Raw genomic sequence first — 55488 nt, 5'->3', positions numbered from 1 at the left:
ACCCCCGCGCGCGATGCTGAGCACGACGTCGGGCTCGTAACCGTCGTCGGCGATGGTCTGCGCGAGTTCGCGGACGGAGACGCCGAACTGTTCGTACGAGAGTTCCTCGCGTACGACCGTCATACCTGCGTCCGGTGGAAGTTGAGGAAGGACCGGGAGGCGGTGGGCCCGCGCTGCCCCTGGTACCGGGAGCCGTACCGCTCGCTGCCGTACGGGAACTCGGCCGACGAGCTCAGCTGGAACAGGCACAGCTGGCCGATCTTCATACCGGGCCAGAGCTTGATGGGCAGCGTCGCGAGGTTGGAGAGTTCGAGCGTCACGTGTCCGGAGAAGCCGGGGTCGATGAACCCGGCGGTGGAGTGGGTGACGAGCCCGAGCCGCCCGAGCGAGCTCTTGCCTTCGAGGCGGGAGGCGAGGTCGTCGGGGAGGCTGATGACCTCGTAGGTCGAGGCGAGCACGAACTCCCCGGGGTGGAGGATGAACGGCTCGTCGCCCTCGGGCTCGACCAGACGCGTGAGGTCGGCCTGTTCGATCGAGGGGTCGATGTGGGGGTAGCGGTGGTTCTCGAACACCCGGAAGAAGCGGTCGAGGCGCACGTCGACGCTCGACGGCTGCACCATGGATTCGTCGTAGGGATCGATCCGTACTCGCCCGGCGTCGATCTCGGCCCGGATGTCCTTGTCTGAGAGAAGCACGCCCCGAGGATACGCAAGGCGCGCGAACCCGACACCATCGGCCGGTTCCGCGCGCCCGCCACTGCTGCTGCTACCTGCACTTCACAGGTTTGCTTCTACTCACTGCTTCTACTTACTGCTGGTGCTCCGATGCTGCTCCAACGTCACTGGCACCACACTGCGGAGCCGCGCACAGCGCGGGCACCGGACCAGCCGACCGGGGCCGAGCCGCTCGGCCTGCTGCATCGGGAACGAAGCGGTGCTGAACACGTGCCCTTCGGCACAACGGACGACGGTGCGCTCGATCAAGACCTCAGAGTCCCTTCCCAGGAGCCGTCGCCGGTCACTGTCGAGACCGACGAGGAAAGCCACATTACGGGACGAAAAGGGCGACCCTCCAGGCGGCACTCCGATCCCGCCCAGCCCCTCTTCCGCGCCCCCACCGTACGCCCCAACTCCGGCCCCTCACAGCCGGGTCGCGCCGCGAAAACGCGTCCGGTCCGCGTCCGGTTCATGTCCGTTCCACGTCCGGAACGCCCCCGGAATCCCCCGGAAACGGGAGCAGGCCCCACGGCTTCGATGCCGGGGGCCTGGCGTACGGTAGAGTGACTGAGCGTTCGGACACCGGTCGAAACGGCGTCTTACGCGGGTGTAGTTTAGTGGTAGAACATCAGCTTCCCAAGCTGAGAGTGCGAGTTCGATTCTCGTCACCCGCTCCATGGCAAAACCCCAGGTCAGCGACCTGGGGTTTTTTGGTTGTCTAGACCATTTCGAGCACTCCGTGCCCTCCGCGTGCCCTAAGTCGCGCGAACGCGCCCAGCAGAAGGGTGCCGGAGGGTGTTTTCTGACGATGCGTCAGTCAATCGTCTCGAATAGCGAGACGCACTTTCTGTGACCTACACCACTTACCAGCGGGGCGGTGGTGAAGTCGCGTACGCAAAGCACCAGTTCGCTCTGGCGTCGGCTGCGGATGGAGTGACCACCCGGCTTCGTCCTTGAGGCGTCCAAGTCCGGGATGTGCCTGTTGCTGGCTGTCGGCCGTCACTCAAGGTGCGGCGGGTACGTCCTCCGCGCGCTTCTCGACGGGTAGCAAGCTCGGAACGACTCGGACGTAGGTGACCATCCCGACGACCTCGACCAGGGTCTGGGTGACCACGACGACTGCGGCCACCGCGAAGGCGTCGGGCAGTGCCAGGGCCAGGGGCAGAACGACCAGGGAGTTGCGGGTCGCGCCGGTGAAGACGATGGCACGCCCGGAGCCGGTGTCGAGGCGGAACAGTCGGGCCACGGCCTTCCCGGCAAAGGACATCACCAGCAGGAACAGGACGTAGAAGGGCACGACGGCGGCGACGTCGACAAGGCGGTCGTCGAGCTTGGGGATCTGGGAGGCGACCACGGTGAGCAGGGTCGCGGCCATCAGCGGCACCATCGTGGTGGTCGCCGCGTCGGAGACCTTCTGCCCGGCCGGGCGGCGTGCGGCCCACCCTTGGAGGGCCCAGGCGAGGGCGAGCGGGATGACGATCAGGAAGACGAAGGCTTCGAGAAACGGGCCTACCTCGACGATGTCGGCCAGGTCGGAGCCCATGAACAGGTACAGGAACCCCGGGAGCAGCACCATCTGCGCGACGAGGAGCAGCGGGGTGGCGGCCAGCAGACGGCGGCTGGAGCCGCCGGCCAGCCCGGAGAAGACGATCACGTAGTCCACGCATGGGCACAACAGCACCAGTAGCACCCCGACCCGCACAGCCTGGTCGGCGGGCAGGAACGTGAACATCGCCGCGACGACCAGCGGCACCACCACGAAGTTCACCACCAGGGCCGCGGCGAGGAACCGGCCGGCGCGCAGCGAGCGGACCAGCTCGGCGGCCGGGACCTGGAGGAAGGTGACGAACAGGAGGGCACCGATAACGGGGTTGATGGCGTGCTCCAGCCCTGGGCCGGCGGCCGGGGTCAGCCAGCCCAGCAGCCCGCCGACGGCCATCGTCGCGAGGTAGATCGCGACCTGGTGGTGTTCCAACCGCTCGACCAGGCCCTGTGGTCCCTGCTGCGACACCCTGACTGCTCCCTTGCAGCACCCACGGGCCGCCCGGTGGCAGCCGCTCCCCATCCTCACAGGGCACGCCACCTGCTCGGACACCGGCAGTGCTCGGCCTCTCAGCGCGACGACGCGCTGCCCTTCGGCGCGGGCCGGACCGTGGGCATGCCGAGATCGGCGCGGGCCGGGGTGGTACGGCAGGCCGCTGCCCGGCGGCGCCGACGCATGACGAAGATCCCTGCTGCGGCGGCCACGGCCAGCACCGCGAAGGCGGGCATCCACAGGGCACCGATCGCGGAGGTGAGGCCGATACCGCCGAGTACGGCCAGCAGCGGGCCCGCGCAGCACACGGCACAGGCGGCGACGACCGCCGCCCCGGCACCGAGGGCGCCCCGGGGCTTGAGCGGACGGGAGGAAGAGGCGTTCATGCGGTCGCTCCGAACAGGTCGGCCAGCGTTCCGGCGGCGCTCTCGGGCGCGCGCACGCTCAGCCGGAGGGCATCGGGAGTCAAGTGCAGGGTGAAGTCGAAGAATGTGCAGCAGCTCTGCTCAGCCGCGGCGAGCGCCGCGAGCTGCCCGGCGAGCTCGGCGTCCGGCGGGAAGGACAGCCGCAGCCCGTCGTCGATCTCCTCGCGCTGCTCGGCCTTCCCGATCAGCGTGCGCCACTGATCGATGCGCTCGCCCAGTTCGGCGCCGCCGAGCGTGCAGGCGACCGGGGCATCCCGCCACGCCTCCCGCTCCGATCCGAGGGTGGGGCGGGTCGGCAAGAGCGTCACCGGCACCGGTCCGGCCTGCGGGACGCTGGTGGTGCAGCCGCAGTCCGGCCCGCACGCACCCGCCGGTGCCGGGCCCGACAGCACGGTATGGGCACCGGCCAGGTGGGCCGAAAACGCACGCAGTTCGGCGATCCGTCCGTCGGCGTCCCTGATCCGGTCGGCGACCAGCGGCAGCATCCGGGCCCGCACCGAGGCGCACACACCTTCCTCGCGGACGTCCAGCAGCTCGCGGATCTCATCCAGGGCCAGGCCCAGCAACTTGGCCGAGGAGATGAACGCCAGCCGCTCCACCGCGTCGTCGCCGTAGACGCGGTACCCGGACGCGGTCCGCTCGGCCGGCAGCAGCCCGGCGGTCTCGTAGAAGCGCAGCGTCGTGGCCGGGACGCCGGAGCGCCCTGCCAGCTGCGAAATACGGTAGGTCGTCACACCGCCGACGGTAAACCTTCCACCCGACTCGAAGGTCAAGCTGCCGCCTCAGATCGGGTGCCGCTCTACGCCGCCCCGTGGCCGCGTTTCGGAAGGGCCGACTCGATGAGATACGGCCCGGCCTGCAAGCCTCCCGTGGTCAAACGATCGACGTGGATGTCCGCGTGCCGGTTCACTCGTTCAACCTAGGCGGGCACCAGGTCGCCCAGCGCCTCGCGAAGCGCCGTAACCACCACAGGTCCCGCTTCGGCCACCTGCCGCAGGTCAGCGCTCTTCATGTAGCGGTAGCTCTGCGGAGGGTGGAAAGTCCCAGCGGCGCGCAGCGCGTTGAGTGACACCGGTTCGTCGAAGGACACCGGGGCTTCCAGCGTGAGGCCACTCGCTTGGGTGGCGCCGCTCATGTAGGCGTCGTACTCGCGTCGGGTGATCCCCGTCTGAGTGCGGTGGGCCGACCAGACCTCCTTCGGGGAGGCGACGTGGACTGCGGCAATGCGCGCCATGCCCACCAGGGCCATGGTGGGCGCGGTCGCGTAGAGCAGAACCGGGGTTCCGGGAGGCGCGGCGACGCGTTGGCGGCGGACCTCCACCGTCTTGCTGCCGGCCAGGATCGCGGTGGCGAAGCGCGGGTGGACGGACAACAGCATCGCGCGTTCCGGATCGTTCACGTCGTTCGGTGCCCCTCTTTGTAGACCGCCTGGAACAGCTCGTTGCTGATCTTCGACAACGAGATCAGCGACAACGGTAGTCCCAGTTCCTTGGCCAGGTAGGTCAATCGCCGCAGCGTCACCGGCTTGGGAAAGATCTCGGTGTCCGAGAACCTCAGCGCCATGGCGCGGCCGGAGGCGTCAGCGGCTCCTTGTACCTCAGCCCGACCATATACGCCCAGGTGTTCGAATTTCGAGAAGAGGGTGTCCGGTGTGTCGATGAGCACCTCGTCGAGGCGCGAACTCCCCACCACCATCTGGCCGTCCACGCCGGCATTGCCCTCGCTGACGTACCAGAGGAGGCGGGCGGGAACGCTCTCACCTCGGCGCCCCGAGGAACGGTAGTAGACGTGCTCCCTGCTGATGCCCAGGACGTGGCTGCGCGGCAGGAGCATGGCCGGGACGTCGAACAGCTCGGTGGACCAGCGCGGTTTGATCGGCACCAGGAAGGACGGCAGCGCGGAGTCGATGACCTTCGCCGGCCACCAGGCACGCTCCACCACAGCGGCCACCTCAGCCGGCATCCCGGCGTGCAGAGCAGCTGCCTCAACGGTCAGCTCGCGCGCGAGCCCGCCGGCCACCGCCTCCACCTCGGCTGCCGTCCCGCACACGTTCACCAGGAGGGCCACGAACTTGCCGTCGTGCTCGAAGAAGCCGTCGTCCCCAGCGGCGGCCTTGGCCACCGTGGAGAGATGCGGATCGGTGATCCGTATGATCTCCGCGCCGTAGTCGCGCCCAAGGCGCTTGAGCAGGAAGAGGAGTTGCCTGGCCAGGGTCTCTTCCAACGGGTGGTCCGCGGTGCGGAGTACGGGGACGATCAGCGTCCGGCCGTCCAACGCCCATGCGTAGATGGCGACCGGGTGGCCCTCGCCGTCCCTCAGCAGTTCTCGACGCCATACGACTGTGTCGTCGGTCAGCGACCGAAGGCGCTCGGCGAAGGCCGAGCCGTCGTCGCCGCCCGACTGATTGAAGAAGGCGACGAGTTCGTCCTCGGCGCCTGGTGCCACCTCACTGGACCGGAACTCCGTGCCCATCAGATCGGCCGGGCGGTACACCTGGGCCTGCCGCAGCTCGTCCACGTGCAGCGTCACGGTGGAGGGCGATACGACGCGGACCCGAGCGACTTCCCAGGCCACGTCGGCCAGGCGGGCCATGAGCGGGTTCCGGGTGGCCAGGACCTGAAGGCCGGCGCAGGATGTCTCGGCCACGTAGTACAAGCAGCGCCGGAGTGCCGCATCGACCGGGAGGTCTGGGAACGACTCCGTGACTGCCTTCTTCAGCTCGGCCGCTCGTTCGCCTACGGACTCGGACGCGGGAGTGAGCTGCCGCAGCCCGGGGAGTGCTGCCCTCTGGTGCTGCCGGTCGGCTGTATCGGTGATGTCGCGGATCTGATGGACCAGTTGAGGTGTGTAGGCGAGTTCGACGAGATCCGTCATCCAGCCCGCCTCCAGCGCGCGGGATTCCTCCGCGTCGGTCGTTTCGGCGAGTCCGCGCAGATCGGCGAAGACGCCGTGATCGACGGTCACCACCAGCAGCGCATCGCTCTCCACCTCCGTGAACAGATCCGGATGCCCGAGATCCAGCCACCATCCGTCGAGGATCTCTCCGTCCCGGCCGCGTCCCCGTACCTCGCCGTGTGGGACGAACCCCAGGCTCGCCCACATGCCGCTGAGTTCGTAGTCCCGTCGGCATTTGGCCTTGATGCCGAGCCGTTGTGGATACTGCTGCCTGATCGCCTGGACCAGCCGCCGGGCGATGCTCCTGCCGCGCTGTTCCTCCGCCACGCACAGATGGGCGAGGCGTATGTGGGCGCTCCTCTTCGGGAGCCCGAACAGCGCGTAGCCGATCACCTCATCCGCTTCGACAGCGACCAGAAGTCCCCCATCCTTGGCCGCCTGACGGTACGCAGGAGGCGTCAGCAGCCCCAGCGTCTTCGTGTAACGATCACCCAGCGCCACAGCCTTGTCGATCAACTCGACCTGCGCAGGCGACGCGAGCAAAACCTTGACCGCCATCGCTCCCCCTCCAGAAGGGCCGGCCAAGGCCAGCCTCAACTCCCCTGTCACTACTACAGGGAAAGCTGATCGCAACCGAGACCAACCCTCAAGGGGGCACGAGGGGCGCACGGTGCTGAAGAGGCTGTCCCAACGCAGCGGCGGCCGTACGGATCCCTGTCGGCGACGTCTCCGACCGGGAACCGTACGGCCAATGCGTTGTCACGCTTCTTCGGCTTGCCGACGCTCGCCGCCTGGCTCCCGCAGCTGCTGCCGCACCTCGGCGTCGATGCCCTTGGCGAGCCTGCGCTGGTGCTTCGCCGTCGAGTGCTGGTAGATCAGCTGGGCCCGCTCCGAGGACTGGCCCGCCCGGACCATGAGGTCCTTCAGCTTGGCGCCGGTGTCGGCGGCGAGAGTGTTGCCGGTGTGGCGGAGGTCGTAGAAGCGGAAGTTCGTCGGCATCTCGACCTTGGTGCGCACCTTGCGCCACTTGCGGCCGAAGGTCGAGCGGCGGAAGGGGGCGCCCTTCTCGCCGACGAAGAGGAGGCCGTCAGGCTCCTTCTCCGCGAACCACTGCAGGTGGCGACGCAGCTCCGGGAGCATGAAGTCGGGCAGAAAGACGGTGCGCTTGCCCGCCCGGGACTTGGGGTCGCCGGTGACACGCCTGCCGTTGGTCAGCTCCGGCGAAGCCTGCGTGACACGCAGGGAGCATTCGTCGATATCGACACTGTGACGGCGCAGTTCGGCCAGCTCCTCCGGGCGGAGGGAGGCGAAGGCGCCGAGCAGGACCATCAGGCGCCAGCGCGGGCCCATGGCGTCGGCGAGGTCGAAGACCTGCTCGATGGTGGCGGTGGGGCGTTCGTCGGCCTCCTCCTTGCCGGCACCCTTGATGCGGCACGGGTTGCTGCGCAGAAGGTCGTCGTCGACCGCCGTCTGCAGGATCGCCTTCAGTAGGCGGTACGACTTGGCGACCGTGGTGGCGCCGGTCGCCTTCAGTCGCTCGGCTCGCCACGTGCGGACGGAGGGCGGGGTGATCTCGTCCAGGTCCTCGCCGCCGAACGTCGGCAGGATGTGCAGGCGCAGCAGGCCGTCGTAGCGGTCGAGTGTGGTCGGGGCCAGGCCACGCTCCTTTGTCCAACGGAGTGCGTACTTCTCGAAGTTGACCGCACCGGCGTCCGGGTCGTGCCAGTGGTTCCGCTCGATGTCGGCACGGATGAGGTTGAGCCAGTCCTGGGCGTCGGACCTGGTCTCGAACGTCTCCGGCGCGGTGTGCCGCTCTCCGTCCGGGCCGAGGTAGCGGGCCTGCCACCGGCCGGAGGCGAGCTTGCGCACCGTGCCGAACTCGCGCCGCCTCTGCGGCTTGCGTCCCGCCATCAGGCAGCCTTCCCGTAGCGGGCACGGATGCGGCGGACCGGCTCGACGGTGTGCGCATCGACGTACTCGGCGACCGCGCTCTCGGGGATGCGGACGGGGTGGCCGAGTTTGACGTAGCGAATGCGGCGTTCGGCGATCAGGCGGCGGACGAAGCGCTCGCCCGTGCCGAGCATTTCGCCGGCCTCGGCGACGGTCAGGAGGCGGTCAGCCATGTGTGGTCACCTCCTTCGTGTTGCGCTGAGAGCCGATGAAGGCAGGGGACATGGCGAGTTCGTGCAAGAGCGGTAGGTCCTTTACTCGGCGAGGCGATCGGGGCGGCGGTCCAGTCCGAGGCATACGGACCTAGGCGGCGCGGCTCCCTTGGAGGAGGGCCAGGGGTGAGATGCGGAGGGCCTGGGCGAGGGCGACGAGGTCGTCGATGTCGCAGCGGCGTTGGGCGCGTTCGATGCGAGACAGCATCGTGTTGGACATCGGGCGACCGAGGGCGGTGACACGGGCGGCCAGCTCGCGTTGGGCGAGACCACGTTCGGTACGGAGGATTTCGATGGTGCGGGCGGTCCTTTTTCCGGCCGGACCGATTTCCAGGGATCGTGTTGCCATAGCTCCAATTGGTAACTCGTATTCGCCGGTTTGGTAAACCGGCGATCGTCGGCTATGTTGCGCCCGGCCACGCAAAGGGTGTTGCCACGGGGTTGGGTTCCGGGCATCCGGCGGGTGGGGACTAGGCGGGTCGGACAGGTGCTCTGACATGCGGTGTTGTGTTGTAGCTTGCGCTCTGACGGAGGTCAACGACTTCCCGATGTGATCCTTCTGGCTCGGCCCCGTGGGCAACCAATTTCGGCAGCGGCCAGTCTGGGATTATGATTTTGGGAATGCCCCGAAGCCTGCGTTCGCCGTCAGCTGTCTGACTTCTCGGCGGAATGCTGGACTTCTGCGGCGTTGATGTGGCTGTCTTGGCTAGGCGAAGCCACCAGCCCCCCACGCCCTTCGGCCGGGGCTGTGCCGCCACCCTCCCTGCGCACCGCCCGACAAGGGCGCGCACCTCCACCTGCCCGTCCGAACCCAGGAGCCGCCGACCCATGAGCCTCGACGCCCGCGAGTGGGTGTGGGACCACAGCCGAAGTAAGGGCACCGCCCGCATGGTGCTCGCGTTGATCGCCGACCGCTGCCGCGACCGGAGCTGCGTCGCGTACGCCTCCGTGCCCACCCTGATGAAGCGAGCAAACGCCTCCCGTACCGCCGTACGCGACGCCCTGGCCAAGCTGATCGCCGACGGGGAGCTGGTGGCGCTCGGCGACCGAAAGGGGCCACGAGGCGAGACCTACTACCACCTCCCGGACACCGCCCGGTTCCTTGCCGAACAGGCTGTCGGAGAGGACCGGAACCAAGCCCTTCCGGGGGGTCGGATTCCGACCCTGGGGGTACCGGAATCCGACCCCTCCGATCCTTTCGAAGAGGGACCGGAATCCGGCCCCGGGGAACGGAATCCGACCCCGGGAGGGGTCGGATTCCGACCCATCAGGGGCACGGAATCCGACCCCCAGAACGGTAGAGAACCAAAGGTGAACGGTAAGAGCAGCAGCTCTGCCCCACTCATCTCCGCCGACCAGTGGCAGATCGACGAGGACGCCCGGGCCTGGTTGCAGCACCACGGCCATCTCGACCGGCTCGGTGAGCAAGCCCTGCAAACCGCCGACGAGAAGTGGCGCGTCTACCGGGCCGCATGGCCTCCCCGTACCGAAGCCGCCTGGGCTGCCGACTGGCGTAGCTGGATCACCCGGGAGCACACCTCCACCCCAGACCGCCCGAACCTCTACGCCCTGCCCAGCGGCACGGCCACCCGGGCCCCTGCCATGACGCGCTCCGAGCAGCACATGGCCGCCCTCCTCGCCGCCCTCGACGAACCGACCAGAACGGAGTAACCAGCCCTTGGACCCACGCGAAGTCGCCGCTGTCCTCGCCTACACCGGCCGCCTCGACCCCCGCACCATCCGCACCGGCACGGGCGAAGCCCGTGACCAGATCGCCCAGTGGCAGGAGCTGCTCGACGACGTGCCCTTCGCCACCGACCACGGCTGGGACGTCCGCGAGGCGATACGGGCCCACGTCCTCGACTCCCCGTACCCGATCCTGCCCGTGGACGTCGCCCGCAGATGGCGGGCCTATCGGCGCGACCGCCTCGACCGGCACACCGACCCCACACCGGCTGCCGACCCGGACGACCCTGCCGCCTGGCGAGCCGAGTTGCTCCGCGCCCGCCACGCCGTCGCGGCCGGCGTGGCCCCGCCTTCCACACACCGGCAGATCACCGGCGGTGACCCGCAACGCGACATCGAGGAACGCCTGCGCACGATCGGGACGTCCATCCCGCCGGCCGTCCGCGCCGAGCTGACCCGCTACCGTCCGACCCGCGCCGCGCGCGAGGCCGCCGTCGCCAGAGGTGTCCCCGACGCGCTCGGTGTCCGGTGCGAGTGGTGCCAGGCACCTACGGGTGCCCCGTGCCGCCAACGACGAGCAGGACCGGACGGCACCGCCAGCGGCAATGCCGTACGCGCGACTCCGCACCCGTCGCGCATCGACCTCGCCGCTGCCCGGATGGACCGACAGCGGGCCGCGTGACGCGGACCGGCCTCGCGCCTCGCCACAGCTTCGTAGTGGTACGACCGTCAGTCCCGGATCAGTCGTACCCGATGGACGCGGACGTCCCGATGAGCACCTTGGGGACCGCGTCCCGGGAACCGAGCCTGCGGAGGTTGGGGACCGGATTCCGGTCCCCAACGGTCCCCGCAAGTCACGGTCACCTCCTGGCGGGGACCGTGACTTGCGGGAACGCAGCGCGTCGGGATCGGGGACCGTGACGACACTGAACTGGGGACCGACACGGGACCGGTCCCTCAGAAACTGCAGCTCAGGCGGGCTATCAAATCGGTCCCCAGAGCGTCCCCGAGGACGGGGACCGCGCCCTCATGGGCCCATGCGGTTGGGGACCGGTCCCCGGAGCGCAGCAGGACGGGACGGTCCCCCTGACGACGTGTCATGGGGACCGTCCCCGACAAGCGCCGCATCCCGGTCCCGAACTTTCTGGGGACCGTGCACCGCCGCACTTCGGGGACCGGTCCCCGCCGCTCATCCCTCGACCACAGCTCTCGGCCCAACAGTCCTACCAACAGCTCGTCCCAGATCACGTCCCGCAACAGCCCAGTAGCTCCAGCGGCTGCCCCATCCCGAGTCAATCGGCGCCTGGCAGCTCCCCGCCCCAACACAACCCGGAGACCCACCTCGTGCACGACCAGCACCACGAACCCCGCATTCACGACGAGTCGTTGACCACCACTCCTGTCACACCGGGAGCAAGTTGTTGCGTCTGTATTACTCCCGTTGGGAGTAATACAGACGCGTCTCCCGCCCCGGGGGTGGCGGGAGCGGTCCAGCGCCAGGGGGCACCGGACCGTTCGGATGCGGCCGAGGGTGGCTCGCATCCGAAGGGGGACCTACCCCACCCCTGTCACAACCCCCACTGCCTCGCGCACACCACCCCGAACCAGCCGCCCGCGCGCAACCGTCCCCGCAAGACCGACGACCGCAAGCGCACGCACCTGATCGCCAGCCGCTTCAACGACGAAGAGAAGCAAGCCCTTCTCGACGCCGCCGCCGTGTGTGCAATGACCCCGTCCGGCTTCCTCGCCCACGCCGCCCTCGCCGCCGCCCGTGACCTCACCCGCACCGCCGCCGAGGTGGCTGGCGAACGCGAAGTGATCGCCGAGCTGTTCAGCCTGCGCCGTCACCTCGCCCAGCTCGGCAACAACCTCAACCAGGTGGCCAGGGCCCTGAATTCCGGCGCGGACGCACCGCACGCCGAGACGGTCCTCCAGGCCGTCCACCGTGCCGCGAAGCGCGTGGACGCCTTCACCCAGCACCGGCTGGACCACCAGACACGAGCCGCATGATCCCCCGAGTCCACAAGCGCGGCCCGCGCACCATCGGCCTGCTCTTCTACCTGTACGGCCCCGGCACCCACGAGGAGCACATCGACCCCCACCTGGTCGCTGCCTGGGACAGCCTCGCCCCCGACCCCGGCCGCGACCCCGACGCCACCTACGGTGACCTGCAACGGCTCCTCGACCAGCCCGTCGACATGTTGGCCAAGGAGGACCGGCCCGCCGAGCATGTGTGGCACCTGTCCGTGCGGACCGCGCCGGAGGATCCCATCCTCAGCGACGAGCAATGGGGCGAGATCGCCCGGCGTATGGTCTCGGCCACCGGCATCGCCCCCGACGGCGACAGCGCGGGCTGCCGCTGGGCGGCCGTACGCCACGCCGGCGACCACATCCACATCATCGCCACCATCGTCCGTGAGGACGGGCGCCAGGCGAGGCTGCGCTACGACGGCAAACGCTCACAGGCCGAGGCCCGCAAGATCGAGGCCGACTACGGACTGCGGCGCCTCAACACCGGCGACGGAACCGCCGCCAAGCCGCCCACCAGCGCCGAACTCCACAAGGCCGAACGGGAAGGCCGGGAGCGGGCAGCCCGCGAGGAACTGCGGGAGACAGTACGGCGCGCGGTGGCAGGGGCCACCAGCGAGGAGGAGTTCTTCGACCGGCTGGCCGCCGCCGGTCTGCTGATCCGCAAGCGCCTCGCACCCTCCGGTGACCCGCTCGGCTACAAGGTCGCGCTTCCCGACGACCGCAACGAGGACAAGGAACCCGTCTTCTATGCGGGCTACACGCTCTCCCCCGACCTGTCGCTGCCGCGTATCCGCAAACGCTTCGCCGGCGACAGCGAAGTCGCCGGCCACGACAGTGGGGCTCCGTCCGACCAGGCAACCAACCCGGCACCGAGCGGTCCGGCCACCGCACGCCGCAGTACAGCCGCCGTGGTGTGGCAGGCGGTGCTGGTCATCGACGACGGCGACGACGCCCAGGTGGCAGGACACATTGCCGCAGCCGGGGAGGTCCTGGACGCGCTCGCCAAGACCTCAGCCGCCCACACCCGCAGCCAACTGCGTGAGGCTGCCTTCGTGTTCGAGCGGGCCACCCGCTCACACATCCGTGCCAAGCGCGGGCACGACCGGGCCCTGCGCCAGGCCGCCCGCGACCTCGTCTACAGCGGACCCGCGCTCGGCCGCGGGGAAGACGGCGCCACCACCGCGATGGCGATCGACATGCTGTTCTTCCTGGTCACCGCCGCCTCCCACTGGCACGCCAAGAAGGAGCACGCCCAGCAGGCCGCCGCAGCTCGCCAAGCCGCCGAACACCTACGCGCCGCCTACCAGGGCGCCGCCGGTGTCCCCATGGGCGTGCTCTACCAGCGAGGGCAGCGCCTGTCCCAGCCCCTGCGCCAGAAGCAGGCCGCCCATCTTCGGGCGGCCGTGCCGGAGCTGGCCGAGCAGATCCTGGCCGAGCCGGGCTGGCACGCCCTGGCGGCCACCCTCGCCGATACAGCAAGCGCCGGCCACGACCCGGCCGCACTGCTGGGGGAAGCTGCGGGACGGCGGGAGTTGGGCACCGCCAGCTCGATCAGTGACGTGCTGGTGTGGCGGCTACGCCGCCTGGCCAACCTGCCCGCCGACGCCACCGCGATGCCCGACCACACCCCCGCCGCGACCAAGAGCAGCGGGCGCGCTGTCTCGCCCACCCCGAGCCGCGGCGACCGCCCCCGCAAGGCGCGGTGATGCAGCACATACGCCGGTGCCCTCTGCCGAGGCAGAGGGCACCAGTGGAGCAGGGTGGTCAGGAGGCGGCCAGGGCTTTGGTGAGCAGTTGGCTGCTCCACTGGTTCAGTGGCCGAGGTGGCGCAGACCCTCTTCGAGGGTGCGGTGGAACCGGTTGACCGGACCGGAGTTGCGGTTGTACGAGGCCGCGTCCAGGCCGGGCTCCTTCGTCTCGTGGCCGGCCCGGCAACGCAGCCATATCGAGTCGTCGCGCATGCAGAAGACGATCCAGTCCCGGTACGCGCCGCACCCGGGACACGTACGGATCTCGCCGTCGACGACGAGCGGCTGCTCCCAGCGCATCATCAGCCCGGCCACCTCCTGGCGTGACGGCACCCGCAACTGCGGCGGCAGGAGGTCTCTCACCGCTGATCCCTCCACAGCCGGCGCTGGAGCCGGTGAGGTCGGCTCGGGGAAGTCGCGCCACGCCTGTGTGGCCTGCAGCTGCAGCAGGAGCGCGTAGCCGGCACGCTGGGCTTCGCGCAATGCGCGGTCCTCGCGAGCCCGTCGAAAGAACAAGATCTCTTCCTCTCTGTCATCGGGCGGGCGCAGGGAATGTGCCTCATACGTCTGGCTGCTGCCGCTCCAGGAACCTCAGCGACGCGCAGCACACCTGCGGCTCCATCAGGGCGCAGATCGTCAGCTGCGGCGAACGATGGTGAGCCGGCCCTCGGAGTTCTTGGGCACGGTGTGGCGGGGCACCGGGACCGGTGAGGCAAGCGATGACCCGAACACGGCCACCAAGTCGTGGGGGACGCTGGCGCTGAAGCTCGCGCACCACAGGTACGAGGCCCCGAGCACGGGTTCCGCCCACGCCTGCCAGCCGACCAGGTCAGGGCGGGGGTCGGCGTCCTCGATGAGCGGCGGCACCATCTCCAGGGAGACGCTGGAGGACAATCCGGGGTCCGTGGCGGTGGTGCGGGGGCGGTCCACGTCGCGGATCCAGCCCCGGGCGCTGAGCGCGTTGATGACCGTCTCGGGCCCGTCGAAGCTGACGTGGGGCGCCTCGCGGGCGTCGAGCGCTATGAGGAGATCGGCGAGTGCCTCGGGAGGGACACCAGCGGTGAAGTACGCATTCCACTCCGCCAGCGCGAAGGCAGCATGCGGGCGGACGCTCAACTGCCAGGCAACGGGCAGTCCGCCCAGCTCGAACGGGTAGGCCGCGAGGATCCACTCGGCGCCGCACAACCCGTCCGGACTCACGTACAGCAGGGTGTGGCGGGCCGTGGGCCACATGCGCCAGCCGAGACTGGCCAGGGTGTCGCCGATCCGCTCGGCGAGAACACTGTCATCACCGGCGAGGTGGCGCGGGGTAACCCAGTACACGGGGTCCGGCGAGTCGGGACGGGAAGGGTCGCTGGAATGGTGCGGGTGCAGGGGCGCCTCCGTGCGCTTGAGATCGGTTACCGACCGTCGTTGGCCTGCGGTTTCACAAGGTCGTCCACGTTGACATGCCCGTCCGCAGAGCACCAGTAGTTTCGGGATCTTCCCCGTCTGCCTCCGGCGAACTGGTGAATCGTTGCGGTGATCCGCGCCCGCTTGCATCGACCAAGGATTCCCAGCGAGGAGGCGCGGACAGCAATTGAATCCGGCCATCCCAGGGGTCCCCCGGCGGGCCTGCGGCTCGTGGCCCCAACCCCCGGCCACGCAAGGTCAACTTCCATATGCCTGGCAAGTTTCGGCAAGTTCCTCGTTTCACGGCACCGTTACGGGCAAGCCCTGGCACAGAGATCGTTACCGGCATCGGAGGAGGGCATCATGGCCCTGCGTAGGCTCGGTAAGGACCCGGAGAGTCCCAGTGGCGGATCCCCCACCATCTACCTCGACGAGGAGAAGGACAGCTACCTCGTGCAGGGGCTGAAGGTGGAGGACGCCGAGCGCCTCGGGCAGATGGACATCCCCGGTCATGAGTCGGTGGTGGAGATCCCTCGGCGCATGGTGCAGTTCTTCCTGGAGGTGAAGAAGGCTGATGAGGACCCCGACGTTTGAGGAACTGTTCCGCGACTGCCGGCGGACGGCCGTCCATCTGGAGATGCGCGACGCCTACATGAAGTCGGATCCTGCCTTCATCGACTGGACGGCCGGTACGACGCTCGACCCCGCCGAGCGCTGGGGCGACTGGCACAGCATCGTCACTGAGGCGACCTCGCGAGGCGTCGAGGTCCGTCGGGCCCGCGTCGTGTCGACGCCCGTCAGCGAGTACATCCGCTTCGAGTACGACGTGACGCACGGCCTGAACATCGCCGCAGGCGAAGACGTCCGCTGGCTCTCCCGGCGCAACGCCACTGGCATCGCTCTTCCGGGCAACGACTTCTGGCTTTTCGACTCCAGCCTCGTCCTCGTCAACCACTTCGACGGCGACGGCGAGAACATGGAGATGGAACTCACCGAAGACCCTGAGGTCGCGAAGCTCTGCGAGTCGGCCTTCGAGTCCGTGTGGGCACGGGCAACACCCCACGCAGAGTTCCAGCCGGCCTGACAGTTCGAACGGCACCTCGCAGCGACATGACATCGCCATCTTCGAGCGTTCAGGAAGCCCGCAGGGCCCTCGGGAAGCGCCTGAGCGAAATCCGGCTCGAAGCCGGGCTCACCAAGCGAGCGTTGGCCAACAGTCTCGGCTGGCACGAGTCGAAGTGTTCGCGCTTCGAGAGCGGCACCCGCCCGCCCTCGGAGCGCGACCTTCGTGCGTGGGTACTGCTTGCGGTGCACAGAGCGCGGTCGAGGATCTCGTCTCGACGGCCCGGGGCATCGAGGGCATGTACGTCGAGTGGCGCCGGATGGAGCGCACCGGCCTGAAGCAGGCCCAGGAGTCCGTCCTCCCCCTGTGGGAACGCACCCAGCGCTTCCGCATCTACTCGCCTTGGCTGATTCCCGGTCCTGTGCAGACGGGCTCGTACATCACCGCACTGCTCACCTGTATCAGTACCGGCTGGAAGCGGTGGCCAACAGACTGGCGGAGGCCGAGATTCCGGCAAGCGCCACGAAGAGCGCCGAGTAACCCCCGAGTTCATCCGCCAAGGCGGCCCCGGCGAACGGTGCCAGCGCGCTGGCGATGGTGACGGGAGCGGCCAGGATGCCCGAGAGGCGGCCGTAGTCACTCGTACCCCAGCGGTCGGTGACGGCAGTGGCCTGGAGGAGGGTGAGGTTGCCGCGAACCATGCCGGCCACGATGCCCAGGAAGAGCAGGAGGAGGTACGGGCCCGGCGTGATGGCGAGGGCGAAGGTGGTGGCTCCGCCTGCGGCGATCAGTGTGACCGTGCGGGTGGTGACACCGGTGTGGCGGGCGAGGGTGGTGTAAAGGGTTCGGCCGAGAGTCTGGCCGGCGCCGCCGAGGCCGAGGGCCCAGGCTGCTGCGGTGGGGCTCGCGCCGCGTTCGGTGAGGAGGGGGACGAGGGCGATGACGACGGCGTACATCGCGAAGCCGTTGAGAGTGAGTGCGACGGCGAGCAGGACGAAGGGACGGCTTCGGGCAACTGACCTGCTCCCGCCCGTCTGCTGAGTCGGGGGTACTGATGCGGGCGGCCAGGGAGCGCGCAGGGCGAGGGCATGGGCGGGGATGGTGACGACCCCGAGGATCACCGCCAGGACCGTGTACGTGGTGCGCCAGCCGAGGTGTTCGGCGAGGGTGGCCGTGAGGGGTGCGAAGGCGGTGGAGGCCAGGCCGCCGGCGAGGGTGACGATCGTGAGGGCGCGGATGCGATCCTCTCCCCACCAGCGAGTGAGGGCGGCGAAGGCGGGCTGGTAGAAGGTCGCGGCCATCGCCATGCCGGCCAGTAGCCAAGCCGCAGTGAACGCGGCCGGGTTGGGCGCGTGCGCGATGGCCAGTACGGCGGCCACGCCGAGCAGTGACCCGGTGGTCATCACGGCACGCGGTCCGCGGCGGTCGAGGATGCGGCCTACGGGTATTCCCGCGAGCGCGGAGACGACCAAGGCGGCCGAGAAGGCTCCGGTCGTGGTGGTCGTCGACCAGCCAGTGTCGGCGGTGATGTGGGCGTTGAGGACCGGGAACGCGTAGTAGACGATGCCCCAGCTGGTGATCTGGGTTGCGCACAGGGCGGGAAGGACCGCGCGAGGCCGCGACCGGTCCCCGGTTCCGGTCGCGGCCTCGCGGGAAAGGGCCTGGGGCACGGCGGTCAGCAGCCGCCGGAGGAGGCTGGGGCGCCGATGCCGATCTCCAGGGTGGCCGGAGCCGCGCAGCAGCCGCCGCCTTCGCTGCTCTGGGCGGCCTCGGGGTCGTCGAACAGGCCCGCGCCGCCGCACACTCCGGTCTCCGGGAGGGTCAACTCGACGCGCTCGGCCGCCTCCTGGTCGCCGGCGAGCGCCGCCGCGATCGAGCGGACCTGCTCGTAGCCGGTCATCGCGAGGAACGTGGGGGCACGGCCGTAGGACTTCATGCCGACCAGGTAGACGCCCTGGTCCGGGTGGGAAAGCTCCTTCACGCCGTGTGGGTAGACCGTGCCGCAGGAGTGGACGTTGGGGTCGATGAGCGGGGCCAGGGCGGTCGGGGCCTGGAGGCGGTCGTCCAGGCCCAGGCGGATCTCGGAGAGGAAGGAGAGGTCCGGGCGGAAGCCGGTCAGGACGATGACCTCGTCGACCGGGTCCAAACGGCGACCGTCATCGGCGATCAGAACGACTCGGCCGTCGGCATCGCGTTCGACGGCCTCGGTGCGGAAACCGGTGGCTGCACTCGCGTGGCCGCTTTCGACAGCGGCCTTGGCGCGCAGGCCGAGGGCGCCGCGGGCCGGAAGCTCGTCGGCCTCGCCGCCGCCGTACGTGTTCGTGCTGATGCCCCGCCGCAGGATCCATACCGCGTGCGTCCCGCCCTCGCCCTTCGCCAGGTCGGCCAGGTAGGCGAGGGCGGTGAAGGCGGAGGCGCCGGATCCGACGACCGCGGTGCGCTTGCCCGCGTAACGGGCGCGGACGGCCAGGTCGTTGAGGTCGGGGACACGGTAGGAGATGCGGTCGGCTGCCGTCTTCTCGCCGAGGGCGGGCAGGCCGTTCGCGCCCAGAGGGGCGGGGCCGGACCAGGTGCCGGAAGCGTCGACGACCGCGTGGGCGGTGATGCGCTCCTCGCGGCCGTCCGCTGTGCGGATGTGCACGGTGAAGGGCTGCTCGTCGCGACCCGCGTCGACGATGCGGTCGCGGCCGACGCGGGCGACACCCGTCACCTGCGCGCCGTAACGGACCCTCTCGCCGAGCTCGTCGGCCAGCGGCTGGAGGTACTGCTCGGCCCAGTCGCCGCCGGTGGGGTACGTGGCGGCATCCGGGCGCACCCAGCCGGTCGGGGCCAGCAGCTTCTCTGCGGCGGGGTCGACGACCTCGCCCCAGGTGGAGAACAGCCGCACGTGCGACCACTCCCGCACTGCGCTGCCGGCGGTCGGGCCGGCCTCCAGGACCAGCGGTTCGAGGCCGCGCTCGACGAGGCGGGCGGCGGCGGCCAGGCCGACAGGGCCGGCTCCGACGACCACGACGGGCAGCTGGTCGGTGGTGGGCGTGCTCACTGGACTTCCCCTTTGCTTCGACATCCGTCGATCTCTTGCGCTGCCAGCATGCCACCTGATTCGATAAACGTCAACATAGACACTCATCGAACTCGGGGATCGCACATGGAGCGCATCGATGTCGCAGTGATCGGGGGTGGCCAGTCCGGACTGGCCACCGCGCACGCCCTTCTCCGGCAGGGGCTTCAGCCTGTGGTGCTGGAGGCGTCCACGGAGACGTCCGGGTCGTGGCCGCGCTACTACGACAGCCTCACCCTCTTCTCTCCCGCCGGGTACAGCGCCCTGCCTGGCATGCCCTTCGGGGGCGACCCGGACCGCTACCCGCACCGGGACGAGGTCGTCGCCTATCTGCTGCGATACGCCGAGCACCTGGACGCCGACATCCGTACAGGGACCCGCGTACGGGAAGTGCGAGCAGACAACAGCGGCTTCGCCCTCACTCTCGAAGACGGCGACCGCCTGTCCACGCGGGCCGTGGTCGCGGCATCCGGCACCTTCGGCCGCCCCCATCACCCGGCGCTTCCCGGGCTGGAGGGCTTCACCGGCTCGGTGCTGCACGCGGCCGAGTACCGAACGCCCGAGCCGTACGCCGGGCAGCGGATAGTGGTCGTCGGGGCAGGGAACTCCGCCGTGCAGATCGCCGCCGAACTGGCCGCGCAGGCCCGTGTCACCCTGGCGGCACGGCATCCTGTCCGCTTCGCCCGCCGGCGCACCCTGGGCCGTGACCTGCACTGGTGGCTGACCCGCACGGGGCTGGACACGCTCCCCGTTGGCCGGTTCCTGCGCACGCCGCCCACGCAACCGGTCATCGACGACGGCCGTTACCGGGCCGCGGTCGCGGCCGGTGCCCCGGACCGGCGCCCGGTGTTCACCGGCATCGACGGCATCAAGGTGACCTGGGCCGACGGCAGCACCGAGGCGGTCGACACGATCCTGTTGGCCACCGGCTACCGTCCCGACCTGCCATACCTCGCCTCGCTGGGCGCACTCGACGAGCACGGGCACCCCCTTCACCGCGAAGGGTTGCCCCTGACGCATCCGGGGCTGGCGTACGTCGGCCTGGAATGGCAGCGGAGCCTGTCCTCGAACTCCCTGCGCGGGGTCGGCCGGGACGCGGCCCGCGTGGCCCACCGCCTTGCCGCCCGTCTGCACCGGCACTGATCGATCCACCATCCCGGCCGCACTGGTTTGACGTGTGTCAACATAGACATATGTCGAACCTCAAGGTGCTGCCGCTGCTGGAACCCGAGGCCCCCGAGGCTGTGGTGCCGTGCTGCCCGCCGCTGACGGAGCGGCCGTTCACCGCTGAGGAGGCCGAGCGGACCGCCCGGATGTTCAAGGCACTCGGCGACCCTGTCCGGCTGCGGCTGTTCTCGGCGGTCGCCTCGCATGCGGGCGGCGAGGCGTGCGTGTGCGACATCTCCGACGTCGGGGTCTCCCAGCCGACCGTCTCCCACCACCTGAAGAAGCTCAGGGAGGCCGGTCTGCTCACTTCCGAGCGGCGCGGTACGTGGGTGTACTACCGGGTGGAGCCGTCGGTGGTGGCAGCCCTGGGGAAGATGCTCGGCAATCTGGGCTGAGCAGCGAGTACGGCCGCCGGGAATGCGCCCGGCGGCCGTAGACGGTCACATGCGGGCGGCGTCCACCACGGCGCCGAGGTCGACGAACTTGAACCCGGTCGCCGTGCGCGTGCCGCCCTCCCCGTCCGGCACCCCCGGGGCCTCCTGACCGTCCTGGACGACGAGCAGGCCGCGCGGGTAACGAGCCCCCAGCGGGGCGTTGAGGACAGCGGCGCCGTCGCACTCCTCCACGCTGTCGAGCGTCTGCGTCGCGGCTCCGATCCGGAATCCGCCCTCGTACTCGTTGCCCTCGCTCACCTCACGGTCGTACAGGGCGAAGGTGTTGTCGCCCTGGCCGGAGGCGAGCAGGTAGCCGTCGCCGTCCCGTTCCTGGAACAGGGTCAGGCCCTCGACGTCGGCCGCGAGGTGCTTGCCGCCGTAGCCGGGGTCGGAGCCCGGCGTGCACTCCTCGGTCTCCTCGTCGTAGGCGCCGGGAACGCCGTACTCCTTGACCTTGTCCACCAGGACCGGCTTGCCGGTGAGGTCGGCGCGCAGTCGCCAGATGCCGATGTCCTCCTGGCCGGCGTAGAGGGTGCCGGTGGCCGGGTCGACAACCATGCCCTCGACCTGCGGGAGTTCGCCGGGCTCCAGGCAGGGGCTCCACGACGTGCCGTTCGGCAGACGGAAGGAGGACGGCAGGTCGAGGGTGCGGACCTTGCGGTAGCCGACCTTGCCGCCCGCGGCCGGGGTGAGTTCGAGGAGGGCGAGGCGGGTGCGTTCGCGCCGGCTGACCAGTGCGTACGTGCGTCCGGTGGCCTTGTTCGTCCAGGTGGCCAGGCCGTACGCGGTCCGCTGGTCGTTGATCTCGGCCTGGTCGGCGGAGAACACCGGGGCGGCGGCCGGGTCGGTGATGTCCGTCAGCGGGCCGCCCGGCTGCGACGGGTCGACGCGGTAGATCCGCAGGCGGTCGTTGCCCCGGTCGCTCACCACCACCACGTCGGTCCGGCCGGACGTCGTGCGCAGACCGGAGACGAGGTCGACGTTGTTGAAACGGCCCGGGGCGTCATCCTCGGCGGGTGGGTGCGGGGCGGGCAGTGACTGCACCAGGTGTGCGTCCAGGTCGTAGACCCGCAGACCGCCCTCCTTGGCGGTGGCGACGACGAGACTGCGACCGGGATCGGCGGCGTTGCGCCAGATCGCCGGGTCGTCCGCGTCGGAGTTGCCCCCCGCCTCGTCGTCGTAGAGGGCGGCGGTCTCGCTGGTCGCGGTCACCGTCGGCAGACCGGTCGCCTCTGAAGGGGCTGCGGCGAGGAGGGCGATCAGCGCGATGCCCGAGGCGAGTGCTGCGGCTCTTCGCGGGGTGCGGTGCGTCGTTCTCACAGGCGCTTCCTTACTGTCGGGGACCTGGCAGACCCTCTTTCGGGGCTGTCGCGGACATGCCGATAGTGCTTGGGGAAGCTTGCGCGGAGAAGGCTGCGGTCTGTCCGAGCCGCCATGGGGAGTACGGCAGTGCGTCAACTGAAGTTCGCGTAGGTGTGGTCCGGCCACACAAAACATCGGTAAGCATCTATGTTCTGTTCGCAGTGACGTGAGGGGGCAGCGGTGCAGCGTCGAACTGGGACACGCAGGAGCCGCCTGGGCACTCCGGCCGCCGTTGCCGGGCTCGCGGTGGGTCTGTTGCTGGTGGCGGGCTGCGGATTCGGCGATCCGGTCAGTGGCGATGACCGTACGACCGTCACCGTCAAGTCCGTGGCCGACATCGACTGCGCCCGGACGGGGCGGCTGCCCGGCTCGGGATCGACCGCCCAGGCGAACGCCATGTCGTACTGGATCAGGCAGTACCAGCAGACGTGCCCGCCAGTGCGGATCGCCTACAACCCGGTGGGCACCGGTGGCGGAGTCGGCCAGTTCCTCCAGGGGTACACCGCGTTCGGCGGCGCCGACAGCCCGGTCGGCACGCAGGACCCCAAGCCCGTGGACGGTGTGTGCCCGGGCGGGCGGGCCGTCAGCCTGCCCATGGTGGGCGTTCCGATCGCGGTCGGCTATCACATACCCGGCGTCAAGAACCTGACGCTGGACGCCACGACGCTCGCCAAAGTCTTCGACGCCCGGATCACCACCTGGGACGATCCGGCCATCCGGAAGCTGAACCCCGGCGTCGAGCTGCCCTCCCTGCGCATCCGTCCCGTGCACCAGTCCGGCTACACGGGTACGACCCAGAACTTCCAGGCGTATCTCGCGGGTGCGGCTCCGAAGGCGTGGCCGTACCAGGCGGAGTTGATATGGCAGGGGACGGAGAGCGCCTCCGCGTCAGGCTCCGCCGCGGTGGCGTCCGCCGTCGGCTCGACGGCGGGGTCCATCGGCTACTTCGAGCTCTCGTTCGCCGCCACCCGTGAGCTGCGGACGGTCCGCATCGACACAGGGGCGGCCGAACCCGTGGCGGCGACCGAACAGACCGCGGCGGCGGGTATCGCTGGCGCCACAGTGGTCGGCACGGGCAAGGACATGCCGCTGAGGTTCGACTACAGGACCTCCGTCGCGGGCGCCTATCCGATCGTCCTGGTCAGCTACGAGATCGTGTGCGACCGGGGCAACCGGGCCGAGACCCTGCCCGCCCTCAAGTCGTTCCTGACCTATGTCGCAAGCAACGAGGGCCAGCAGTCACTGGCCGAACTTGGCTGCGCGCCGCTGCCGGAGTCCGTGGCGGCCGAAGTACGCAGAGTCGTCGGCGACTTGAGCTGACGGCGTACGAATCACCCTCCTGACATGAGGAGTTCGGCGATCTCGCGGGCCGCGTCGCGGGCGGGGCGGCCCACGCCGATGAGGGTGGCGGAGGCGGGGCCGGTCCAGTCGCCGTAGCCGAGCAGGTGCAGGCGCGGTTCGCCAAGAGCGCGTGTCCCCGCGGTGGGGATGTGACCGCGCGGGCCGCGCAGGCCCAGGGGTGCGAGGTGCGAGAGGGCCGGGCGGAAGCCGGTGCACCAGATGACCGCGTCCGCCGGAGCTCGGGTGCCGTCGGCCCAGACGATCCCGTCGCGGTCCAGGCGGACGAACATGGGCGACACCTTCAGCAGCCCGGCGTCCCGGGCCTCCCGCACCGGCGGTACGGCGACGATGTCGCCCAGTGACATCACGCCTTCGGTGTCGGTGCGGCCCTCGTCCAGGGCACGGCGGCGGGCGGTGGCCACGTCGAACAGGGCGCGGCCGTCGATGTCGTCGGCGAGGAAGCGGGGCGGGCGTTGGGTGACCCAGGTCAGTTCGGTGTCGTAGGCAAGGTCGGCGGCGATCTGCGCGCCGGAGTTGCCGCCGCCGACCACGATGACGCGTTGCCCGGCGAAGTCGCGCGGGCTGCGGTACTCGACGGTGTGCAGCTGGCGCCCGACGAACTCGGCACGCCCCGGGACGGCAGGCAGGAAGGGGCGCCACCAGGTACCGGTGGCGCTGATGACGGCCTGGGCGCGCCAGCCACCGGAATCAGTCTCGACGTGCAGGAGTGCGCCGTCCCGGTGGACCCCGAGGACGCGCACGGGCCGGTGCACCGGCAGCTCGTACCGGCGCTCGTACTCCGTGAGATAGCCGACCACATGGCCCGCCTCGGGGTACGTCTCGCCCGTCTGGACCGGCATAGGTCGCCCCGGCAGCGACGAGTACGCGGCCGGGGAGAACAGGTGCAGGGAGTCCCAGGCGTGTTGCCAGGCGCCACCCGGCTCGGCCTGGGCGTCGAGGATGACGAAGTCCAGGCCGAGGCGGCGCAGGTGGTAGCCGGCGGCGAGGCCGGCTTGACCGCCGCCGATCACCACCACCTGCGCGGACCGGGTGTGCGTCACGAGGTGTGGATGGTGGTCGCGGACTGCGGGCAGCATGCCGCGTGGGCGCGGTGTGCACCGGCACACGGCCCGCACAGCAGCCGCCGCACCGGCGGGTCGGTGACATGCGTTCGTGAGATTGGCTTCGTACAGGTCAGGAACTGTTGTGAGATTTCGCAGTGGACGGCGCACACGGCGGCTCCGCACTGGCTGCAGACGCCGACCGCGGCGACCTGCGCACCGATGTCGGCGCAGTCCAGACAGTTCACCGCGTTGCCTCCAGCGGCTCGGCGTCGCGGGCGGTGAACTTCTTGCGCCAGGCAAGGGACACGTAGACGAGCGCCACCAGCACCGGCACCTCGATCAGCGGACCGACCACACCGGAGAGAGCCTGGCCGGAGGTGACGCCGAAGGTGCCGATGGCTACCGCGATGGCCAGCTCGAAGTTGTTGCCGGCCGCGGTGAAGGCGAGGGTCGCCGTGCGGTCGTAGGCGAGGCCGATGGCCTTGCCCAGCGCGAACGTGCCGAACCACATGATCGCGAAGTACACCAGCAGCGGGAGCGCGATGCGGGCCACGTCGAGCGGCTGGGAGGTGATCGTCTTTCCCTGCAGGGCGAAGAGGATGACGATCGTGAAGAGCAGGCCGTACAGGGCCCACGGGCCGATCTTCGGGAGGAAGTCGGACTCGTACTTCTCCTGGCCGAGCTTCTTCTCCCCGATGCGGCGGGTGAGGAACCCGGCCAGCAGCGGGACGCCGAGGAAGATGACGACGTTCAGGGCGATCTTCCACATGGAGATGTCCAGGCGCTCGCCATCACCCAGGCCGAGCCAGCCCGGCAGCAGGTCGAGGTACAGCCAGCCCAGCAGGCCGAACGCGATGACCTGGAAGACCGAGTTGAGGGCGACGAGAACGGCCGCCGCCTCGCGGTCGCCGCAGGCCAGGTCGTTCCAGATGATGACCATGGCGATGCAGCGGGCGAGCCCGACGATGATCAGGCCGGTGCGGTACTCGGGCAGGTCCGGAAGGAAGATCCAGGCCAGCGCGAACATGATGGCCGGGCCGACGATCCAATTGATGACCAGCGAGGAGACCATCAGCTTGCGGTCGCCGGTGACGGCGTCGAGCTTGTCGTAACGGACCTTGGCCAGGACCGGGTACATCATGATCAGCAGGCCGACGGCGATCGGCAGGGAGATGCCGCCGATCTCGACCTTGGCCAGAGCGTCGTTCAGGCCGGGGATGGCGCGACCGAGGCCGAGGCCCAGGGCCATGGCGACAAGGATCCAGACGGCGAGGAAGCGGTCGAGCGTCGACAGCTTCGCGACGACCGAGGGCTCCTCGGTGGTCGCGGCTGTTTCAGTGGGGGTCACGGGCAGGCCCTCTTGTTTTCGGCGGCATTGCGAGCGGACGCGGCCAGGTCGGCGAACTGGCCGGCGAGTGAGGCGATGACGTCGTGGCGCAGCTTGTAGTACGTGTATCGGCCGCACGGTTCCGTCTCGACCACCCCGGCCTCGCGCAGCACTCTCAGGTGGTTGGAGACGTTGGTCTGCTTCGCACCGGTCTCTTCGATCAGGTGCGTGGAGCAGAGCGTCTCCTTGGCGAGGAGGGTGACGATCTGGAGGCGGAGCGGGTCGGCGAGGACTCGCATCAGATCAGTGTCGACTGACGTCATCATGGACTGATACTCTCACATCAGTGGTGGCTGACACCACCGGGTGCTGAGTTCATTTGCACCTGATGCCGTCGTGAGACAAGAGAGACCTCCTGATGTCCGACAAGCCCTCCGTGCTCTTCGTCTGCGTCCACAACGCCGGCCGCTCCCAGATGGCCGCCGCGTGGCTGACCCACCTGGCCGGGGACCGCGTCGAGGTCCGCTCCGCCGGCTCGAACCCGGGCGCCGGCGTCAACCCGGCCGCCGTCGAGGCCATGGCCGAGGTCGGCATCGACATCTCCGCCGAGGTCCCGAAGATGCTCACGGTCGATGCCGTGAAGGAGTCCGACGTCTGCATCACCATGGGCTGCGGCGACACCTGCCCCGTCTTCCCCGGCAAGCGGTACCTGGACTGGCAGCTGGAGGACCCGGCGGGCCAGGGCGTGGAGGCCGTACGTCCGATCCGGGACGAGATCAAGGTGCTCATCGAGGGCCTGATCAAGGAGATCGCGCCGGAGCCGACCGCATGAGTACGAGCACGGACGTCCGCGAGGTCATCGTCGTCGGCTCCGGCCCCGCCGGATACACCGCCGCCCTCTACACGGCCCGCGCCTCGCTGAAGCCGCTGGTCTTCGAGGGCGCGGTCACGGCCGGCGGGGCGCTGGTGCAGACGACCGAGGTGGAGAACTTCCCCGGCTTCCGCGACGGCATCATGGGCCCGGACCTGATGGACAACATGCGGGCCCAGGCCGAGCGTTTCGGCGCCGAGCTCGTCCCCGACGACATCGTCGAGGTCGACCTCACGGGCCCGGTCAAGACCGTCACCGACAGCGCGGGGACCATCCATCGCGCCAAGGCCGTGATCGTGGCGACCGGCTCGCAGCACCGCAAGCTGGGCCTGCCCGGCGAGGACGCGCTGTCCGGCCGGGGTGTCTCGTACTGCGCGACCTGCGACGGTTTCTTCTTCCGCGAGCACGACATCGTGGTGGTCGGCGGCGGCGACACCGCGATGGAGGAAGCCACCTTCCTCTCCCGCTTCGCCAAGTCGGTGACGATCGTCCACCGCCGCGACACCCTACGCGCATCGAAGTCCATGCAGGACCGCGCCTTCGCCGACCCGAAGATCTCCTTCGCCTTCCAGCGCGAGGTCGCCGAGATCCACGAGGCCGACGGCAAACTCGCCGCTCTCACCCTGCGCGACACCGTCACCGGCGAGACCTCCCGCCTCGCGGCCACCGGTCTCTTCGTCGCCATCGGCCACGACCCGCGCACCGACCTGGTCACCGGCCAGCTCGACCTGGACGACGAGGGCTACCTCAAGGTCGCCTCCCCCTCCACCCGCACGAACATCCCCGGTGTCTTCGGCGCCGGCGACGTCGTCGATCACACCTACCGCCAGGCCATCACGGCGGCCGGCTCCGGCTGCGCCGCCGCCCTCGACGCCGAGAAGTACCTCGCCGCCCTCGGGGACGCCGAGCAGACGCCCAAGCCGGACAAGACCGCAGTCGCGGTCTGACCACCCGTACGACCCGTACGTATAACCCCGCTTACACCCGCAAGAGAAGGTCACCATGGCCCTCAAGAACGTCACCGACGACTCCTTCGAACAGGACGTCCTCAAGAGCGACAAGCCCGTGCTCGTCGACTTCTGGGCGCCCTGGTGCGGCCCGTGCCGTCAGCTCGCCCCCTCCCTGGAGGCGATCGCCGCCGAGCACGGTGAGCAGATCGAGATCGTCAAGCTCAACATCGACGAGAACCCGGACACCGCCGTCAAGTACGGCGTGATGTCCATCCCGACGATGAACGTGTACGTCGGCGGCGAGGTCGTACAGACCATCGTCGGGGCCAAGCCGAAGGCGGCCCTGGAGCGCGAGCTCGCCGAGCACATCGGCTGAGGACCAGGAGCGATCCTCACGCTGCCCGGTACCAACCGCGCCTTGCGGTGGGATACCGGGCAGTTCCGCGTCCGCGCTTGCACCGCCCGCACGCGCGGGGCCGGTCAGCCGAACCTGCCGGAGGTGTAGTCCTCGGTGGCCCGCTGCTGCGGGGCGTTGAAGATCTGCTCCGTGGGGCCAGCCTCGATCAGCCGTCCCGGCACGCCCGCGTACTCCACGTTCAGGAACACCGTGGTGTCCGAAACACGGGCGGCCTGCTGCATGTTGTGGGTGACGATGACGACCGTGCAGGTCTCCCTGATCTCCTTGATCAGGTCCTCGATGACCAGGGTGGAGATCGGGTCGAGGGCCGAGCACGGCTCGTCCATGAGCAGGATCTCGGGCTCGACGGCGAGTGCGCGGGCGATGCACAGCCGCTGCTGCTGACCGCCAGACAGCCCGCCGCCGGGTGCCTTGAGCCGGTTCCTGACCTCCTTCCACAGGCCAGCCCGCATCAGGGCCTGTTCCACCAGGTCGTCATGGGTACCGCGGCCTCGGCGTCGCCCGAGGTGCACGCCCGCGAGGACGTTGTCGCGGATGGACATGGTCGGGAAGGGGGTGGGGCGTTGGAAGACCATGCCGACCCGGCGGCGGATCTCGATCGGGTTGACGCGCGGGTCGTAGATGTCGGTGCCGCCGAGGAGAACCTGGCCGGTGACGGTGGCGTGCGGCGCCATCAAATGCATGCCGTTCAGACAGCGCAGCAGCGTCGACTTGCCGCAGCCCGAGGGGCCGATGAGGGCGGTCACCCGGTGCGGTTCGATGGTCAGGCTGACGTCGGCGACCGCGGGCAGACCCCGGTAGGAGGCGGTCAGGTCTACGACGTCCAGGCGGGCCGGGGCGAAGCGGGCAGCCGCTTGCTGGTCCACAGGTGGTGCCGTCGGGGGCATCTTCGGCTCTTTCATGGCGGTCGGGTCCAGGCTGTCGAGCGGGTTGCGGTTGCCGTACGTCACCGTGCGCCTGTCACAGAGCTGCGGCGGGCGACGAACCGTGCGACGGCGGTGCAGAGCAGCACGAGGATGACGAGCGTCAGCGCCCCGGCCCAGGCGCGGGCCTGCGCGGCCTCGAAGCCGGTGATCGCGTTGGAGAAGATCTGCAGCGACAGGGTCGACATCCGGTGGTCCGGATGCGTCTCGACGAACAGGTCGTTGCCCAGTGCCGTCAGCAGCAGCGGCGCGGTCTCGCCCATGGCGCGGGCGACGGCGAGCATGATGCCGGTGGTGATGCCGCCCATCGCGGTCGGCAGGACGACGGAGACAATCGTGCGGGCCGGCGTGACGCCGAGAGCGAGGCCGGCCTCACGCAGGTCGCGCGGCACCAGGCACAGGATCTCGGCGGTCGCGCGCACGATCAGCGGCAGCATCACCAAGGCCAGCGAGATGGCGCCCGCGTAGCCGGAGAAGCCGAAGCGGGTGACCCACAGGGCATAGACGAACGCGCCGGTGACGATGGCGGGGATGCCGATCAGCAGGTCCGTGAGGAAGTCGACGGCCCTGGCGAGGCGTCCGCCGTACTCAACTACGTACACCGCGGCCCCGACTCCCAGCGGCACCGCGACGACGGTGGCGAGGCCGACGACGATCAGCGAGCCGATGATGCCGTTGAGGAAGCCCCCGCCCGCCCGCGAGGGGTCGCCGGGCGGGGTGCTGGTGAGGAACTCCGGGCCGAGGTACCTGAAGCCCTGCACGGCGGCATAGCCGAGGACCCATAACAGGACGCCGACCGTGAGAGCGGTCGCCAGCCAGAGGACGCCGGTGCCGACCATGTCGGTGGCCATACGGCGGCGCAGACCGGGACCGCCGGGGCGGGGTTCGGCCTCGGGACGGGAGGCGAAGTGCGTGGCCATCAGGCGATGTTCTCCCCGGTGCGGCGGACGATGAGCCTGCCGAGCGCGTTCACCACGAGCGCCAGCGCCAGGAGGCATCCGGCGACAACGAACAGGGACGACAGGTGAAAGGGCTGGTTGGCCTCGGTGAACTCGTTCGCGATCACCGAGGGCATGGTGGCGCCCTGTCCCAGGACCGACCTGGTGATCGAGAGCACGTTGTCGCCGATCAGCATGGTCACGGCGATCGTCTCGCCCAGCGCGCGGCCCAGGCCCAGCACCGAGGCGCCGACGATGCCCGAGCGGGAGCGCGGCAGGACGGCCATGCGCAGCATCTCCGTCCTCGTGGCGCCCAGAGCGTACGCGGACTCCTTCTCGGCGCAAGGAGCGGTCGCGAAGACCTCACGGCAGACGGCTGTGACGATCGGCAGCACCATGATCGCCAGGACGACACCGGCGGAGAAGTACGAGACGCCGGAGAACGGCCCTGAGAAGACCGTGCCGAGGACGGGTATGCCGTCGAAGGCGGTGGCCGCCCAGTCGCCGAACGGGCGGAGCGCGGGGATCAGCGCGAAGATGCCCCAGATGCCGTAGACCACCGACGGGATCGCCGCGAGCAAGTCGACCAGCGCCGACAGCGGCCTGCGCAGCCGTTGCGGTGCCACGTCGGTGATGGTCAGGGCGACGGCGATGGACACCGGCACCGCGATGACCATGGCGATGGCCGAGGTGACCAGGGTGCCGTAGAGGAACTGCAGGATGCCGTACGGGTTCGGGTCGGCCTGGTTCGCGACCGCGTCCGACGGCGCCCACCGGTCGGAGGAGAGGAAGCTGCCCGGCCCGTAGTGGGAGACGGCGGGCCACGCCTTGATCACGATGAAGACGACGGTGGCCAGCAGGACCAGGACGACGACCGTCCCTGCTGCGGTGACCCCGCTGTGGAAGAGCCGGTCGCCGCGGCCCCTGCCGCGCCGCAGGGGCGCGGCGGCCCGGTCAGCGGGTATTCCGGTCATGGGGCTCCAGGTATGAGGAGGTTGGGCGCAGGCGGAGCGGCTGGCCCGGCGTGGAGCGGGTCGGCCGCCGTACGTTCTCGTTCGTGCCGTCGGCGAGCGAGGTGCGCAGGTCGGCCGGGTACCGCACACCGTCGATGTCCGCGGAGATGGTCTCCAGCGCATGCCCCTCCGGCGACCGCGACGCCCGACGCGTCGCTCTGTCGAAGAAGGTAGGAACAGTTGATGCACTGATGGCCGATGGCGGGTGAACGACCCAACAACATAGGCGTTCTCTTATATAAAAGACTGCCTATCGAAGCAATTCCTCGGCGGTGCGCACGGGATCACCCACGGACTGCCCGGAACCGCGTGCGGACCCAGGAAGCGACCGCCGTGCCCCGGCGTACGGGATGTGCCTGATGGCGTGCGTGTCGGTCCTCGCCGGTGCGCCGTTCAGCGACGAGCCCGCTGCACCGATCCCCTACTGGGAGCAATACCGGGCGCGCGAGGCTCCTCGGACTCGCGCCGGCTCCGACGGAGGCGCTCACGCCAGAGGCGGCGTACCGGATCGAATGGCTGTGCTGGGATGCCGTATGCGCGGCCTCACCGCCCGGCAGTACGGCGGAACGAAGGGCTCACCGCCTCCGGGATGCCGTCCTGCAGCGCCGACGGACGGGGCCATACCCGAGGGCGCCGACTCGGCGGGTCACCCTTCGCGGCGGCGGTCGCAGGGCCGCTGAAGCCGCGGTGCGCTTACTGGGGAACATGCCGACGGACCGGGCCGACCGGGCCCTCCACCGACTGCCGGCCGACGCGCTCGACGCGGCCCAGCTTCCCTCGCGCGATGGATCGGATCCCCTGCCCCATTTCCCTCACGCTCCGTGCGGGAGGTGGCGTCAGCTCGCTGCCGTCGCCGGGTCGAGGATCTCGCGGACGCGGCGCAGGCCGTCCAGGTTCAGGGAGTACCAGACCCAGGTCCCGCGGCGCTCGCGGTTCAGCAGCCCTGCCTCGCTCATGACCTTCAGGTGGTGGCTGATGGTCGGCTGCCGGAAGCCCAGGCACTCGGTCAGATCACAGACGCACACCTCACCGGCGGGCGCGCCCTCGATGATCCGGAGGATCTGCAGGCGTGTGGGGTCGGCGATGGCCTTGAGCATGGCGGCAAGCCGCTCGGCCTCGTCGCGGTCGATCAGCAGGCACGCCAGGGCGGGCGTGCACGCGTCCGTTTTCGCCTCGTCGGCCAGGGCCCCCGATGCGCCATATGTAGTGACAGCCATCTATTCACCATAAGCGCGCAGCAGGTGCGCGCTGGCGTTCGAAGGACACTCGAACGGCATGTTCATCTGGCGTTCACCTTTGCGCCCGGCTATGCAAGACATAGACAAATACCTATGATGCCTGGAAGGGAGTAGGGAGCCGCCCCTCCCGAGAAGGAGTCGGCTTATGGACGAGCAAAGCTCTCTCGGCCGAGGACGCCCAGCAGCTCCGCCCTTGCGGGACATCAACCCCGTGCTGGAGCGCATCACTCGACGGCTGGCCGCACGGCACAGCAGGGCCTTCTCGCCGGAGACGGTCGAGAACTATGTCGAGGAGTGCTCGTGGCTGCTGTCGGCGAAGGCACGCGTGGGGCATCATCTCCCGGTCCTGGTGGAGCGGTTCGCAGACCAGCGGCTCGGCGCCCTGGCCCGCGGTATGGGCCTGTCGCCCAAGCCCGTGCCGGAGGTGCTGTTCGTGTGCACCGAGAACGCCGGCCGCTCACAGCTCGCGGCGGCACTCATGCGCCATCGGGCGGGTGACGCGATCCGCGTCCTGACCGCCGGTTCCGCACCCGGCACGGAGATCGCTCCGGTGGTTCTGCGGCTGCTCGCCGAGCAGGGGCTGGACGCTGCCGACGAGTTCCCCAAGCCGCTGACCACGGAGGTCGTCACCGCCGCCGACGTCGTCGTCACCCTGGGCTGCGGAGACGCGTGCCCTGTGCGGCCCGGGCGCCGCTATCTCGACTGGGAGCTGCCGGAACTGTGCGGCCTCGATATCGAGACCGCGCGCTCGGTGCGGGACGCGCTGGCCGCCCGTATCGACGTACTGGCACGTGAACTGTTGTCGACAGAGGTTCACCGGACGTGAGTTGCCCTGGTGAGGGGCGGTCCTTAGCGTCGTAGGCGCGTAGATCGCCACTCCCATCCTAGGAGGCTCTCCCGTGACCCATGTGATCGCCGTCGGCGGCAGTGACGCCGGAATCAGCGCCGCCCTGCGCGCCCGGGAGCTCGACCCCGCCGGCGAGGTCACCGTTGTGGTGGCCGACGCCTACCCCAACTTCTCCATCTGCGGCATCCCCTACTACGTCTCCGGCGAGGTCACCCACTGGTCCAACCTCGCCCACCGGACCGCCCAGGACCTCGCGGCCACCGGCATGGACGTACGGATCAACACCCGCGCCACCCACATCGATCCGGCCGGGAAGCTGCTGACGGTGCGCGATGCGGACGGGCACACCGAGCAACTGCCCTACGACGCCCTCGTGATCGGGACCGGCGCGGTCAGCGCCGTACCGCCCATCGCCGGACTGGCCGACCTCGGCCCCGAGCAGGGCGTGCACCTGCTGCACAGCATGGGCGACACCTTCGGACTGCAGCAGTCGATCGAGGAGCGGCGGCCCGCCGACGCCGTGATCATCGGGGCCGGTTACATCGGCCTGGAGATGGCCGAGGCGCTGACCGGGCGCGGGATCGCGGTCACGCAGATCGAGGCGCTGCCCGAGGTGCTGCCGACCGTCGACGCCGAACTCGGCGCCCTGGTACGGGCCGAGCTGGTCTCGCACGGTGTCGACGTGCTCACCAACACCACCGTCAAGGGGATCTTCCGCGAGTCCGGCGACCGGCTGCGGGTCGAGACGACCGGCGCGGACGGCGCACCCCTGACCCGCGAGACGGACCTTGTCCTCGTCGTGGTCGGTGTCCGACCCGACACCGCCCTGGCCGCCGAGGCCGGCGCCGAACTCGGCTTCCGCGGGGCGATCGCGGTCGACGACCGGATGCGCACCTCGCTGCCGGGCGTGTACGCGGCCGGGGACTGCGTCGTCACCCATCACCGGATGCTCGGCACGACCTGGCTGCCGCTGGGCACCACCGCGCACAAGCAGGGCCGGGTCGCGGGCGAGAACGCGCTCGGCGGCGACCGGCGCTTCGCCGGGAGCCTGGGCACGCAGGTCGTGAAGGTCTTCGACCTGGTGGCCGCGCGCACCGGGCTGCGCGAGCACGAGGCGGTCGCGGCGGGCCGGGGCTGGACGCCGGTGACGACCGCCAGCGACCCCGACGACCACAAGGCGTACTACCCGGGCGCCACCCCGATCGCCGTACGCGTCACCGGCGACCGCGACAGCGGGCTGCTGCTGGGCGCCCAGCTCGTCGGACGGCGCACCGCCGAGATCTCCAAGCGCGTCGACACGTACGCGACCGCACTGTTCCACGGCATGACCGTGGACGCCGTCAGCGACCTCGACCTGTCCTACACGCCTCCGCTCGGCTCCCCCTGGGACGCTGTCCAGGCAGCCGCCCAAGCCTGGTCGAGGGAGCACGCGGGGAAGTGAACCGGCCGGCGGGGGCACCGCCATGCAGCCCGCCGGCCGGCGTTTATGGATGCGCCTCGGTGAGGCACAGGGAGATCTGCGTCCGCACCTCGGCCAGGTCGGCTGCGGTGATGATCTCGCTCAGCGTGTGCGCGTCGGTGGTGAAGGTCAGCCACTGTGCCTGGCCTGCGGGCAGGTACCGGACCCGGACCTTCCCCGAGTACCACGGCTTGCGGTGGTAGAGCGTGCCGAGCAGGGGGACGTGGTGCCGTCCGTGCACCGTGCCCCACCGGGGGTACCGCGTGGCCCACACCGGCAGGTCGAGGTACGAGTCCTCGTCGTCTTCCTCGGCCACCGGGCACTCCCCTCCCGATATCCGCCGGCCGACCCCTACTCCGAGGAACCCGGCGGTGACGACGTCGTCGCGCTCCCCTTGGGCTCGCACTCCAACCGGTACCCCATGCCGCGGATGGCGTCGATGGTGCAGCAGCTGCCCCCCTCCTCCCGCAACCTGGTGCGCACCCGCCGCACGTGCACGGTGAGGGTGTTGCTGTCCAGGCTGGCCGTGCCCCACAGGGCCTGCGTCAGCTCGGCGCGGCTTATGAGCTTGTTGGGGCGCTCCATGAAGTAGCGCAGCAGCAGGAATTCACGGACCGGCAACTGGATCAACCGGCCGCGTACATAGACGTGAAAACCCGCGGGATCAAGCTCGATGTCACCGACGACCAGCGGTTCGGCCGAGCCGTCGCCCCGCCGGCCCGACATGAGCAGCGGGACGATCTCCTCGGTCCGGTACGGGCGGGCCACGAAGGCGAGAGCGCCGGCCGCCACCGCCGCCGTCGCCTCCTCCGCCCCGTCCGGCCCGGCGCCCACGATGACGGGCACCGGGTGGAGGCGGGCGATCAGCTCGGTGACCCGCGCCGCGCTGACCACCGGCAGCGGGGCACCGAGCAGGACCGCACCCGGGTGCCGGGTGCCGACCTGCAGGAGAGCCTCGGCGCCGTCGTGGCAGACCACGGTACGGATGCCCGCACCCTCGAAACGGGCCAAGGCCCTGGCCGCCAGATCCGCGTCCGGCTCGACGAGCAGCAGGTCCGGGCGCGGTTCGTCGTCGGCTGCGCCCCGCACGGCAGTGGGCTGGGGCCGGTGTGCTTCGGGTGTCACCCGGGATACTCCTCCACGTGTTGCGCGCAAAGGGACGGACACGGGACCTGCTCTCTCAGCCGAAGCGGCCGGAGATGTAGTCCTCCGTGCGCTGGTCGGAGGGGTTGGAGAAGATCCGCTCGGTCTCGTCGTACTCGACGAGCCGGCCGTGGCGTACTCCCTTGTCGTCCACGTCCGCCGTGAAGAACGCGGTGCGGTGCGAGACGCGGGCCGCCTGCTGCATGTTGTGCGTGACGACGATGATCGTGAACTCCTCGGCCAGGTGCTCCATGAGGTCCTCGATCTTCGCCGTGGCGATCGGGTCCAGGGCCGAGCAGGGCTCGTCCATGAGGATCACCTCCGGCTTGACCGCGATCGTGCGGGCGATGCACAGCCGCTGCTGCTGACCGCCGGAGAGCGCCAGCGCGGAGGTCTTCAGCTTGTCCTTGACCTCGTCCCACAGCGCCGCGTGGGTCAGGGTCTCCTCGACCAGGTCGTCCAGGTTGCCCTTGAAACCGCCCACCCGGGGCCCGTAGGCGATGTTGTCGTAGATCGACTTCGGGAACGGGTTGGGCTTCTGGAAGACCATGCCGACACGGCGGCGGACCTCGATGGGATCGACCTCGCGGCCGTACAGATCCTCGTTGTGATACCGGACCTTCCCCGCCACGCGGGCGGTGGGCACCAGGTCGTTCATGCGGTTGAAGCAGCGCAGCACGGTCGACTTGCCGCAGCCGGACGGGCCGATCATCGCGGTGATCTGCCGCTCGCCGATGTTCAGGTTCACATCGCGTACGGCCTCGTGATCACCGTAGAACACCGACAGGCTGCCGACCTCGAAGACCGGGCTGTCCAGGGACGGCGCCGTGCGATAGGCGACCCGCGGGGTCCTGGTGCCGCCGACGGAATCGGAGGGAGAAGTCATGGAAGCCTCCTGGTCGGAGAGGACGGTGATGTCGGTGCGGTCGCTTGCTGGGGTCATGGCGGTCACCATTTGCGGCTGTAGCGGTTGCGGAGCCAGATCGCCACGGAGTTCATCGCCAGCAGGATCACCAGCAGGACGACGATCGCGGCCGAGGCGAGCGCGGTGAACTCGGCCCGGGACTGACTGATCCAGCCGAAGATCTGGATCGGCAGCGCGGTGAAGGGGCTTTCGACGCCGGTCGGGTTGAAGGTGATGAAGGTCAGCCCGCCGAGCAGCAGCAGCGGCGCGGCCTCACCGATGGCCCGGGACAGGGCGAGGATCGAGCCGGTCGCCATGCCGGGCACGGCCGCCGGGAGTACCTGGCGCCAGATGGTCTGCCACTGGGTCGCGCCCAGCGCCAGGGAAGCCTGGCGGATCGACTGCGGCACCGCGCGGATCGCCTCCCGCGAGGCGATGATCACGGTCGGCAGCACCAGCAGGGACAGGGTGAGCGAGGCGCTCATCACGGTCTGGCCGAAGCCGAGCCCGCGGGAGATGATGCCGAGCCCGAGGATGCCGTAGACGATCGACGGAACGGCCGCCAGGTTCTGGATGTTGATCTCGATCACGCGGTTCCACCAGCGGTTGGGATCCGCGTACTCCTCCAGGTAGATGGCGGCGAGGATGCCGGTGGGCAGGCAGTACACGGCGGTGAAGGCGATGATCCAAAGCGTGCCCATGATCGCCGACTGGGCGCCGGCGTTCGACGGGTCGATGATGTCGGGGAAGTTCGTCCAGATCCGCGAGTCGAGCCGAGGCCACGCCTCCACGACGACGTAGACGAGCAGTGAGGCGAGGAAAACCACGCCGACGGCGAGCGACGTCCACAGGCTGAGCTGGAAGAACCGCTCCCGCAACGGGGTGCCCTTGCCCTTGAGACGGGGCGCTCCAGGCTCGTCCGCCACGCTGACGTCTCGGTCCATGACGTTACTCATCACTCGTACACCTCCCGGTACTTGCGGACCAGGCGAATACTGACGAGGTTCATCACCAGGGTCATCACGAACAGCAGCGCGCCCACCGCGAAGATCGTCTGGTAGCCGGTGGAACCGGTCGGCAGGTCGCCGATACCGGCAGCGGCGATGAACGCGGTCATGGTCTGCATGCCTTCGAGCGGGTTGAAGGACAGGTTGGGCCGTCCGCCGGCGGCGACAGCGACGATCATCGTCTCGCCGAGCGCCCGGGAGATGCCGAGCACGACGGCGGCGACGATGCCGGACAGCGCGGCCGGGAAGACCACCCGGGTGGACACCTGCATCCGGGACGATCCGAGGGCGAACGCACCGTCCCGCAGAGCGCGCGGGACAGCGTTCATGGAGTCCTCGGCGAGCGAGGCGATCGTCGGGATGATCATGACGCCCATGACGAATCCGGCCGCCAGGGCGTTGAAGACCTGCGGGCCCTCGCCGGCCGGCCAGATGTCCTGGAGCAGCGGGGTGATGGCCTTCAGCGCGAAGAAGCCGTAGACGACGGTGGGGATGCCGGCGAGCACCTCAAGGATCGGCTTGAAGATCGTGCGGACCCGGGGGTGGGCGTACTCGCTCAGGTAGATCGCCGCGCCGAGGCCCAGCGGCACGGACACCAACAGGGCGACGAGGGTGACCATGAGCGTGCCGCCGACCAGGGGCAGGACACCGAAGTGCGGCGGCTTGAACAGCGGCGCCCAGTTGGTGCCGGTGATGAACTCGCCGAAGCTCACCTTGCCGAAGAACTCGCCGGCGGGCGGGATGAGGGCGATGACGATGCCGACGGTGGTCAGCACCGAGACCAGGGAGGCGGCCAACAGGAGAACCTTGATGGCCTTCTCGCCGTAGCGCGGCTGGGACCGCTTCAGGAAGCCGGGGCCTCCCGAAGCGGCCTTGCGCTCGACACTCGGAGAACTCATGACTTGTGCGCGGCCTTGAGGGCTTCGAGGTCCTTCTTCAGCTCCGTCTCCTGCTCGGCGTTGAGCGGCACGAACTGCGCCTTGCTGGCGATGTCGGCGTTGTTCTCGACGTAGTACTCGACGAACGCCTCGACCTCCGCCTTGTCCAGCGAGGTGGCCTTCGGGTAGATGAACAGCGGCCTCGACAGCGGCTTGTACGTGCCGTCCTGGACGGTCTTGGTGTCGGGCGCGACGCAGCCGTCACCGCCGTCGATCTTCAGGGCCTTCAGCTTGTCCTGGTTCTCCTCGTAGTAGGAGAGGCCGAAGTAGCCCAGGCCGCCCTTGGAGCCGGAGACGCCCTGGACGGTGACGTTGTCGTCCTCGCTCGGGCTGTAGTCGGTGCGGGAGGCGCCCTCTTCGCCGTTGATGGCGTCGGTGAAGTAGTCGAAGGTGCCCGAGTCGGTGCCGGCGCCGAAGAGTTCGAGCTTCTGGTCCGGGAACTTGGAGTCGACCTGGTTCCAGTTGTTCACCTTGGAGCCGGGCTCCCAGATCTTCTTCAGCTGCTCGACGGTCAGGCACTCCACGAAGTCGTTGTCCTTGCTCACCACGACGGACAGACCGTCGTTGGCGACCGTGAACTCCTCGTACTTGATGCCCTTCTTCTCGCAGGCAGCCTTCTCCTCGTCCTTGATCGGACGCGACGCGTCGGAGATGTCCGTCTCGCCGGCGCAGAACTTCTCGAAGCCGCCACCGGTACCGGACGTGCCGACCGTGACCTTGACCCCGGAGTTCTGAGCCTGGAAGAGCTGGGCCGCCGCCGTGGAGAGCGGAGCCACCGTGCTGGAGCCGTCGACCTTGATGTTCCCGGCCAGCTTGTCGCCGCCACCGTCGCCCGAACCCGCGTCGGCACCGCCACACGCGCTCGCAGCAAGCATCACAGCAGCCGTCAGAGCCAGGGGAGCCTTGGCCCGGCGCAACGAAGTGGAAATGTTCACGACTCTCGATCCTCGTGTCTGCCGGGTCCCCGGCGGTCTGGATCAGGGCGCTGGTGCGCTCCGTTTCGGACACTTGAATCGAAGCCAGGCTATATGAACAGCGGGTGTACGGAGAGCCCCAGAAGCATGAACGATAGCGGGTCATCTATATAGATCGATCATGTTTCAGTGTGACGGGCGGTCGCGTGTCGGTGACGGAGAGATTCCACTTCGCAAGTTTTCCGCCAAGTGCACATCATTCTGAGTCACTGATGCCCCATGTGCGGGAAAAGTCGCTCCACCTCCTGGGACAGGAGTTCGATCGGAGTTCACCGTTCTGCCACCTGACCGCGGGTCCTCTGCACCTAGCGTCACGGATCGACGGTCGCCTATCTTCCCAGGCGTCCGGAACCAACCGTCCTTCTCCGTACGGAGGAACCGTGCCCGATCAGCCCGGCGCCCGAACAGGCCGACCCACCGCCCTGCCCCTGCTGCCCGTCGGCCACAACACCGCCCGGTCCGCGCTGACCTGTCGGTACCGCTGCGGCGATGCCTGCTCCCACGACGCGCCCAACCGCTCGCTCAACACGTACTTCGGTGACATCGTGCAACAGGCCCTCTCCCGCAGAGGCGTCCTGAAAGGCAGCGCCGTCGTGGCCCTGGCCGCCGGCGGCGCCACGCTCGCGACATCGCCCGCCGCCGCCGCGCCGGCCACGTCGGCCTCGGGCGGACGCCCCCCGCGCGGCCTGGACTTCGAGCCGGTGGCGCCGAACACGGCGGACGCCGTGACGATCCCCGCCGGCTACGCCCAGCAGGTCGTCATCCGCTGGGGCGACCCGATCCTCGCCGGTGCCCCGCGCTTCGACGCCCGCGCCCAGAGCGCGAAGGCGCAGGCACGGCAGTTCGGCTACAACGCCGACTACATGGCCCTGCTGGACGCACCCCGCCGCGGCCACCAGCTGCTCGTGGTCAACCACGAGTACACCAACGAAGAGATCATGTTCTACGGCTACGTGCCGGCCGCTCCGACCCGCGAACAGGTCGAGATCGCCTGGGCGGCACACGGCCTGACGGTCCTGCTGGTCCGCGCCGACGACTGCACCGGCCGTCTGTGGCCGGTGGTCGGCGACCCGCTGAACCGCCGCGTCACCGCCACCACCCCCATCCGCTTCACCGGCCCGGCGGCAGGCAGCGACCTCCTCAAAACGACCGCCGACCCGGCCGGCCGCACGGTCCTGGGCACCCTGAACAACTGCGGCGGCGGCACCACCCCGTGGGGAACCGTCCTGTCGGGCGAGGAGAACTTCAACCAGTACTTCGCCAACGCCGCCGCCGTCACCGACCCGGTCACGAAGGCACGCCTGGCCCGCTACGGCCTGCCGACCGGGGCCAGCCAGCGCAAGTGGGAGCTCTTCGACGACCGCTTCGACATCGGCAAGGAGCCCAACGAGCCCAACCGGCACGGCTGGATCGTCGAGATCGACCCGTACGACCCCACCTCAACCCCGCGCAAGCGCACCGCGCTGGGCCGCTTCAAGCACGAGGCCGCCGAGCCCCGCCTGACCCCCGACGGCCGCGTCGCGCTGTACATGGGCGACGACGAACGCTTTGACTACCTCTACAAGTACGTCTCCAAGCACGCCTACAAGAAGGGCAGCAGCCGCGCCGCCCGCGAACACAACATGGGGCTGCTCGACGAAGGCACCCTGTATGTCGCCAAGTTCACCGGCGACAGCCCGGCCGCGGAGATCGACGGCACCGGAAAGCTCCCGAGCGACGGGGAGTTCGACGGCAGCGGCGAATGGATCCCGCTCGCGTCGGGCTCGGTGTCCCACGTGCCCGGGATGACCGCCGCGGAGGTGTACGTCTTCACGCGCCTGGCCGCCGACAAGGTGGGCGCGACGAAGATGGACCGCCCCGAGGACGTCGAGCCCCATCCGACCACCGGCCGCGTGTACGTCGCCCTGACCAACAACAAGGACCGCGGCGCCACCGGCAAGGCTGGCCCCGACGAGGCCAACCCCCGCAACGGCAACAAGCACGGTCACATCCTGGAGCTGGAGGAGCGGCGCGGAGACGCGTCCTCGAAGTCCTTCAGCTGGCGCTTGATGCTGGTCTGCGGCGACCCCGAGGACCCCTCGACGTATTTCGCCGGCTTCGACAAGTCGAAGGTCAGCCCGATCTCCTGCCCCGACAACGTGGCCTTCGACCCGCACGGCAACCTGTGGATCGCCACCGACGGGGCCGCTCTGGGCTTCAACGACGGCCTGTTCGCGGTGCCGGTCAAGGGCTCCGAGCGCGGGCACGTGCAGCAGTTCATGACCATGCCCAAGGGCGCCGAGTGCTGCGGCCCGATCATCACCGAGGACCGCATCCTGATCGCCCCCCAGCACCCGGGCGAGACCGACGGCGCCACGGCCGAGAACCCGGGCTCGCGGTGGCCCGACGGGCCGGGCAGCATTCCGCGGCCGTCGGTAGTGACGGTGTGGAAGGAGAAGCGCCGCTAGGCCGCTCCCGTCCCTCCTCCTGCCCGGGCGGTCCCTCGACCTCCCGGGCAGAGCCGTCCTCAAGTCACTGCGCGGCGCAGAGTCGCAGGCCCTCCGGGCTGAGACACGGGAAGTGCCCCTGGTCGCGTACGACGTCCTGCCCGGCGCCGCGGGTCACGTAGTTGACGAAGCTCACGGCGAGCGAGTCGGCGGGTGGTCGGCCGTAGGTGTAGGCGTACTCGATCTCCCGGTAGGGGTAGCCGCTGGTGTCGACGGTTTCGATGGAAGCCGCCTGCCCGTCGATGCGCAGCGCGTGCAAACCCTTCGTGGCCGAGGCGGAACGCGGTTCGCTGTAGCCGATCGCGCCGGACAGCCGGGCCACCGTGCTCAGCACCTGTGCCGTGCTGTCTAGTTCGCAGCGGATGACCGTGGCATCGGAGTCGTCCTTGGTACGGCAGTCCCGGGAGGAGTTGGCGGGCTCGTTCCTCTTCAGAACCTGGCGCTGGAAGACCTCACGGGTGCCGGAGTTGGCGTCGCGGCTGACCAGGAGGATGGGCAGGTCCGGGCCGCCCACGACCTCCCAGTTGCGGATCTCGCCCTGGTAGATCCTCCGCACCTCGGCCAGGCTCAGATCCCGCACCGCGACCCGGTCGTTCACCACCAGGGTGAAGACGGAGACCGCGACGGGGTTCTCGCGGAGCTCCGCGTAGCCGTTCGGCTTGGGTCCGTCGGAGAAGGCGATGACGGACGGGGATCCTCCGGACGAGGCCGCCTTGGCGCCCGCCGCGTCCAGCGCCCGGATCCCGGCGGTGCTGCCGTGCGTCTCCACGGTGACGTCCGAGCCGGGGCAGGCCGTTTCGTAGCTCTCCGCCAGTTTCTCCGCCGCCGGGGCGAAGGCCGTGGATCCGGTGACGGTCAGGGTTCCCGTGGCGCAGCCGATGGGCGTCGGTGCGTCGTTGTTGCGGATGACGATGATCGAGGCGAGCGTGATGACGCACACGGTGAACAGCACCGTGATCACTCGTGCCGGCCGGCTGAAGAGGGGCGGCTTGTCGTCGACGGTCGTGCTCTGGTTGCGCTTCACGTCGCCGTCCCGGATGCCGCCGGTCACCTCGACATCGTCGCCGACCCCGCCACCGGTCAGCAGGGCCAGCACTTTGAAGTGCTTGCCCTGGTTGAGCGGAACCTTCGGGAGGTACAGGGTGTCGCCGTCGTAGCGCAGGCCCGCGGCCGGGGTGAAGTGGTCCATCAGGTGCCCGGCGTCGGCGGGCTGGGTGACCGCGATGCCGAGGATCGTGCGGCCGGTGAAGACCGCCGTGAGGCCGTGAACGCCACGGCTGGTGTAGTCGTCCCCGGCGATGCTCTGAGCACCGTCGTTCTCGATCCGCAGCAGGACGAGGGTGGCATCGGCCAGGTCGGAGAAGTCGTTGAACAGGCCGAGCCGCACGTTGGCCCGTCTGCCGTTACGGGCGTGGCTGCCTATCGAGGTGTCCAGCTGAACGCGGAAGCCGATGCTCTTGCGGCGCGGCACCCGGCGCTCGTACCAGACAACGGCGACGGAGGCCGCGAGACCGAGCACCGCCGTGCCCACCGCCACCAGGTTCTCGGCGTTAAACCACTCCACGAGTTGGCCCCCGCACCTCGCACGTCGTACACGCGTCCGCACACGGTACGAGGCGGAGGCGTGTACGCCGGGCGCATTCGCCGTACCGCCGACGGCTGGTGGACAAACGTTCGCCTGGCGTTCGCCGGGACCACGGAGCAGGACAGCCACCGACGCGGCGAACCCCGCCACGGCAACACTGATCGATGTCGGCGACGGGTAATCGTGACCCTCTGACGGCGGATCAAAACTGAGGCATGTCTGGCAGATCACCTCCGGCCAGTCCGCCCTCTCCGCGCACGTCCTGGTCAAGCCTGGCGGCGACTGCCACGCCGTCCGCCGCGACCCGGAGGAACTCCTCCAGCACGACTACGGCATCACCCACACCACGCTCCAGGTCGACCACACCCAGGAAGAGGTGCTGCAACTCGCCCTGCCCGGCGAAGGAGCGGGCGACACCGTGCAATGCGAGGACCCGCACGGCCCCATCCACCGGGACGAGCCGCACAAGCCATGGCTCTCGCCTCCGAGAGCCGCACAGCGCTACCGCTGCCTGGCGTACCCGACGAATGCCGTCCAACTGTCTCGCTGGACGGCTACGGGTCCCCGATCGCGCGCCTTGGTGTCCCGAACCATCACCTTCGTCGGGTCGTTGTCGGCCACTTCAATGCAGTTCTCTGTCCCTGTGTAGGAGCTGGTACGCCAGTTCGGGGTCGTGGGCTGCATGTTGCTCTCCTAGTCGTTCGGCATCTGATCGAAATGATGAATGGCTGTGAGGATGAGGTCTCGGACCGCTGTCCCATAGACCGCTGACTGTTTCAAGAGGGCGAACGCCTTGGTGTACAGCTCGATTTCGCGGGGCTGGGTGATGGAGAACTCCGCCGAGTAGGTCTCGACGAGGACGAGCTTGTCGTCGAACATCGAGAAGGAGTTTCCGGGCCAGATGCCGATGGGTGCGGATCGGGGGATGATGCCCAGGCTCAGCCGGGGGAGCCTCATCACTGCTAGCAGGCGGTCGAGCTGGCCTTTCATCACGTCCGGGCCGCCGAAGTTGGTGTAGAGGGCCTGCTCGCCGAGGACCACGTTGAAGATCCGGTTGCCCTGGTACAGGTATTGCTGGCGTTCGAGGCGCTTGGCGGTGGCGGCTTCCGCGTCGTCGGGGATCTCGTAGTAGTCGACGACCTGTCTGAAGGTCTCGGCCGCGTACTCCGCGGTCTGGAGCGTTCCCCACATGAGTGTCGGGTGCCAGATGCGGAAGACCTTGGTCTTGGCGTAGACCGGCAGGGCCTTGCGCTGGCGTCGTTCCGCCCCCGTCTGGAGTTGTCGGCGCCACTCAAGCCACAGCTCGTCGATGTGGCGCACCGTGGCTATCAAGTCCTCGGCGTGCTCTTGCCGTTCGGTCTTGATGCACCAGACGCGGATGTCGTCTTCGCTGGGGTTCTGCTTGCCGTTCTCCAGCCGGGAGACCTTCGACTCGGCCCAGCCGGTGGCCACGGCGAATGCCCGGCCGCTCGCGAATCCGGCATCCTTCCGGAATCCGCGCAGCCGGGCACCCAGTGCCTCGCGTGCTTCTTGAGCTTGGTTATTCACTGATGGGTCAGGGCTTGTACTCGGCGTGGGGGATGGCGGCGGCCCAGAGCAGGTCACGCACGCGGACGCACGCGGCCACGGTGTCCGGGTCCTCGACGATTTCCGACCCCAGTACCCGTCCCTCCGGGTCGAAGTGGCCGACGGCGAGGAGACGGTCGTCGTACAGCCACCAGTCGTTACCGTCGACCGGGAACGTGACGCCCTGCGGCATCCGGTGCCGCGGAAGCCACCGGATGTCCTCGCCGGCCTCCAGATTGAGGTGGGTCAACGAGTGCTCCCAGCCGACGTACGGGGAGTGCGGCTCGGTGACGACACGGACGCGCCGGACGGTCTTGCCCTCGTCCGAGACGCGCTTCATGAGCGTCATCCAGGGGTTGAGCCACGCGTAGTCATCCGGCTCGCCCCGCTGCCACCGCGCGTAGGGGGTGTCCTCGACGGGAGACCCGTAGTCGTCCCTCAGCTCCAGGTGGAAGGCGTCGCGTTCGAAGCTGTTGAACAGCTCGTCACGCTGGGCTGGGGTGATCAGGTCCACTGTTCTCCTCCAGTAGGGCCGTGATCGAGGACTTGGGGACCTCGATGCAGGTCTCATAGTCGGGCATCCGCATCTGACTCAGAGCCTCGGGATCGGTCATCTCCGGGCCTTGCAGGATGCAGGTGTCCTGTTCCGTGACGAGCATGATCGGGGCGGTGAAGCTCTTGATCTCGCCGGTCGTGTGTCCGTCCTTCGCCAGGTGCTCGAACAGCTCCGGCGGCACCTCGATCACCGTCTGGCCTTCGGGCACGTCGAGTTGCATGAGCAAGTCGTTCGCGAACACCTTCCAGCCTTGGATGACGTAGCTGTCCTGGTCACTGGCGTACAGGGTGGGGCTGTCTCCGGGGGTGGAGTTCTTACCAAGGAACCGTAGCTTCACGGCTGCTCTCCCGTCCGCTGCCTTGCGCCGATTTGCGCGACACCTCGATAGTCTGCGAGACATTCAGCGCCGTCAATCGACTTGCTGCAAACTTGCGCAATCTTCTTGGGAGTTGAGAGACGACCGTCCTACGGTCGTCTCGAAACCCGAGCAACCAGGGGAAGCCGGCGAACGCGCCCGAGGGTGCCGTGCCGGGAGCAACCTTCCTGCCCGTGACGTGCGGAGGACAGCGATGGCCCTTGCCCTGCAGAGTGCAACCGCTCCCGAAGCGACGCGCGGGAGATTACGGAGCACTTCCGGCGGCATAGCCGGCGCTGTTCCGCCACACGGAAGGGTTCCGCACGTACACGGTCCGGGGAGAGACATGGACCAGCCCGCTCGCTTCGTCATCTCATGCACCCGCGTGCCACAGCGGGTGCGGCAACTACGCCGGATCAGTGCCGCCCATTTCCGGCTGTGGGGCATCGGTTCCTGCATCGACACGGCCAGCCTGCTCATCAGCGAGCTGGTCACCAACGCCATCCGGTACGGCGACACGGACGACATCAGCTTCTCCCTCTCGTACTGGCGAGGCGAGGTCCGTATCGAAGTGGCCGACGGAACTCCGGGCTGCCCTCAGGTGAAGAGCCCGACCGACGACGAGGAGAGCGGCCGGGGCATGTTGATCGTCGAAGCCCTCGCCGAGGACTGGGGTACCAGCGAGGACGGCACCCGCACGTGGTGCACGATCGCCGTCCCGGAACCGGTGGTACCCAAATCGGGGTTCTGGTGCGAGTGGCGCCAGGAGGACGGCAGGCAACTCGCGGTCGCGACCATGCCCACTCCGGACCGCGCGATCCGCTGGGCTCGCATCCAGATGCGCGTCATCGCCTCGGCCGTCAACGCCTCGCTGGTCGGCTACGTCTGGGACTGGCTGTCCGACGGATGGCGGGCGCCCGCCGAGGCGCTGAAGAACGGCGAGGAGTTCACGCTCCCTCTCTCGGCCGGGCCGTACACGTTCGTCTGGCACGCCCGGCCGGTGCGCTTCGTGCCCGTCGTCGGCGGAACCCCTCTGCCCCACCTCCCGGAGGAGGAACCGGAATGGGACTGAAGCCGGCTGAGCTGTGGGGCCGCTTCGGCTGGCAGGGCGGGAGCTGTTTCAGGTGCGAGCAGACCGGCGTTCCTGTGGCAGAGATCGGCGAAATCACGGTGGCAGGAAGGACCTTCCCGCTCTCCGCCTGCCAGCGGTGCGTGTTCAGGCTCGAACAGCTCCACCACACGATGAGCGAGCGAGCCGTCCGCCGGCAGAACGCTCCCAGCCCCGTACCTACGCAGCCTCGCCCCATTGGCCAGTGGCCCACCAGCGCGCCACTCGACAGACCGCCCGCCCATGTCGCGTAGGAGAACAGCCGCGCCCTGGGCGGGCCCTCAGCCCCCGTCCCTGCCGTTCCAACCAGAGGCTCCCCCGACCTCAGCAGGACAGGTCACGGCAGGGACGGGGTCACCACCCGTCACGAGAAGAGAGGCACCTTGGCGAACCACGAACAAGACGACGACGAACTGTTCGACCTCATCGGCGCGATAGGCACCGGGATCGGCGTCGCCAGGGACGAAGGGCTTCCCCCAGCCGCTCGTCAGGTCGGCACGGACGTTGCGGAGGACGCCGCAGCCAAGCTCGCGGACATCAAGCGCCGGGGACAGACGTAGGCCCGAGCGCCTGGCCCCACACAGCCCCCGTCGGCAGGCACCAGTCCGCAGATCTCCCTGTGCCTGCCGGCGGGCCCATTGCGCCACCCGACGAATGTGAGGGACTGATGAGCGTCACCGCGCCACCTGCCCGAACCCATGGAGCCACGAGCCCGCTCCGCAGTCGTCCGGCGGTTCGCCGCTTCCTCGAAGGCCCTCCGCTCGACCCGGCCGACCTGTCCCTGGTGTTACTGATCACTGAGGAGGAGGCAGACCGTCCCATGCCCACCCTCACGGTCGGCCAGATTCCCGCCGCGATGCGCGAAGCCCGGCAACTCGGTATCCGGTCCGTCAAGGTCTTCGCCGAGTCCACGCAGCGCGACGGCGCCGGGGAGTTCTCCGTCGTACCGGACGCCCTCATGGCCCGCGCGGTGCGGGCGGCGAAGGACGCGGAACCCGAGATCGCCGTCATGACGGAGACCTGCCTCTGCTCGTACACCGACACCGGCTTCTGCTACGTCACCGACCGGCACGGGCGCCCGGACATCGCCGCCACCACCGACGTGACTTCCCGGCAGGCTGTCGCGCACGCGGCGGCGGGAGCCGACATCGTGGGCCCTGCCTCCATGGTCGTCGGGACCAGCAAAGGTGCCCGCGAGGCGCTGAACGCGTCCGGGCACGAGAGCGTGTCGATCATGCCGCACGTCATCTTCTGGAGCAGCCTCTACGACGGCTTCCGGCTCACGATGGGCGCCACCCCGCAGGCCGGCTCCGACCGCGAGTTCCAGATCAACCCCGGCAAGCCCGAGCAGTTCATCGACACCGCCCTTCAACTCGTCGGCGACGGCGCGGACATGCTCCTGCTCGAACCCGCGATGTTCAGCGCCGACGTCCTCACCGAGCTGAGAAAGCGCACCCTGGCGCCGCTCTTCCCGTTCTCGGTCTCGGGCGAGTACACGACGCTCTCACATGTGGACTCCGCGACCGGCAAGCGGGACGTGCGCCGGCTGGTGGAACTCTTCACCATGCTCAAGCGGGCCGGCGCGGAGGCCAGCATCACGTACGCGGCGCTAGACATCGCCCGCCACCTCAACGACTGACCGCGGACTCGCCCCGAATCGCGTCAAGGATGGAGCGCGCGCCCTGGTCGATCAGCTCAGCAGCCAGGGCCGCACCGAGCTTCTCCGGCTCGCCCATCGGGCCGGAAAGGGTGCCCTCGATCCGCCAGGCACCGTCCAGCGAGGTGACCTGGGCGAACAGCGACAGGGAGCCGTCCGGCCGTGTCTGCGCGTACGCCCCCACCGGGACGCTGCAGCCACCGTGCAGCTCGGCGAGCAGGGCCCGCTCCGCCCGCACGTGGGCATCGACGGCCGTATCTCCCACGCTGGAAAGGGTCGCTTGGAGTTCAGGACTGTCTTCTCGGACCTGAACTCCGAGGGCTCCTTGTCCGGGCGAGGGCGGAAATTGGCCCAAGGGCAGCAATTCGCCAATTGCGTCATCGAGGCCCAAGCGGCGAAGTCCTGCCGCCGCCAAGACGACCGCATCAAGGCCCATCGTCTCAATCTTCTTCAGGCGGGGCGGCACATTACCCCTGATCGGCACGATTTCGAGATCTGGGCGGACGGCCAGGAGTTGAGCAATGCGCCGAGGGGCGCCAGTTCCTACCCGGGCACCCTTTCGGAGACCGGACAGAGTGGAGCCGCACAAAGCATCCCGCACATCCTCACGGCCAGGGGGCGGCAGAAGAGTCAGCCCAGGCGGGTTCGCAGTCGGCAGATCCTTCAGAGAATGGATGACTACGTCCACGTCTCCCCTGCTCAGCGCCGCTTCCTGCTCAGAACTGAAGGCGCTGCCACCGCTGATCGCTGAGACAGCGGAAAGCCGAGACTTTCGATCCTTGTCGCCGCCTTCAAGGATCACTCGGTGTGTGAATGTAACGCCCGAAAATCGATCGCGAAGTGGAGCAAGGTATTCACGAACCTGCACCTTAGCCAGATTACTTGCGCGCGAACCGACCAGGTACGTTTTCACGGTGATCAACTCCTGACAAGCGATAGGCTGTCAAGTCATCGTAACCCTCACCGAGTTGTGCTTTTCCCGACCATTCGTCGGAAAGAAACAGCCAACCGACCTGGCCTGGCACTTCCGTTCCCGGAAAAGCCTCGGCCGAGCTTGGGGCTTATCCGGCATCAGCCAATTGTGACTCCGGTCAACGTACCGCCTCGACCGCGGGCACCTGCCCCACCGACCGCCATGCCCCCGACTTCCCAGCGTCCTTCGCCGACACGAGGTCTTAACCAGGGTGTATGCCCATGCGCTGGGCGGCACGGATGAGGCGCTGTTCCAATTCCTCACGAGGTATGAGGTTCAGCCCATGCTGAGCCATGGTGTAGGCCCAGGGGCCAGACGTACCTGTCAGTTCCCGGATGTCGGGCAGAAGGCTGTTGAAGAGCCTGAGCTGATCGACAGTGCGCAGGTTGTTGTTGGCGTACACCAGGTAGCGGACTCGGTGCTTCAGAACCGCAGCGATCTCCAAAGGACGCGAGCCGGAGAGGATCTTCTTGTCGGCTCCGACGCAGATCCGCTCTTCCCGTGCGGCTTCGGCCAGCCACACGGTGTCCTGCACGTCTTCGGCAGCTTTAACGCCGTACTTCTCACCGATGGACACAGTGTCGGGACACAGGTCCTTCATACCCTTGACGAAGTCGTCGCCGTTGGTGCTGCGGTCCAGGAAGAGCCTGAGCGGCGGCAGACCGCTCATACGGCGATGCGGAGGTAGTAATCGACCTCGGCGACCTGGTCATCGGGCAGTCCGTGCCCGGCGGCCACCTCGTCGCAAGGAACGCCTTCTCTGAGCGCGTCCTCGATCAACGACAGCGGAGTGCCGTTGTGGACGAAGTAGGGCTGCCCGAAGTTGACCGCCGGTTTCACCGCGATCTCCGCGACCTCCCAACCAGGCAGTAGTACCCGGTTGGCATAGCCGGCTACGCCGTCGGAGTCGTAGCTGATCTGCTTCATGTAGCGCTCGACGACCTCGCGGAAAACGTACTGCCCATTGCGCAGCACAATGACCTTGCGAGGCTCGATGCGTTCGTCGCCGTCCAGATGGTCACTGACTTCGTAGAGCAGCTCCGCGCCATCGGTATACAGGCGCTTGGACGCCAACGCGTGCTCCACACCGAGCTGGTCGCTGACCAGCTCCAGGGCAGGGCGGATCTTCTGCATGGGCACGTTTGCTGCCCGCAATGCCGACAGGAACATGCCCTCGGCAAGCCCGATGAAGGGGATGGATGCGCCCCGTCGCGGATCCCCCGAAGAGGTGATCAGCGGGTCTCCGACGACGTCCGGGCGATTCGGGAAGTGGTTGTGGTAGCCGCGCGCCCACGATCGAAATGTGGATGCAGGAGTGTGCAAGTACCTCGCCGCAGCTTCCTGGGTGTACAGCGGCACCGAGAAGCGGGTGTCCTCGTCAAGGAAGGCATTGATCAAGGCGTCAACGTCCGCCATGATCCACCTCCTCTCCCCAGGCCCCATTCCAGTGTGCCCGTTTCAGGGCAACCGGACCGCTGTGGAACAGTAACGGACGAGGATCTACGGGGCGAGACCACCCGTGGTTGTTTACGTGTTCGGGGCCGCCACCGTGACGGCCTGCGCTCTGAGGCGCCTGCGCACGGCATCGGACGTCGTGAGAGCCGCACGGCCACGCTGACAACCTGGTGCACGAGGACGCTTCTGACCAGCAGGATCCGGAAGAGCTGGGTCTCAGTTCTGGTCTCTTTCGCCCCCGTCCAGCGCCTTCCGAAACCCTCACCACCACCCCTTCCACCCCAGGTCAGAACGCCCCCGTTCCCCACCGAACCCCCAGGCGAAGACTTGGCAAGCGTGTTGGGGGCAACCCCTCACGGGTTGAATCTCGTAGCCCGGCAGCCGACCGCGTCAGACGAAAGGCTCCCGCCGGGTCCTCACCTGCTGTGCTTGCAGCTTTGGCTACAGGTGGCCTCCGTCGCCAGTACGGCCAAGTCGGCACCCCGCCACCGCGTCGGGTCTGTGGCCGGCCTGGAACCGCGAGCCCGCGTGAGGGAGCCGGCTGGCTACCGTCGCCCGGTCAGCGTACGGACGTTCTCCAGCAGGGCGTGCAGCAAGAACGAGGGCTCCGTAACGACCGTTCGGGTCGTCTCCAGATACGTCGCCGCGTTCTTCCCGTCGACGCCCTCGCCGGCACGAACGAGTTCCCGCCTGCGCTCCTCCCAGGTCGGCCAGTGCTGGTCGAGGTGGGTCTCCAGGGTGTCCTCGAACACGGTGTAGCGGCCGGTCGAGTCGTCGGCAGGCTGGGGATTGGGCGTCGTACCCAGGTACTGCAGAAGGTTAGCGTTCTTGGTCCGGTTGTTCCGTGCCTGGCGCTCGAACTCCTGCTCCTTGTCCTGCCGCTGCTGCGGGATGAGGTGTTGCACCGACGCCCGCTTGCGCTCCTCCATGCCGGCGTCGCCGTCGAACACGACGTAGCAGGGCACGCCCAGGGCGCTGAAGAGTGCGTCAGAGATCATGAGGTTGTCCTTGCCGTGGACCTCGATGACGCTGATGCCCTCCGCCCCCAGGTTGATCCCCGACCGGTCCGCGCAACCGGTGATCACTCCCTCGTCCCCGCGCCCCTCGACCAGCACCACGGCATGGGCGAAGAAGCCCTCCGCCAGCGCGCCGCTCAGCGTGCCCTCGGTCCTGCTCCTGATCACCTTCTTGTCGACGAGGCCGTCCAAGGCCCCGCACAGGTCCTCCTCCGTGGCCTGCCACACTTCGGTGACGGGGTGTCCCTCGCCGGCAGCGCGGCCCAGGCGCCGAATCTGGTGATACCCCTTCGGGTCGATGAAGACCGGGTTGTGGGTGGCGTACATGACCTGAGTACGCGCCTGCGGCGAGGTGGCGACCAGTTCGCGGAGCACCTTCGCGAAGGTCCGCGCCTGAGGCGGGTGCTGGAAAAGCTCGGGCTCCTCGATGGCCAGGCACAGCGTCCGCATGCCGTCGGCCGAGCGCCTGCGGTCGGCGAGGTACTTCAGCGCCGCGATGATCAGGGCGCGCTGGAAGCCGTGCCCTTGCCGGTGCACCGAGGTATGGGCAGCGCCGTCCCGGATGCTCACCTGGAAGGTGGTTCGGGCGGGCCTCGGCGCCTGCACCGTGGGGGTCACGACCACCTCGCGTCCGGTGGTGAACTTGGCGACCTCCGCCGAGAGCGCGGCCGACACTTCGTCCAGCACGGGGCCGTACACCTTGCTGTGCACTTCCTGTCGGGCCAGATGAGCGTTCTCCTCGATCTCGCCGAGCTGCTCGTTGGCCTGTGAGCGGTCCACGGCATGGTCGAGGATGCGGCCGAGCGCGGTCGCCTTCTGATCGTCGGCCTCCTCGTACGCCCGCAGATCAGCGGAGACGAACACGAAGTCGATCAGCTGGGCGAGCCTGCTCTGCCCGGCGAAGCCGAAGAAGTGCGTGTCCTCGACCTCGGCCTCGGTGAGACGGTCGCGATTGGCCAACTCCCACGTGCGCATCGCCTCCAGGACCTTGTCCTTGGTCCCGGCGGCCGACAGCCCCAGGCTCGTATCGCTCTCCCTCAACTGGTCATAGGCACGCCGCAGTTCCATGGCCTTCTCGTTCTTGCGCACCTCCTCGAACGGCCCGTACGCGAGCGCCTTGCCCGTGATCTTGTCCTCGCCGTTCTGCCAGGTACGCCAGATGCTCACGCTCGCGACGCCGTCGGGCGCGTACCGCCCGAGAGTCTGGCGATCGTGATCGGTGAGTCCGTCGAACTCCACCTCCACGGAGATTCGGCCGCCCTCGGCCGCCGAGTGGATGTCGTCGTCGCTGAGGGCGACACCCTTCTCTCCGTTGAAGAACCAGTCGAGCGCACGCAGCACGGTGGACTTGCCGACCCCGGTCGGCCCGATGAAGGAGGTGATGTCTTCGAAGGACACGTCCACCTTGTGCAGGCAGCAGAAGTTCTCGATGCGAACGCGTTTGATCTTCACGGTCGTCCTGTGCGCTTGAGGCGGGAGGGGCATTTGAGTGCCCACGTGACGATCGTGACGCTAGCAGCGTGCCTGACAGCCCATCAGCTGATTTCCCCTGATAGGTGATTCCTCAGAATCGAGCGCCGTTCCTGCCATGAAGTCCCGCGACGATCCCCGATATCTATAAGGAGCACACCGGCTTGGCCTCCTCCCCTGCCGCGTCCTCGGCCCACGTGCTCCAGCGACGCTCGATCGGGACTCCGACACACTCAGCTCAAAACCTCACTACGATCACCGGCCATGGACTGGCTCGGGCGGATCGCGAAGCTCAGGCAGTGGACCAGCGGCGGAACGCGCGCCCCGCACAAGCCGCTGTTGCTCCTGCACGCCCTCGGCCGTTTCCAGCAGGACGCCGACAGCGAACTCCGCTACAGCGCGGTGGAGAAGGACCTGCAAAGTCTGCTGACCGAGTACGGCCCGCCCAACAGGACAACGCCCGCCTACCCCTTCCACCACCTCGTCAGCGACGGCGTGTGGGAAGTGCGTACCGACCACGGGCACGGCAGCCCCGGGACCGGCGTGCGGGTCCTCCGGGAGACGGGCGCCACCGGCCGGCTCGCACCGGAACTCCGAACCGCCCTGCGCGGCGAACCCGAACTGCTGGGACGGATGGCGCGGTTACTGCTCGACCTGCACTTCCCGCCCTCGCTCCACAGCGAGTTGTGCGAAGCCGTCGGCCTGGAACTGGAGCCCGCGGAGACCGGGCACCTCGTGCCCGCCCGCAGACAGCGGGACCGGCGCATGCGCGAACTGGTCCTCACCGCCTACGAGTACCGGTGCGCCTTCTGCGGTTACGACGGCAGGATCGGCACGGTCCCGGTCGGGCTGGAAGCCGCACACGTACGCTGGTGGGCCTTCGACGGACCGGACGACGTCGACAACGGGCTGTGCCTCTGCTCGCTCCACCACAAGCTCTTCGACAAGGGCGTCCTCGGAGTCGACGACGGCCACCGCATACTCGTCTCCCAGCACTTCGTCGGCCACAGCCCCGCCGCCCGCGAGCACGTCGTCGCCCTCGCCGGCCGTCCGCTCATCGGCCCACAGCCAGGCGCACACCCTGTCGCAGCCGACCACCGCGCCTGGCACACCAGCCAGGTCTTCCACGGCACTCCACGCCCCGCCACTGCGGCCTGACCGGATGACCGACACCTCCTCTCGACCCCCCTCCCTGAAGTCGGCCCGCTCTTCCGCCTCGGCTGTGTTCACCCCGAGCAGGCCCGCATCGCTGGAGCCTCTCCGACCCCTCTCCAGCCCGAGTTGTTCGGCCGCCGCTGAACCCTCCTCCGTGCGCTCCTGCAATGGCGCCCTTCCGCCCAGCGCTCGCTTCCAGGGCTCGGCAACTCCTCAGCCACTGGGAGGGGCTCCCGGCGACTCCGATCGGACGGCGTGCCCATAGCGTGCCCGTAAGGCCGGTCAACCACGGTCAACAGCGGTGCGATCCTGCACCTTCGGGCGCCGCGCTCGGCTATATATGCCCAGGTCAGAAGCTATTCGGCCGCCCAAGCGCCGTAGCTTCCCAAGCTGAGAGTGCGAGTTCGATTCTCGTCACCCGCTCCACGATGAAACCCCAGGTCAGCGACCTGGGGTTTGTTTCTTGTCTAGTCCAATTTGAGGGCTGCATGCCCTTCGCGTGCCCTAAGAGGGCATCTGATCAATGTTCAGGTCGTTCTGTCTGATTCGCCGGTTTCGATTCGCCAGGTTGGTG

At 68.9% G+C, this 55488-nt stretch carries 58 protein-coding genes, 1 tRNA gene and 1 pseudogene (1 of these 60 only partly in view); 22 read left to right on the top strand and 38 right to left on the bottom strand.

Annotated elements, in window-relative coordinates; translation table 11 throughout:
- Together IEY89_RS15765 and dcd are read right to left on the bottom strand one after the other, a co-directional pair.
- A protein-coding gene (locus IEY89_RS15765) for a phosphoribosyltransferase (protein WP_189148016.1) crosses the window boundary here: on the bottom strand, window positions 1-123 show its beginning. 387 nt of this gene lie to the left of the window's left edge; 123 of the gene's 510 nt are visible here — the first part of the coding sequence; it begins with the start codon at window positions 121-123; the stop codon falls past the left edge of the window.
- Window positions 120-695, bottom strand: a complete 576-nt coding sequence (dcd, locus tag IEY89_RS15760; protein ID WP_189148015.1) for a dCTP deaminase — start codon at window positions 693-695, stop codon at window positions 120-122. The genes IEY89_RS15765 and dcd overlap by 4 nt, the downstream gene beginning before the upstream one ends.
- A gap of 624 nt (window positions 696-1319) precedes the next feature.
- On the opposite strand from dcd, the gene IEY89_RS15755 reads away from it, so the two are divergent.
- Window positions 1320-1393: transfer RNA gene (locus IEY89_RS15755), tRNA-Gly, on the top strand.
- A 326-nt stretch (window positions 1394-1719) separates the two neighbouring features.
- Here the strand turns inward: IEY89_RS15755 and IEY89_RS15750 are convergent.
- From IEY89_RS15750 to IEY89_RS15715, 8 genes are all read right to left on the bottom strand, one after another.
- The gene (locus IEY89_RS15750) at window positions 1720-2655 is read right to left on the bottom strand and encodes an arsenic resistance protein (protein WP_229695264.1); all 936 of its coding nucleotides are present in this window, start codon (window positions 2653-2655) and stop codon (window positions 1720-1722) included.
- Between the two features lie 173 nt (window positions 2656-2828).
- Entirely contained in the window at window positions 2829-3137 is a 309-nt protein-coding gene (gene merT, locus IEY89_RS15745; protein WP_229695250.1) for a mercuric ion transporter MerT, read from the bottom strand.
- Window positions 3134-3910 (bottom strand): heavy metal-responsive transcriptional regulator, encoded by a 777-nt coding sequence (locus tag IEY89_RS15740; protein WP_189148013.1) that lies wholly within the window; start codon window positions 3908-3910, stop codon window positions 3134-3136. Before IEY89_RS15740 ends, merT begins: the two co-directional genes overlap by 4 nt.
- A 185-nt stretch (window positions 3911-4095) precedes the next feature.
- Entirely contained in the window at window positions 4096-4575 is a 480-nt protein-coding gene (locus IEY89_RS15735; RefSeq protein WP_229695249.1) for an ASCH domain-containing protein, read from the bottom strand.
- Window positions 4572-6629, bottom strand: coding sequence for a GNAT family N-acetyltransferase (locus IEY89_RS15730; RefSeq protein ID WP_189148012.1), 2058 nt, complete (start codon window positions 6627-6629; stop codon window positions 4572-4574). The genes IEY89_RS15735 and IEY89_RS15730 overlap by 4 nt, the downstream gene beginning before the upstream one ends.
- A 201-nt stretch (window positions 6630-6830) precedes the next feature.
- Window positions 6831-7982, bottom strand: coding sequence for a tyrosine-type recombinase/integrase (locus IEY89_RS15725; protein WP_189148011.1), 1152 nt, complete (start codon window positions 7980-7982; stop codon window positions 6831-6833).
- A complete protein-coding gene (locus IEY89_RS15720) occupies window positions 7982-8194 on the bottom strand; it encodes a helix-turn-helix domain-containing protein (protein ID WP_189148010.1) in 213 nt (70 codons plus the stop codon). Before IEY89_RS15720 ends, IEY89_RS15725 begins: the two co-directional genes overlap by 1 nt.
- 130 nt (window positions 8195-8324) lie before the next feature.
- A complete protein-coding gene (locus IEY89_RS15715) occupies window positions 8325-8582 on the bottom strand; it encodes a helix-turn-helix domain-containing protein (RefSeq protein WP_189148009.1) in 258 nt (85 codons plus the stop codon).
- A 479-nt stretch (window positions 8583-9061) separates the two neighbouring features.
- Between IEY89_RS15715 and IEY89_RS15710 the strand changes: the two genes are divergently transcribed.
- The 4 genes from IEY89_RS15710 (at window position 9062) to IEY89_RS15695 (ending at window position 13656) form a co-directional block, all read left to right on the top strand.
- Window positions 9062-9904 (top strand): helix-turn-helix domain-containing protein, encoded by an 843-nt coding sequence (locus IEY89_RS15710; RefSeq protein ID WP_189148008.1) that lies wholly within the window; start codon window positions 9062-9064, stop codon window positions 9902-9904.
- 7 nt (window positions 9905-9911) lie between these two features.
- The gene (locus IEY89_RS15705) at window positions 9912-10601 is read left to right on the top strand and encodes a zinc finger domain-containing protein (RefSeq protein WP_189148007.1); all 690 of its coding nucleotides are present in this window, start codon (window positions 9912-9914) and stop codon (window positions 10599-10601) included.
- A 794-nt stretch (window positions 10602-11395) separates the two neighbouring features.
- Window positions 11396-11929: a plasmid mobilization protein gene (locus IEY89_RS40650; protein WP_229695248.1), complete on the top strand. Its 534-nt coding sequence runs from the start codon at window positions 11396-11398 to the stop codon at window positions 11927-11929.
- A complete protein-coding gene (locus tag IEY89_RS15695) occupies window positions 11926-13656 on the top strand; it encodes a relaxase/mobilization nuclease domain-containing protein (protein ID WP_189148005.1) in 1731 nt (576 codons plus the stop codon). Before IEY89_RS40650 ends, IEY89_RS15695 begins: the two co-directional genes overlap by 4 nt.
- Before the next feature lie 105 nt (window positions 13657-13761).
- On the opposite strand, the gene IEY89_RS15690 is transcribed toward IEY89_RS15695, so the two are convergent.
- Entirely contained in the window at window positions 13762-14181 is a 420-nt protein-coding gene (locus IEY89_RS15690; RefSeq protein ID WP_229695247.1) for a hypothetical protein, read from the bottom strand.
- Between the two features lie 153 nt (window positions 14182-14334).
- The gene (locus IEY89_RS15685) at window positions 14335-15021 is read right to left on the bottom strand and encodes an SPDY domain-containing protein (protein WP_189148004.1); all 687 of its coding nucleotides are present in this window, start codon (window positions 15019-15021) and stop codon (window positions 14335-14337) included.
- A gap of 432 nt (window positions 15022-15453) precedes the next feature.
- On the opposite strand from IEY89_RS15685, the gene IEY89_RS15680 reads away from it, so the two are divergent.
- The 3 genes from IEY89_RS15680 to IEY89_RS15670 are packed head-to-tail and all read left to right on the top strand — an operon-like array spanning window position 15454 to window position 16491.
- Window positions 15454-15684: a hypothetical protein gene (locus IEY89_RS15680; RefSeq protein WP_189148003.1), complete on the top strand. Its 231-nt coding sequence runs from the start codon at window positions 15454-15456 to the stop codon at window positions 15682-15684.
- On the top strand, window positions 15662-16174 hold the full coding sequence (locus tag IEY89_RS15675) for a DUF6879 family protein (protein WP_189148198.1): 513 nt from the start codon (window positions 15662-15664) through the stop codon (window positions 16172-16174). The genes IEY89_RS15680 and IEY89_RS15675 overlap by 23 nt, the downstream gene beginning before the upstream one ends.
- Window positions 16175-16200: 26 nt before the next feature.
- The gene (locus IEY89_RS15670; RefSeq protein WP_308437439.1) at window positions 16201-16491 is read left to right on the top strand and encodes a helix-turn-helix domain-containing protein; all 291 of its coding nucleotides are present in this window, start codon (window positions 16201-16203) and stop codon (window positions 16489-16491) included.
- A gap of 123 nt (window positions 16492-16614) precedes the next feature.
- On the opposite strand, the gene IEY89_RS15665 is transcribed toward IEY89_RS15670, so the two are convergent.
- Together IEY89_RS15665 and IEY89_RS15660 are read right to left on the bottom strand one after the other, a co-directional pair.
- Window positions 16615-17682: an MFS transporter gene (locus IEY89_RS15665; RefSeq protein ID WP_373287248.1), complete on the bottom strand. Its 1068-nt coding sequence runs from the start codon at window positions 17680-17682 to the stop codon at window positions 16615-16617.
- A 146-nt stretch (window positions 17683-17828) separates the two neighbouring features.
- The gene (locus IEY89_RS15660) at window positions 17829-19196 is read right to left on the bottom strand and encodes an NAD(P)-binding domain-containing protein (RefSeq protein WP_229695246.1); all 1368 of its coding nucleotides are present in this window, start codon (window positions 19194-19196) and stop codon (window positions 17829-17831) included.
- Between the two features lie 105 nt (window positions 19197-19301).
- On the opposite strand from IEY89_RS15660, the gene IEY89_RS15655 reads away from it, so the two are divergent.
- Window positions 19302-20357, top strand: a complete 1056-nt coding sequence (locus tag IEY89_RS15655; RefSeq protein WP_189148001.1) for a flavin-containing monooxygenase — start codon at window positions 19302-19304, stop codon at window positions 20355-20357.
- Between the two features lie 50 nt (window positions 20358-20407).
- Window positions 20408-20776, top strand: coding sequence for an ArsR/SmtB family transcription factor (locus IEY89_RS15650; protein WP_189148000.1), 369 nt, complete (start codon window positions 20408-20410; stop codon window positions 20774-20776).
- 45 nt (window positions 20777-20821) lie between these two features.
- Here IEY89_RS15650 and IEY89_RS15645 read toward each other — a convergent pair whose 3' ends face one another.
- Window positions 20822-22135 (bottom strand): phytase, encoded by a 1314-nt coding sequence (locus tag IEY89_RS15645; RefSeq protein WP_189147999.1) that lies wholly within the window; start codon window positions 22133-22135, stop codon window positions 20822-20824.
- 222 nt (window positions 22136-22357) lie between these two features.
- Between IEY89_RS15645 and pstS the strand changes: the two genes are divergently transcribed.
- Window positions 22358-23497, top strand: coding sequence for a phosphate ABC transporter substrate-binding protein PstS (gene pstS / locus IEY89_RS15640; protein WP_229695245.1), 1140 nt, complete (start codon window positions 22358-22360; stop codon window positions 23495-23497).
- Window positions 23498-23508: 11 nt separating this feature from the next.
- Here pstS and IEY89_RS15635 read toward each other — a convergent pair whose 3' ends face one another.
- Genes IEY89_RS15635 through IEY89_RS15620 form a run of 4 tightly spaced genes read right to left on the bottom strand, consistent with a single transcriptional unit; the run spans window position 23509 to window position 26235 of the window.
- Window positions 23509-24579 carry an ArsO family NAD(P)H-dependent flavin-containing monooxygenase gene (locus tag IEY89_RS15635; RefSeq protein WP_229695244.1) on the bottom strand — a complete coding sequence of 357 codons (1071 nt, stop codon included), beginning with the start codon at window positions 24577-24579 and terminating at the stop codon, window positions 23509-23511.
- Complete coding sequence (locus IEY89_RS15630) at window positions 24576-24827, bottom strand: DUF2180 family protein (protein ID WP_189147997.1); 252 nt, start codon at window positions 24825-24827, stop codon at window positions 24576-24578. The genes IEY89_RS15635 and IEY89_RS15630 overlap by 4 nt, the downstream gene beginning before the upstream one ends.
- Window positions 24824-25930, bottom strand: a complete 1107-nt coding sequence (gene arsB / locus IEY89_RS15625) for an ACR3 family arsenite efflux transporter (protein ID WP_189147996.1) — start codon at window positions 25928-25930, stop codon at window positions 24824-24826. The genes IEY89_RS15630 and arsB overlap by 4 nt, the downstream gene beginning before the upstream one ends.
- Window positions 25927-26235 carry an ArsR/SmtB family transcription factor gene (locus IEY89_RS15620; protein WP_189147995.1) on the bottom strand — a complete coding sequence of 103 codons (309 nt, stop codon included), beginning with the start codon at window positions 26233-26235 and terminating at the stop codon, window positions 25927-25929. The genes arsB and IEY89_RS15620 overlap by 4 nt, the downstream gene beginning before the upstream one ends.
- Before the next feature lie 92 nt (window positions 26236-26327).
- Between IEY89_RS15620 and IEY89_RS15615 the strand changes: the two genes are divergently transcribed.
- From IEY89_RS15615 to trxA, 3 genes are read left to right on the top strand one after another with little or no spacing between them, the layout of a single operon-like run.
- A complete protein-coding gene (locus IEY89_RS15615; protein WP_189147994.1) occupies window positions 26328-26741 on the top strand; it encodes an arsenate reductase ArsC in 414 nt (137 codons plus the stop codon).
- A complete protein-coding gene (gene trxB / locus IEY89_RS15610) occupies window positions 26738-27727 on the top strand; it encodes a thioredoxin-disulfide reductase (protein ID WP_189147993.1) in 990 nt (329 codons plus the stop codon). The genes IEY89_RS15615 and trxB overlap by 4 nt, the downstream gene beginning before the upstream one ends.
- 55 nt (window positions 27728-27782) lie before the next feature.
- Window positions 27783-28106, top strand: a complete 324-nt coding sequence (trxA, locus tag IEY89_RS15605; protein ID WP_189147992.1) for a thioredoxin — start codon at window positions 27783-27785, stop codon at window positions 28104-28106.
- Between the two features lie 104 nt (window positions 28107-28210).
- On the opposite strand, the gene IEY89_RS15600 is transcribed toward trxA, so the two are convergent.
- The 4 genes from IEY89_RS15600 to IEY89_RS15585 form a co-directional block, all read right to left on the bottom strand.
- Window positions 28211-29035, bottom strand: coding sequence for a phosphate ABC transporter ATP-binding protein (locus IEY89_RS15600; protein WP_189148195.1), 825 nt, complete (start codon window positions 29033-29035; stop codon window positions 28211-28213).
- Between the two features lie 59 nt (window positions 29036-29094).
- Window positions 29095-29991 (bottom strand): phosphate ABC transporter permease PstA, encoded by an 897-nt coding sequence (pstA, locus tag IEY89_RS15595; RefSeq protein WP_189147991.1) that lies wholly within the window; start codon window positions 29989-29991, stop codon window positions 29095-29097.
- Window positions 29991-30983, bottom strand: coding sequence for a phosphate ABC transporter permease subunit PstC (pstC, locus tag IEY89_RS15590; RefSeq protein ID WP_189147990.1), 993 nt, complete (start codon window positions 30981-30983; stop codon window positions 29991-29993). Before pstC (IEY89_RS15590) ends, pstA (IEY89_RS15595) begins: the two co-directional genes overlap by 1 nt.
- An 875-nt stretch (window positions 30984-31858) precedes the next feature.
- A complete protein-coding gene (locus tag IEY89_RS15585) occupies window positions 31859-32239 on the bottom strand; it encodes an ArsR/SmtB family transcription factor (RefSeq protein ID WP_189147989.1) in 381 nt (126 codons plus the stop codon).
- Between the two features lie 166 nt (window positions 32240-32405).
- Between IEY89_RS15585 and IEY89_RS15580 the strand changes: the two genes are divergently transcribed.
- Together IEY89_RS15580 and IEY89_RS15575 are read left to right on the top strand one after the other, a co-directional pair.
- Complete coding sequence (locus IEY89_RS15580) at window positions 32406-33086, top strand: arsenate-mycothiol transferase ArsC (protein ID WP_189147988.1); 681 nt, start codon at window positions 32406-32408, stop codon at window positions 33084-33086.
- A 73-nt stretch (window positions 33087-33159) separates the two neighbouring features.
- Window positions 33160-34548 (top strand): FAD-dependent oxidoreductase, encoded by a 1389-nt coding sequence (locus tag IEY89_RS15575; protein ID WP_189147987.1) that lies wholly within the window; start codon window positions 33160-33162, stop codon window positions 34546-34548.
- Window positions 34549-34591: 43 nt separating this feature from the next.
- Here the strand turns inward: IEY89_RS15575 and IEY89_RS15570 are convergent, their stop codons facing one another.
- The 6 genes from IEY89_RS15570 to IEY89_RS15545 form a co-directional block, all read right to left on the bottom strand.
- Window positions 34592-34882: a hypothetical protein gene (locus IEY89_RS15570; RefSeq protein ID WP_189147986.1), complete on the bottom strand. Its 291-nt coding sequence runs from the start codon at window positions 34880-34882 to the stop codon at window positions 34592-34594.
- Between the two features lie 35 nt (window positions 34883-34917).
- Window positions 34918-35691, bottom strand: a complete 774-nt coding sequence (locus IEY89_RS15565) for a winged helix-turn-helix transcriptional regulator (RefSeq protein ID WP_189147985.1) — start codon at window positions 35689-35691, stop codon at window positions 34918-34920.
- Window positions 35692-35746: 55 nt separating this feature from the next.
- Window positions 35747-36595, bottom strand: a complete 849-nt coding sequence (gene pstB, locus IEY89_RS15560) for a phosphate ABC transporter ATP-binding protein PstB (RefSeq protein ID WP_189148194.1) — start codon at window positions 36593-36595, stop codon at window positions 35747-35749.
- 62 nt (window positions 36596-36657) lie between these two features.
- A complete protein-coding gene (gene pstA / locus IEY89_RS15555) occupies window positions 36658-37569 on the bottom strand; it encodes a phosphate ABC transporter permease PstA (protein ID WP_189147984.1) in 912 nt (303 codons plus the stop codon).
- Window positions 37569-38519, bottom strand: a complete 951-nt coding sequence (gene pstC / locus IEY89_RS15550) for a phosphate ABC transporter permease subunit PstC (protein WP_189147983.1) — start codon at window positions 38517-38519, stop codon at window positions 37569-37571. The genes pstA (IEY89_RS15555) and pstC (IEY89_RS15550) overlap by 1 nt, the downstream gene beginning before the upstream one ends.
- Window positions 38516-39493, bottom strand: a complete 978-nt coding sequence (locus tag IEY89_RS15545; RefSeq protein WP_189147982.1) for a PstS family phosphate ABC transporter substrate-binding protein — start codon at window positions 39491-39493, stop codon at window positions 38516-38518. The genes pstC (IEY89_RS15550) and IEY89_RS15545 overlap by 4 nt, the downstream gene beginning before the upstream one ends.
- A 419-nt stretch (window positions 39494-39912) precedes the next feature.
- Between IEY89_RS15545 and IEY89_RS15540 the strand changes: the two genes are divergently transcribed.
- Complete coding sequence (locus IEY89_RS15540) at window positions 39913-41979, top strand: PhoX family protein (RefSeq protein WP_373287246.1); 2067 nt, start codon at window positions 39913-39915, stop codon at window positions 41977-41979.
- A 64-nt stretch (window positions 41980-42043) separates the two neighbouring features.
- On the opposite strand, the gene IEY89_RS15535 is transcribed toward IEY89_RS15540, so the two are convergent.
- Entirely contained in the window at window positions 42044-43582 is a 1539-nt protein-coding gene (locus IEY89_RS15535) for a substrate-binding domain-containing protein (RefSeq protein WP_189147980.1), read from the bottom strand.
- 235 nt (window positions 43583-43817) lie between these two features.
- On the opposite strand from IEY89_RS15535, the pseudogene IEY89_RS40645 reads away from it, so the two are divergent.
- A pseudogene (locus IEY89_RS40645) lies at window positions 43818-44072 on the top strand (cation transporter dimerization domain-containing protein); the annotation flags it as partial.
- A gap of 32 nt (window positions 44073-44104) precedes the next feature.
- Here IEY89_RS40645 and IEY89_RS15525 read toward each other — a convergent pair.
- Genes IEY89_RS15525 through IEY89_RS15510 form a run of 4 tightly spaced genes read right to left on the bottom strand, consistent with a single transcriptional unit; the run spans window position 44105 to window position 46062 of the window.
- Window positions 44105-44287 carry a DUF397 domain-containing protein gene (locus IEY89_RS15525; RefSeq protein WP_189147978.1) on the bottom strand — a complete coding sequence of 61 codons (183 nt, stop codon included), beginning with the start codon at window positions 44285-44287 and terminating at the stop codon, window positions 44105-44107.
- A gap of 9 nt (window positions 44288-44296) precedes the next feature.
- Window positions 44297-45151, bottom strand: a complete 855-nt coding sequence (locus tag IEY89_RS15520) for a helix-turn-helix domain-containing protein (protein ID WP_189147977.1) — start codon at window positions 45149-45151, stop codon at window positions 44297-44299.
- 7 nt (window positions 45152-45158) lie between these two features.
- Window positions 45159-45683, bottom strand: coding sequence for a DUF6879 family protein (locus tag IEY89_RS15515; RefSeq protein ID WP_189147976.1), 525 nt, complete (start codon window positions 45681-45683; stop codon window positions 45159-45161).
- Entirely contained in the window at window positions 45655-46062 is a 408-nt protein-coding gene (locus IEY89_RS15510; protein ID WP_189147975.1) for a hypothetical protein, read from the bottom strand. Before IEY89_RS15510 ends, IEY89_RS15515 begins: the two co-directional genes overlap by 29 nt.
- Window positions 46063-46426: 364 nt before the next feature.
- On the opposite strand from IEY89_RS15510, the gene IEY89_RS15505 reads away from it, so the two are divergent.
- The 3 genes from IEY89_RS15505 to IEY89_RS15495 all read left to right on the top strand — a co-directional run bounded on the left by IEY89_RS15505 (window position 46427) and on the right by IEY89_RS15495 (window position 48827).
- A complete protein-coding gene (locus tag IEY89_RS15505) occupies window positions 46427-47152 on the top strand; it encodes an ATP-binding protein (RefSeq protein ID WP_189147974.1) in 726 nt (241 codons plus the stop codon).
- Between the two features lie 419 nt (window positions 47153-47571).
- The gene (locus tag IEY89_RS15500; RefSeq protein ID WP_189147973.1) at window positions 47572-47748 is read left to right on the top strand and encodes a hypothetical protein; all 177 of its coding nucleotides are present in this window, start codon (window positions 47572-47574) and stop codon (window positions 47746-47748) included.
- Between the two features lie 107 nt (window positions 47749-47855).
- On the top strand, window positions 47856-48827 hold the full coding sequence (locus tag IEY89_RS15495) for a porphobilinogen synthase (protein ID WP_189147972.1): 972 nt from the start codon (window positions 47856-47858) through the stop codon (window positions 48825-48827).
- Here the strand turns inward: IEY89_RS15495 and hemC are convergent.
- From hemC to IEY89_RS15475, 4 genes are all read right to left on the bottom strand, one after another.
- Window positions 48817-49758 carry a hydroxymethylbilane synthase gene (gene hemC / locus IEY89_RS15490; protein WP_189147971.1) on the bottom strand — a complete coding sequence of 314 codons (942 nt, stop codon included), beginning with the start codon at window positions 49756-49758 and terminating at the stop codon, window positions 48817-48819. The genes IEY89_RS15495 and hemC overlap by 11 nt on opposite strands.
- 262 nt (window positions 49759-50020) lie before the next feature.
- Window positions 50021-50488, bottom strand: coding sequence for a PIN-like domain-containing protein (locus IEY89_RS15485; protein ID WP_189147970.1), 468 nt, complete (start codon window positions 50486-50488; stop codon window positions 50021-50023).
- Window positions 50485-51234, bottom strand: coding sequence for a DUF433 domain-containing protein (locus IEY89_RS15480; protein WP_189147969.1), 750 nt, complete (start codon window positions 51232-51234; stop codon window positions 50485-50487). Before IEY89_RS15480 ends, IEY89_RS15485 begins: the two co-directional genes overlap by 4 nt.
- Before the next feature lie 584 nt (window positions 51235-51818).
- Window positions 51819-53741 carry an ATP-dependent nuclease gene (locus tag IEY89_RS15475; RefSeq protein ID WP_189147968.1) on the bottom strand — a complete coding sequence of 641 codons (1923 nt, stop codon included), beginning with the start codon at window positions 53739-53741 and terminating at the stop codon, window positions 51819-51821.
- 282 nt (window positions 53742-54023) lie between these two features.
- Here IEY89_RS15475 and IEY89_RS15470 point away from each other — a divergent pair, with 282 nt between their 5' ends.
- The gene (locus IEY89_RS15470; RefSeq protein WP_189147967.1) at window positions 54024-54917 is read left to right on the top strand and encodes a phosphorothioated DNA-binding restriction endonuclease; all 894 of its coding nucleotides are present in this window, start codon (window positions 54024-54026) and stop codon (window positions 54915-54917) included.
- The last annotated feature ends 571 nt before the right edge of the window (window positions 54918-55488 follow it).

The sequence above is a fragment of the Streptomyces lacrimifluminis genome (assembly GCF_014646095.1).
GTDB lineage: Bacteria > Actinomycetota > Actinomycetes > Streptomycetales > Streptomycetaceae > Streptomyces > Streptomyces lacrimifluminis.
This window is presented reverse-complemented; position numbering and strand designations above follow the sequence as displayed.

Coding starts and splice junctions, on each gene's coding strand:
- merT (WP_229695250.1), bottom strand. CDS start 3,137: ATGAACGCCTCTTCCTCCCGTCCGCTCAAGCCCCGGGGCGCCCTCGGT.
- pstC (WP_189147990.1), bottom strand. CDS start 30,983: ATGACCGGAATACCCGCTGACCGGGCCGCCGCGCCCCTGCGGCGCGGC.
- IEY89_RS15710 (WP_189148008.1), top strand. CDS start 9,062: ATGAGCCTCGACGCCCGCGAGTGGGTGTGGGACCACAGCCGAAGTAAG.
- IEY89_RS15680 (WP_189148003.1), top strand. CDS start 15,454: ATGGCCCTGCGTAGGCTCGGTAAGGACCCGGAGAGTCCCAGTGGCGGA.
- pstA (WP_189147991.1), bottom strand. CDS start 29,991: ATGGCCACGCACTTCGCCTCCCGTCCCGAGGCCGAACCCCGCCCCGGC.
- trxB (WP_189147993.1), top strand. CDS start 26,738: ATGAGTACGAGCACGGACGTCCGCGAGGTCATCGTCGTCGGCTCCGGC.
- IEY89_RS15470 (WP_189147967.1), top strand. CDS start 54,024: ATGGACTGGCTCGGGCGGATCGCGAAGCTCAGGCAGTGGACCAGCGGC.
- IEY89_RS15615 (WP_189147994.1), top strand. CDS start 26,328: ATGTCCGACAAGCCCTCCGTGCTCTTCGTCTGCGTCCACAACGCCGGC.
- IEY89_RS15650 (WP_189148000.1), top strand. CDS start 20,408: ATGTCGAACCTCAAGGTGCTGCCGCTGCTGGAACCCGAGGCCCCCGAG.
- pstB (WP_189148194.1), bottom strand. CDS start 36,595: ATGACTTCTCCCTCCGATTCCGTCGGCGGCACCAGGACCCCGCGGGTC.
- IEY89_RS15655 (WP_189148001.1), top strand. CDS start 19,302: ATGGAGCGCATCGATGTCGCAGTGATCGGGGGTGGCCAGTCCGGACTG.
- pstC (WP_189147983.1), bottom strand. CDS start 38,519: ATGAGTTCTCCGAGTGTCGAGCGCAAGGCCGCTTCGGGAGGCCCCGGC.
- IEY89_RS15505 (WP_189147974.1), top strand. CDS start 46,427: ATGGACCAGCCCGCTCGCTTCGTCATCTCATGCACCCGCGTGCCACAG.
- trxA (WP_189147992.1), top strand. CDS start 27,783: ATGGCCCTCAAGAACGTCACCGACGACTCCTTCGAACAGGACGTCCTC.
- IEY89_RS15585 (WP_189147989.1), bottom strand. CDS start 32,239: ATGGCTGTCACTACATATGGCGCATCGGGGGCCCTGGCCGACGAGGCG.
- IEY89_RS15620 (WP_189147995.1), bottom strand. CDS start 26,235: ATGATGACGTCAGTCGACACTGATCTGATGCGAGTCCTCGCCGACCCG.
- IEY89_RS15695 (WP_189148005.1), top strand. CDS start 11,926: ATGATCCCCCGAGTCCACAAGCGCGGCCCGCGCACCATCGGCCTGCTC.
- IEY89_RS15720 (WP_189148010.1), bottom strand. CDS start 8,194: ATGGCTGACCGCCTCCTGACCGTCGCCGAGGCCGGCGAAATGCTCGGC.
- IEY89_RS15725 (WP_189148011.1), bottom strand. CDS start 7,982: ATGGCGGGACGCAAGCCGCAGAGGCGGCGCGAGTTCGGCACGGTGCGC.
- IEY89_RS15730 (WP_189148012.1), bottom strand. CDS start 6,629: ATGGCGGTCAAGGTTTTGCTCGCGTCGCCTGCGCAGGTCGAGTTGATC.
- IEY89_RS15480 (WP_189147969.1), bottom strand. CDS start 51,234: ATGGCGGACGTTGACGCCTTGATCAATGCCTTCCTTGACGAGGACACC.
- IEY89_RS15525 (WP_189147978.1), bottom strand. CDS start 44,287: ATGCAGCCCACGACCCCGAACTGGCGTACCAGCTCCTACACAGGGACA.
- IEY89_RS15485 (WP_189147970.1), bottom strand. CDS start 50,488: ATGAGCGGTCTGCCGCCGCTCAGGCTCTTCCTGGACCGCAGCACCAAC.
- IEY89_RS15670 (WP_308437439.1), top strand. CDS start 16,201: ATGACATCGCCATCTTCGAGCGTTCAGGAAGCCCGCAGGGCCCTCGGG.
- IEY89_RS15495 (WP_189147972.1), top strand. CDS start 47,856: ATGAGCGTCACCGCGCCACCTGCCCGAACCCATGGAGCCACGAGCCCG.
- IEY89_RS15750 (WP_229695264.1), bottom strand. CDS start 2,655: ATGGCCGTCGGCGGGCTGCTGGGCTGGCTGACCCCGGCCGCCGGCCCA.
- pstA (WP_189147984.1), bottom strand. CDS start 37,569: ATGAGTAACGTCATGGACCGAGACGTCAGCGTGGCGGACGAGCCTGGA.
- IEY89_RS15580 (WP_189147988.1), top strand. CDS start 32,406: ATGGACGAGCAAAGCTCTCTCGGCCGAGGACGCCCAGCAGCTCCGCCC.
- IEY89_RS15600 (WP_189148195.1), bottom strand. CDS start 29,035: ATGCCCCCGACGGCACCACCTGTGGACCAGCAAGCGGCTGCCCGCTTC.
- IEY89_RS15715 (WP_189148009.1), bottom strand. CDS start 8,582: ATGGCAACACGATCCCTGGAAATCGGTCCGGCCGGAAAAAGGACCGCC.